We start from the raw sequence: 57671 nt of genomic DNA, 5'->3' as shown, positions 1-57671 counted from the left end.
AGTGCGCCCGACGACAGCGAAAACACGCTGATCGTCGAAGCGGGCACTGGTACCGGAAAGACCTATGCCTACCTCGTTCCAGCGATGCTATGGGGCGGCAAGGTCATCGTCTCGACGGGGACCAAGCATCTGCAGGATCAGCTGTTCCAGCGCGATATTCCGACGGTACGCGATGCGCTTGCGGTACCGGTGTCGGTAGCGATGCTGAAGGGGCGCGCGAACTATCTGTGCCACTACTACCTGCAGCGCACCGCAGATAACGGTCGCCTGCCGTCGCGTCAGGAGACGTCGTATCTGCAGGACATTGTGCGTTTCGCGAAGATCACCCGGACCGGCGATAAGGCCGAACTCGCGAGCGTGCCCGAGACGGCCGCGGTGTGGTCGATGGTGACGTCGACGCGCGACAACTGCCTCGGCCAGGAATGCCCGCACTACAAGGAATGCTTCGTGATGCAGGCGCGTCGCGAGGCGCAGCAGGCAGACATCGTCGTCGTCAATCACCATCTGTTTTTCGCGGACATCATGTTGCGCGATACGGGCATGGCCGAGCTGCTGCCCACTGCGAATACGATCGTGTTCGACGAAGCGCATCAGTTGCCCGAAACGGCCACGCTGTTCTTTGGCGAAACGCTGTCGACCGCGCAATTGCTCGAGCTGGCGCGCGACGCGGTGGCCGAGGGACTGGGGCATGCCCGCGATGCCGTGGAGTGGGTGAAGCTCGGCGGGGCGCTGGAGCGCGCCGCACGCGATGTGCGTCTCACGTTCAGGGAAGATTCGGTGCGGATGTCGATTGGCCAGTTGTCCGACGGCCATCCGCTATTCGCTGCGCTTGGCGTTCTCGAAACGGAACTCGCCGCGCTGGCGTCGGCGCTTGCTAGCCAGGCGGAGCGGGCGGAATCGATCGGTGCCTGCCTGCGCCGCGCACGCGAGCTGCAAGGCTTGCTAGCCGGTTGGACCACGGTGCCGGATGCACCTGTACGCGATGCCACTGGCGCGGATGGTGCGGCGTCCGGTAGCGCTAATGAGCAGGACGAGAAGGTTCGCTGGATTGAAGTATTCGCACACACGGTCCAGTTGCATGAAACGCCGTTGTCGGTCGCGCCGATTTTCGCGCGACAGCGCGCGGGCGTGCCACGCGCGTGGATCTTCACGTCGGCGACGCTGTCGGTGCGTGGCGACTTCACGCACTATGCGGCACAGATGGGCCTAAACGCCCGCCGCTCGATGACCCTGGCCAGTCCGTTCGACTACGCGACGCAGGCGCTGATGTACGTGCCGCGCAATCTCCCACAACCCTCTTCGCCAGCGTTCACCGATGCGGTGTTCGATGCGGCGCTGCCTGCCATCGAAGCCTCAGGCGGCGGCGTGTTCATGTTGTGCACGACGCTGCGTGCGGTCGACCGTATCGCGACGAAGCTGCGCGACACGATCGAATCGCGCGGCTGGAACCTGCCGTTGCTGGTCCAGGGCGATGCGAGCCGCACCGAGTTGCTCGAACGCTTTCGTGCCTATGGCAATGCGATTCTGGTGGGGAGCCAGAGCTTCTGGGAGGGCGTCGATGTGCGCGGCGATGCGTTATCGCTCGTCGTGATCGACAAGCTGCCGTTTGCGCCGCCTGACGATCCGGTGCTGTCCGCGCGCCTCGATGCGCTGACGAAGAAAGGGCTGAGTCCATTTGCGGTTCACCAGTTACCGCAGGCGGTGATTACGCTGAAGCAGGGTGCAGGCCGGTTGATTCGTGCGGAAACGGATCGCGGCGTGCTGATGATCTGCGACACGCGGCTTGTCGACAAACCGTACGGACGACGTATCTGGCAAAGCCTGCCGCCGTTTAAACGTACGCGCGAGATCGAGGTGGTGCGGGAGTTTTTCGCCGACAAGGTGGCGCCGGCTTGAGCGACGCGGCGTCCATCGCCTGATCGGGATGGTGCGATGATGCGCGGCAGGTAAAGCAGATCAAATGCAGCAGATCGCGATGACAGCCGCTGAATGATAAAACGCCACGGAGGACATCCGTGGCGTTTTGTTTTGTCCGCTCGGGAAGCCGTTCGACTTCCCAATACAGTCTCGCCCGAAGGCGAATGCTGTACAGCTTACTGGCTTGCGCCCGATGCCGGAGCAGCAGTAGCGGCTGCGTCCGAAGCGGCAGCACCTGCGTCCGAAGCAGCAGCCGTAGCCGAAGCAACAGCGTCGCTCGCAGCAGCAGCAACGCCCGATGCAGCAGCGGCTACGTCGGAAGCGGCGGCAGTCGCAGCCGACGCAGCCGTTGCTGCAGCATCGCTAGCTGCAGCGGCAGCCTGGTCGCTGCTCTTGTTGCATGCGGCCAGAGCCACAACAGCCAACAGAGATGCTACGAGGAGGGATTTCTTCATGATCACGTCCTTTTATGGTTAAAGGTAAGCAACAGCGCAAAATATTACCGGTAATGTGCTCCAACACCGACCTGGGCCGCTGGTGGAGATGCACTTCATGCATGAGCGTGAATCTTCCCTACGGCTTGGGCGGAAATTATATGCACTTTCGTACAGACCGTCGACAAATCCGGGGTCAATACGTTGTCTTTCTCATACAAATTTTCAGAGTACGGTATTACAGGCGGACAGGCTCACGCAAGCTCGCCCACTTGCACCCAGCCCGCACAATACCACTCGTGTAGCAGTGCTGTCACCGATGAATCGCCTGAGAGTGTTACAAAGCGTTTCGCACTCAAAGATCGATTATCTGCGAATTCAGGCAGCCATTTTTTCACATTTGCCAGCGAGTTTTCTTCTCCATTCATGAAATATGCGCGACGATCGTATAGCAGGAGGGTCTTGCGATCGAGGCGTACCCCCGACTTCCCCGCGAGCGCGATAAAACGCTGCTCACTGAATGGCCGCGCGGGTGGGTCGAAAACCACCGACGGCTTGGGTTCGCTCAGGTAGCTGCCGAGGAACGACGCGATGTCGCGTTCGTCCCAGCGGATCTTCGCGAGGGTCTTGCTGACCTGTGCCACGAGCGCCGCCGGCAGTTCGCCCGGATGCGCGACGGCCGGCTGCTGCGGGTCGCGATACAGGTCGCCGGCGCTTCCCGACGTCTGACCCGATTCGGCGAGGTGATACAGGAATTGCGATGTGAGTTCGCTATGCGACGGGGCGCGAAAGCCAATCGAACAGGTCATGCATTCGCCTTCCGCGATGCCGTCGTGGGCGAGATGCGGCGGCAGGTACAGCATGTCGCCGGGTTCGAGCAGCCATTCTTCGTCGCACTCGAAATGCTGGAGGATTTTCAGCGGCACGCCTTCCTGCAGCGACAGGTCGCGCTGCGCACCGATCCGCCAGCGACGCTTGCCGTGTACCTGCAGCAGGAATACATCGTAGGAATCGAAATGCGGACCGACGCCGCCGCCATCGGTTGCGTACGAGATCATCAGATCGTCGAGGCGGGCATCGGGAACGAAACGGAACCGGTCCAGCAGCGCACGCGCGCGATCGTCGTGCAGATCGACGCCCTGGACGAGCAGCGTCCACGCGCGCTGTTTGACGGACGGCAGTTCGTCAGGCTCGAATGGCCCGTGTTCCAGTTGCCACTTGTTACGAAAGTGCGTGATGAGACGCGCCTCGACATCGTCGAGCCCGGCGAGGTCGAAGAGTTCGTCGCGCGACAGCGGTGCGGCAATCTGCGGGATTGCCTGACGGATAAGCAGCGGCTTTTTCTGCCAGTACCGGCGCATGAATTGCGCCGGGCTCAGATTGCCGAGTAAAGGCGTCGGTTGATCGGGCGAAGGAGGGAGCGACAGCGCTTCGGCACGACGTGCGGTGGACGATCCGGCGCGAGGGCCGGGCACTGCAACCGCAGCCTCAGCCGTGCCGGCTGGGTGGTCAAGGGGGCGCCTCGGCATCGTATAATGTGGCTTGTATTCTGGAGAGTCGAATGAAAATCGTAAAGAACACCGTCGTATCTGTCGCGTACAAGCTATCGGATGCGCAGGGCAATCTGATTGAGGAAAACGACGAGCCGATGGTCTATCTGCACGGCGGCTATGATGGCACGTTCCCCAAGATCGAGGAAGAGCTCGACGGCCATGAACCGGGCTTCGCAACCGAGGTTCAGCTGGAACCGCAGGACGCATTCGGCGAGTACGACCCGGACCTCGTGAAGATCGAACCGCGCACCCGCTTTCCCGAGCCGCTCGAAATCGGCATGCAGTTCGAAGGCACGCCGGAAGAAGGCGATGAAGATCTCGATTCGCTGATCTATACCGTCACAGATGTCGCGGAAGACAAGGTCGTGCTCGACGGCAATCATCCGCTCGCGGGCATGGCGCTGCGTTTTGCGCTGACCGTCAAGGAAGTGCGCCCCGCCACCGAAGACGAAATCCAGCACGAACATGCGCACGGCGCAGACGGCCTCGAAATCATCGATGAAGATGACGACGAAGAGGGCGAAGGCAAATCAGGGCCCACGCTCCACTGAGCTTGCCGGTTGCGGTGGCGCCGGCGCCGGCGATACACTCGCCGCGCCATTTCCAGCACTTTCATCGTCGGGTAACGACATCGCCGGTGCGCCGGGCGCCGGTACTTCCGGCATCGACGGCACCATCGGCACCGCGGGTTCTTCGTCGTGCGATGGCATCTGCGGCACCGACGCCGGCAACGCCGGCAGATTTTTCGGTACGTCGCGAACCGTCACCCGGAACGGCGGTCGCCGCGCCAGATCCGCATCGATCTGAACCCACTGGTTGAGCCGGTCCCGTGGCGCGAATGCAATGCGCGTGAGGTTCGTCACCAGCACACCCTTGTCGTTGCGCAGCGGCTGGTCGATCAGGAAGCCTCCCGCCAGCGGTTCGTTATTTTCGTGAATCACGAGCACCGGGCCGCGAAAGATCTGCGCAAGCTTCACCAGACTCCGTTTGAATTCCAGAAAGCCATCGCGTCGCGGGTTGCGTCCAAAGCGCAGCCACGCGAACCGTTCCGGCCGCTCGTAGCGTTCCGGATCGGGATCGCCTTGAATGAATATGACGATCGCCCGGGCCTCGCGGCGTTTCGCATATTCCGCCGCATGTTCCAGCCAGAAACCGTTGGCGATGACGCGGTCTTCGAACTCCCCATTGCGTCCGCCGGCAATCAGATAATGATTGTTCGGGCTTGGCGCGTTCAAGCCGATAAACACCGTGTCGCTGGTCTGCCAGCGCACGTTCTCGCGATAGGGCCGGAAACGCGACACTTCGCTCTCGCGCGTGAGCGGCAACGGGTTCTGTCCCATCGACGAGCTGTCCGCGAACAACGTTTGCCGCAGCTGGTCGAGTCGTTCGACCGGATCGAAGCCGCCCGCTGCAGCGCTGCTGCAATCCATCCAGTCGTGCTGCCCTGGGATGAAAACCAGCGCCGGGCGCGCGGCTTCGAGCAACGCCTGGCGTCGCTCGTAAAGCGAATCGCGGCACGGCTCCTTCGAGCTTTTCAGGTTGCCGTCGTAGACGATGAACGACATCTGCGGATCGCGGCCGATCGCATCGATAAGCTTCTGTGTGGGTGCTTCGTCGGCGATGTCCTGCATGGTTCCGCCGATCACCGCGAACGAGTAGCGCGCTGGCGCGGCGTTTGCCGTCGATGCCAGCGTCGCGCTGCAGACTGCGACTAATACCGCGGCAATGACGGCGCGTGCGGCGTCGCTGCGACGCGCCTGCAGTCGCAGGCGCGGGCGGGGAACAAAAAGAAGGTCAACGGTCCGCATCCGGCGGGGCGGCCAGTTCACGCAGTTCATACAGGAGATCGAGTGCGTCGCGCGGGCGCAACTCGTTCAGATCGATCGCGCGCAGGCGCTCGAGCAGTGCCTCGGTTGCCGGATCGGCGGGCTGCGCGGGCGGGTCGTCGTCGCGGTCTTCAAGCATCGGCGCGGCGGCGAACAGGTCGAGCTGCGGAGCCGGCTGGCCTGCCGACTGCTGTTCGAGATGCGCCAGGTGCTTGCGCGCCGCACGGATCACCGCCGCGGGCACACCTGCCAGCTGCGCGACCTGCAGCCCGTAACTCTGGTTCGCGGGGCCCTCGTTGACCGCATGCAGAAACACGATGCCATGTCCGTGTTCCACCGCCGACAGATGCACGTTGGCCGCCTGCGGGAACTCGCCGGGCAGTTGCGTGAGCTCGAAGTAATGCGTCGCGAACAGCGTGTGGCAACCGTTGTGGGCGAGCAGATGCCGCGCGATCGCCCAGGCGAGTGCGAGGCCATCGAACGTCGACGTGCCGCGTCCGATTTCATCCATCAGCACGAGGCTTTGCGGTGTCGCGTCATTCAGGATCGCGGCCGCTTCCGTCATCTCCACCATGAAGGTCGAACGGCCGCCGGCCAGATCGTCGGCAGCGCCGATGCGCGTGAAGATGCGATCGATCGGCCCGAACACCGCGCGCCGCGCGGGCACAAAGCTGCCGACATAGGCCATCAGTGCGATCAATGCGATTTGCCGCATGAAGGTCGACTTGCCGCCCATGTTCGGGCCGGTGATCAGCAGTAGCTTGCGTTCGGGGCTCAGCGTGCAGTCGTTGGCGATGAACTGTTCGACCTGGGCTTCGACGACCGGGTGACGTCCCTGTTCGATCTCGATGCCGGCGGCTTCCGAGAAAGTCGGCGCGACCCAGTCGAGCGCGCGCGCCCGTTCCGCGAAAGTGGCAAGCAGATCGAGCTCGGCCAGTGCCGAGGCGACCCGCTGGCAGTCGGCGATGAACGGCAGCAGCGCCTGCAGCAGCGCGTCGTAGAGCGAGCGCTCGCGGGCGAGCGCGCGTTCCTGCGCCGACAACGCCTTGTCTTCGAAGGTTTTCAGCTCGGGCGTGATGTAGCGCTCGGCATTCTTCAGGGTCTGGCGCCGGCGATAGTCGTCGGGCACCTTGTCGGTCTGGCCGCGCGTGACTTCGATATAGAAGCCATGCACCTTGTTGTATTCGACCCGCAAGTTGCCAATGCCGGTGCGTGCGCGTTCGCGTGTTTCAAGGTCGATCAGGAACTGATCGCAGTTCTCCGAGATGTCGCGCAGCTCGTCGAGTTCGGCGTCGTAGCCGCGGGCGATCACGCCACCGTCGCGAACCATCGCCGCGGGCTCTTCCGCAACGGCCTGGCGCAGCAGATCGACGCAGGGCGCGGGCGGTTCCAGTGCGGCATCGATGCGGGCCAGCGACTCGGCGCCTGCCGTGACGGCTGCGAGCTGAGCACGCAGTTCGGGCAGTGCGATGAACGTGTCGCGCAGGCTGGACAGATCGCGTGGCCGTGCCGACAGCAGGGCCAGTCGCCCCGTAATCCGCTCGATGTCGGAAATGGGCCGCAACGCGCTGCGCAATGCATCGACGCCCGCGCCTGGCGGTGCGTCGAGCAGTGCGCCGATCGCTTGCTGACGGGCCTGGGCGATTGCCGCATGACGTGGCGGGTGATGCAGCCAGTGACGCAGCAGCCGGCTACCCATCGTCGTGCAGCAGGTATCGAGCAACGAGCACAGCGTCGGCGATTCGGTGCCGCGCAGCGTTTCGGTGAGTTCGAGATTGCGGCGCGTGGCCGGATCGAGCCCGATGTATTCCGATTCGTATTCGACCTTGAGGCTGCGCACGTGGCGCAGTTGCTGGCCCTGGGTTGCCGCCGCATAGAGCAGCAGCGCACCGGCTGCGCCGCAGGCGCTCGACAGCGAGTGTGCGCCGAAGCCGTCGAGACCCGCAACACCGAGCTGATCGCACAAACGCTGGGTGCCCGACACGGTGTCGAAGTGCCAGACCGGCACGCGGGTTAGTGCGCCGAAGCCTGCGGGCGGGGTCCATGCGTTGGCGTCGGCACCGGTATCGGCGACGAGAATCTCGGCAGGACGGATGCGCTCGAGCGCGGTGGCTGCCTGATCGGGGGCGATTTCGGCAAGCCGCAGTGCGCCGCTTGCCAGATTGAGCCATGCAAGGCCAAGACCGGTCGCGACGCCGCGGCGGTTGTGACCGACGCACACGGCGAGCAGGTAGACGTCGTTCTTGTCGGAGAGCAGGGCAGCGTCGGTGAGCGTGCCCGGCGTGACGACGCGCACGACCTTGCGTTCCACCGGGCCCTTCGACGTGGCCGGATCGCCAATCTGTTCGCAGATTGCGACCGACTCGCCGAGCTTCACGAGCTTCGCGAGATATTGCTCGACGGCGTGATAGGGCACGCCCGCCATCTTGATCGGATTGCCCGCCGATGCGCCGCGCTGTGTCAGCGTCAGATCGAGCAGGCGCGATGCCTTCTCGGCATCCTCGAAGAAGAGTTCGTAGAAATCGCCCATCCGGTAGAACACGAGCGTGCCGGGATGTTCCGACTTGATGCGCAGATACTGCTGCATCATTGGCGTGTGCTGTGCCGCTTCGCTGGCTTTGGCGTCGATTGCTGCGATTTGAGTGCCCATCCTCGGTATCTTTCTTGCGTGAGTGTTCAGGGCGTGAGTTTAACTCGCCGCGTCGGCGGCGGGGACCTGACCGGATGGTCAGTTGCGTTGCCTGTACCGCTTACGCTGGTTGCTCCACCTTCTGCCTGAGCGTGCAGGCAAACGTGTATTTACTCGCCGATCAGCGCCGCAATATCCGCCCGCCGCGCGTTGACGATGCTGCGCCGCCTGGCGAGCCAGATCATCACAGTAATAAACGAGCCGAACACGACGATGATCCATTGCACCGGCATCTTCGCCGTGAGCAGCAGCGCGTAGGCACCGAGCATCAGTAGCACGGCGAGATTCTGGTTGAAGTTCTGTACCGCGATGGAATGCCCCGCCGACAGCAGCGTTGCGCCGCGATGCTGCAACAGCGCGTTCATCGGCACGATGAAAAACCCTGCGAGCGCGCCGAGCAGGATCATTAGCGGATAGGCGAACACGATATACAGCGGTGCGATGAACGGGCCAACCCGGATGCCGCTACCGAGTGGAAAGAGCCCCTTGCTGTAGAAGGCCATCGCGATCGCGACGAGGCCAGTCAGGATGCCGATGGGCAGCACACGCAGCGAACCGCGCAACGGAATCCATGCGGCGGCAGCCGCGGCGCCGACCGCAATACCCAGACCGGTGACACCCTGCATGACCGCGGCCTTCGACAGCGACAAGCCGAGGTTCACATCGGCCCATTTCAGTACGAGCAGTTGCAACGTTACGGCGCCGCCCCACATCAACGTCGTCACCCACAGCGCGATCTGGGCGAGCTTGTCCGCCCACAACACGTTGAAGCACCGCACGAAATCGCCAACCAGTTTGCGTGGCTCCTTGAGCCGGTTCGGATAGCGGGCGCCCGTGTCGGGAATGCCGACGTTGATCGCCGCGGCGATTGCATAGGTGACCATGACGGCGAACATCGCGAGGTCCGCAGCCGAGTGGATCAGCAGCAGATGCGCGTGCGCGACGAAATTGATCGCGTAGTTGCTGATCAGCGCGCCGCCGAGCATCGTGCCGACGATCGTCGACAGCACGGTGGCCGATTCGAGCCAGGCGTTCGCTGCAATCAGGCGGTCGGGTGGCAGCAGCTCGGTCAGGATGCCGTACTTCGCCGGCGAGTAGGCGGCCGCGCCGAAACCGACCACGCCATAGGCGATCATCGGATGCACGCCGCCGATCATCAGCAGGCAGCCGATCGCTTTCAGCGCGTTCGAGAAGAACATCACGTGGCGCTTTTGCAGCGCATCGGCGAACGCGCCGACGAACGGCGCGAGCAGTACGTACGAGATCGTGAAGAAGATCTGCAGCAGCGGCGTGATCCATGCGGGCGACTGGATCACGGTCAGCAGTGCGATTGCCGCGATCAACAGCGCGTTGTCCGCCAGCGACGACACGAACTGCGCCGCGATGATCGTGTAAAAGCCTTTTTTCATGAACCGGATTGGAACACAGCGCAAGAGAGTGTGTACGCGGCGCAGCAGGCCGGGACCGACCGCCGCAACCGGTGAGCGCGCAGCACAGCGTAGCGTGACGTCGTAGGGGGAGAACTGCTGCACCCGTCGCGCATAAGCGCATAACAAAAAGGCGGCCGCAGCCGCCTTGCTATGTGTGGCGCGTCAGGCCGCCTGTTGCTTCGTGCGGCTGTGGCGCGACAGGATCGGCACCATCTGTGCGTACAGCTTCGGGTTGCCCGCGACGATCTCGCCGATATGCAGGAAGTCCGAGTCGCCCGTGTAGTTGCCGACGAGACCACCCGCTTCGGTGATCAGCAGGCTGCCTGCAGCCATATCCCACGCGTTGATGCCCTGTTCGAAGAAGCCGTCGAGCCGGCCAGCGGCCACGTTCGCGAGATCGAGCGCGGCGGCGCCCGGGCGACGCAGGCCTGCACAGGCTTTGGTCATTTCCTCGAACAGGTTGCTGTATGCGCCGAGGCCTTCCTTGTCGCGGAACGGAAAACCGGTGCCGATCAGCCCGTCGGCGAGGCGGTCACGACGGCCGACGCGGATGCGGCGGTCGTTCAGGAACGCACCGCGGCCGCGCGAGGCGGTGAACAGATCGTTGCGGGTCGGGTCGTAAATCACGGCCTGCGTGACGATGCCCTTGTGCGCAAGCGCGATGGACACGCAGTAATACTGGAAACCGTGGATGAAGTTCGTCGTGCCGTCGAGCGGATCGATGATCCACTCGTACTCGGATTCGTTGTCCGAGCGGCCGGATTCTTCGGCGAGGATGGCGTGATCGGGGTAGGCGGTTTTCAGCGTGTCGATGATCGCAGCTTCGGCGGCCTTGTCGACCTCCGTGACGAAATCGTTGTGCTGTTTCTTGCTGACCTGAACCAGATCGAGGTCGAGCGATGCGCGGTTGATGATCTGTCCGGCGCGACGTGCGGCCTTGACAGCGATGTTGAGCATGGGATGCATGAGACTGGATCCTTTGTGCCGGTGCAGTGCCAGCTGCAAACCGGAATCGACGAAAAGCGGGCAAAAGCCAGCTGGAAACAACCCGGAACGCGGATTTGGCGCGCGTTCCAGCCACGGAGACGAATTGAAGAAGAGCGAGGCGCACGTTCGAAGACGGCGCGAATAGGCGTGATTTTACCCGACTCTCGATGGTTTCGCCGCATGCCGCGGTCGGCCGCCACATTGACAATGGTTGGGATCGCCTTCCATTGGCGCTACCATAGCCGCTTTCCAGCTTCCCCCTGCGCCGACCGCCATCGTGGCCCAATCCCCCGTTTCCTCCTCACGCTCCCACGCCGTATCAGGTACCGCCGACCCAGGTGGTCCTGGCGGCCCGGTACGCGGCGGCTTCACGTCGACGCGCTTCGTGCTGGTCGAGCCGAGCCATCCCGGCAATGTCGGTGCGGCCGCGCGCGCGCTGAAAACGATGGGCTTCTCGCGGCTCGTGCTGGTCGCGCCGCGCGTGGCGCACGTCCAGTCCGATCCGGAAGCGATCGCGATGGCGAGCGGCGCCGACGATGTGCTCGCGTCGGCACACGTCGTCCCGACGCTCGCCGATGCGCTGAATGGCGTGCAATGGTCGGTGGCGTTGACCGCACGGGCCCGCGAATACGGCCCGCCGCAGTTGCCGCCGCGCGCAGCGGCGAGCGCGGCACGCGAGCATGCGGCGAGCGGCGACATCGCGCTCGTGTTCGGCAACGAACGCACCGGTCTCTCGAACGAGGACGTCGAACGGTGCAGCGCGCTCGCGCATATTCCGGCCAATCCTGCTTACAGTTCGCTGAATCTCGCGCAGGCGATTCAGGTGCTGTCGTATGAGTTGCGCATTGCGTATCTTGGCGACGCGGCTACCTCGGGAGCGGCGGGCGCGGCGGGGGTGCCCGATAGCGACGCCAGCCCGCGTGCCGCCAGCGATGAAATCGAACGCATGTATGTGCACCTCGAGAATGCGCTGATCGCCCTCGAGTTTCTCGATCCGGCGAACCCGAAAAAACTGATGTCGCGTCTGCGGCGGCTGTTCGCCCGCTCGGGGCTCGAGCGCGAAGAGGTCAATATCGTGCGCGGCATCGCCAAGCACATCCTGCTGAGAGCGAAAGCGCCGGGCGGCGAGTAGCCGCCGTAGCGGTTCGCTATCCGCCGACCTTGCCAGGCGCGTGGGCTTCCTGCAGGTTTGGCACAATCGCCCTACAATCCCCGAAACGTTCTAAGCAAAGCTGCCGGTTTGATAACCGGCAGCTGTCGTTTGCCTTCACCGTTATCGATCGGTGAGGCGGGCGGTCCCCTCTCACCAATGCGTTACTGCCATGTTCACGAGACTTCGCGAAGACATCGCCACGATCCGCGAGCGCGATCCCGCCGCACGCAGCGCCTGGGAAGTGCTCACGTGTTATCCGGGTCTGCACGCCATCGTGCTGCACCGGTTCGCACACGCATGCTGGCGCGCTAAACGTCGCTGGCTCGCGCGCTGCGTATCGCAGTTCGGACGCTTCCTGACCGGCATCGAGATTCACCCCGGCGCGACGATCGGCCGGCGCGTTTTTATCGACCACGGCATGGGCGTCGTGATCGGCGAGACGGCGGAGATCGGTGACGACTGCACGATCTATCAGGGCGTGACGCTCGGCGGTACGTCGCTCACGCGCGGTGCGAAACGGCACCCGACGCTCGGGCGCGGCGTGATCGTCGGGGCGGGCGCGAAAGTGCTGGGCGGGTTCGTGATTGGTGACGATGCGAAGATCGGTTCGAACGCCGTCGTCGTGAAGCCGGTGCCGGCGGGTGGCACTGCGGTCGGCAATCCGGCGCGTGTGATTGCCCCCGCGGCACCTGTTGCTGCACGCATCGATACGGCTATCGATGCGGACGGCCTGCCGGTGCGTGCGGCGTTCAGCGCCTACGGCATCGCGCCGAACGCCGACGATCCCGTTTCGCTTGCCATCCACGGTCTGATCGATCATGCCGCGACGCAGACCCAGCGCGTCGACGAGATCGTGGCGGCGCTCGAGCGGCTCGGTACGCGCATCGAGGCTTTACATGGTGCCGATGCGACGCTGCTCGGTTTGCGCCGGTTATCGGCCGCGCTGGAAGGTGAGGAAATCGACGGGGGTTGAAGCGCTGGCGATCGACCGACGGCCTACGCGCAGCAAGCACGCGTGACCCGTGCCGCCGCAACGAGGTTCAATCGAGCGGCAGCGCCCTGAATCCTTCGGCATCGATGCGCAGATAACCGCCGCGTCGTTCGCCGTGATCGAGATCCCAGTCGGGCAGAACCCAGCGTGTGCCGCCGTTTTCCTGATGGCGTGCGGGGCGGTGGGTGTGACCGTGAATCATCCAGGTCGTCGCGGTTTTCCTGAACAGTGCCGCGACGCCTTTGCGCGTTACGTCGTAGCGCGGCGAGGCGGGCCGTGTGCGGCCCGTTTCGCTTTTAGAGCGCATACGCTCGGCCAGCGCCTGGCGCCATCTGAACGGCCACGCGAGAAACAGCATCTGCGCAAAGCGGTTGCGCGCGAGCCGACGAAACCACTGATACCCATGATCCGCCGTGCACAACGCATCGCCGTGCGCGAGCACGACGCGCGTGCCGAACGCGGTGATCGCGATCGGGTCGGGCAGCCAGATTGCGCCCGCCGCTTTCATGAAGCGCTTGCCCAGCAGGAAGTCGCGATTGCCATGCATGATGTAGAGCGCGATGCCACGCTCCGACAGCGTATGCATCAGCGCGGCCATGCGGCCCGCGAACGGTTCGGCGAGCATGTCGTCGCCGATCCAGTACTCGAACAGATCGCCGAGAATAAATACCGAGTCGGCCTGGTTAGCCGTGACCTGGATGAAATGCTCGAAGGCCGCGACCGTACGCGGGATCGCGGCGCTCAGATGAAGATCGGAGAGAAACAAAAACGGGCGTGCGGCGTGCGGGCGTTTGCCCTCGCCAGGCACGCCCGCAGCGGCGCTTCGCAGCGGCGTTTCTTGCAGCATCGAAGTGTGCCTGATAGGTGCAGCAGTACGCGGCAGGGTGGCCGGTTACCGGTTACTCGACGATGACGGCTTTTTCGATGATCACGTCGTCGGCGGGCACGTCCTGATGAAAACCCTTCGAACCGGTCTTGACGCCCTTGATCCTGTCAACCACGTCCTGACCTTCGACGACCTTGCCGAACACCGTATAGCCCCAGCCTTGCGGCGTCGGCGACGAATGGTTCAGAAAGTCGTTGTCGTTCACGTTGATGAAGAACTGCGCGGTCGCCGAGTGCGGGTCGTTCGTGCGCGCCATCGCGATCGTATAGGTGTTGTTCTTCAGTCCGTTGTTCGCTTCGTTGACGATCGGCGCGTCAGTGGGCTTTTGCTGCATGCCTGGCTCGAAGCCGCCGCCCTGGACCATGAAGCCGTTAATCACGCGATGGAACACCGTGTTGTCGTAGTGACCTTTCTTCACGTAGTTCAGGAAATTCTCGACTGACTTCGGTGCTTTCTCAGCGTCCAGTTCGAGTTTGATGACGCCGTGATTCGTATGCAGTTCGACCATGATGGCAACCTTTGAAGTTCAGGATTAAGTGGAAAGCGCGGCGCTCGCGGCAATCGGGCCGCGCGGTGCCGCGCCGGCAGCGATGGGTTATGTTAGCGCGCCGTTTCGCTGCGTGTACCGGCGCGGCTCGATGCGTAACTGATGGCTTATTTGCCGACGATCGTCGCCGACTCGATCACGATCTGCTTTTGCGGCACGTTGGCCATCTCGCCGCGCGACGTCGTCGGCGTGCCTTCGATCTTCTTCACGACGTCCATGCCGGACGTCACCTTGCCGAATACCGCATAGCCGTTGCCGTCCGGGTTCGGATAGTCGAGGCCGGCGTTGTCGACGGTATTGATGAAGAACTGGGCGGTCGCCGAGTCAGGATCGCCCGTGCGTGCCATCGAGATCGTGCCGGTCGCGTTCTTCAGGCCGCTGCGGCTCTCGAGCTGGATCGGCGCGCGCGTCGGTTTTTCAGCGTAGCTGGTCGTGTAGCCACCGCCCTGGATCATGAAGCCCGGAATCACACGATGGAAGATCGTGCCGGTGTACTGGCCGGCCTTCACGTAGTCGAGAAAATTCGCGACCGTCTTCGGCGCTTTCTCCGGGTACAGCTCGACGCGGATGTCGCCTTGCGACGTCTTGAACAGTACGGACGGATGCGCTGCCTGCGGTGCCGACTGCGCGAATGCGGGTGCGTTTGCGATCAGGGCGGCGCTGCCGAGCGCCAGCATCAACCATTTCATGAGGATCCTCGGAGTGAAAAAAACGTAAACAGCGAACTACGGGGCGAACTTCGCCGGCATGGGCCGGCGCTCTCGAACGCCGGATTATTGTGAAGGCGCGACGTACGGCGGCGTGGCCAGCGAACCGCTCGGACCGCCGAACTGGAAGCTCGGTGTGTCGGTGATATTGGACGTGGCGCGGTTCGTGTAATCGTCGATTGCCACGGCTTTGCGTGTGGGCTTCGCCTCGGTTTTGGGCGGCGCAACGATCTTCTGGATGTCGGCGAGACGCTGCTGGGTCGTCGCACTCGCACGGCCGAGACCCTGGGCGCGCAGATACGCCGCGTTAGCGAGACGCAGATACAGGTCGCCGAGATTCTCGTAGGCGAGACCGTAACCGGGGTTGACCTTCGTCGCGGTTTCGAGCGCGGCGCGCGCTTCGTCATAGCGACCGTGCTTCGCATACAGCGCAGCCAGGTTGTTGTACGGCTCGGGAAGCTCGGGGTAGATCTGCGTGAGTTCGGTGAAGGCGGCGATGGCGTCGTCGTCGCGGTTCAGGCGGACGAGCACCGTGGCACGTTTGAACTTTGCCTGAGCATCGCGCGGATTCGACGCGATGCGTGCGTCGAGTTGCTTGAGCGCCTGAGTCCAGTTCTTCTGCTCGATCGACGAGTCGATCTCGGGCGTGCCGTCACGCACGGCCGGTCCTTGTGCTACTGGACTGGCCTTCTGGGCATGCGCGGCGACGCCGGGCAAAAGCGTGAGCGCGAGGCCGAAAATGGCCGTCGCGGTGAGGGTCGCAGCGCGGTGCGCGCGGCCGCTGGAAGGTTTCATAGGCTCAGGTCTGGGTGTTATACTCCGACCCATTCTAACAAAAGGTCTGCGCGTTCCGTTGAACCTCAGACTGTCTTTTCGTCACTCGTGGTCGTCTCCGCGTTGATAGCAGCCTGACCGCCGCACCAGGTGCACCGGTTTGCTGCTCGAAGTGCTGCAGCGTATGAAGCCCGTGCAGGAGTCTGTGACTCACCGGACCCAGCCTGCGGGAATGCAAAGCGGATTTCCTCCGACCCACGCACCGTCTCTATGGAATCACTGCGCATCTACAACACGCTCGCGCGTGACAAGCAATCTTTCGTGCCGCTTCAGGAAGGCGTCGTGCGAATGTACGTCTGTGGCATGACGGTGTACGACTATTGTCATATCGGTCATGCGCGGGTCATGGTTGTGTTCGACATCGTGCAGCACTGGCTGCGCACGCTCGGCTACGACGTCACCTATGTCCGCAACATCACCGACATCGACGACAAGATCATCAGGCGGGCGGTCGAGAACGGCGAGACCATCAAGTCGCTGACCGACCGCTTCATCGCAGCGCTGCACGAAGATGCGGACGCGCTCGGTATCGAGCGTCCCGATCACGAACCGCGCGCAACCGATTACATCCCGCAGATGCTCGGCCTGATCGAGAAGCTCGAAGCGAACGGCTACGCCTATCAGGCATCCGATGGCGACGTGAACTATGCCGTGCGCAAGTTCGCGAACTACGGGAAGCTGTCGGGCAAGTCGCTCGAAGACCTGCGCGCGGGCGAACGCGTCGCGGCGAACGATGCGAAACAGGACCCACTCGATTTCGTCCTGTGGAAGCAGGCGAAACCCGACGAACCCGCCGACACCGGCTGGGATTCGAAATACGGTCGCGGCCGGCCAGGCTGGCACATCGAATGCTCCGCGATGGGCTGCACGCTGCTCGGCGACCACTTCGACATTCACGGCGGCGGTCAGGACCTGCAGTTTCCGCACCATGAAAACGAAATTGCCCAGAGCGAAGGCGCGACTGGGCAAACTTTCGTCAACTACTGGATGCACAACGGCTATGTGCAGATCGACAATGAGAAGATGTCGAAGTCGCTCGGCAATTTCTTTACGATCCGTGAGGTGCTCGCGCAGTACGATGCCGAAGTGGTGCGTTTTTTTATCGCGCGTGCGCACTACCGGTCACCGCTGAATTACAGCGATACGCATATCGACGATGCCCGCAGCGCACTGACGCGTTTGTATACCGCATTGAAAGATGTGACACCTCACGCGTCTGACCTAGACTGGAACGAAGCGTACGCGCAGCGGTTCCGTGCAGCGATGAACGATGACTTCAATACGCCGGTCGCCGTGTCGGTGCTGTTCGAACTGGCGAGCGAAGTCAATCGCACGCGCAACGCTTTGCTTGCACGGCAATTGCAGGGACTTGCGCGCGTGATCGGCCTGCTTGGCCGCGAACCGCGCGCGTATTTGCAGCAGGCGAACGGCAGCACGGGCGACGTTGCGCTCGACGCACCGGCGATCGAAGCACGGATCGCCGCGCGCGTTGCCGCGAAGCAGGCGAAGGATTATGCCGAAGCAGACCGGATCCGGGCTGAATTGCTCGAAGCTGGAATTGCACTTGAAGACAAACCAGGCGGGTTGACCGAGTGGCGGCGCGTGTGAGCGCTTCCCGCACTTCCCTCTGATCGACTCGCCAGGCAGGAGGCAGGATGGCAACGGCCACGAAGACGCAGGCCAGACGGGCCGCGTCTAAGACAGGCGCAGCACCGGTAGCGAAAACGACGCGTGCGCGGGGTAGTAACGCTCGCGCGCTGCAAGGTGCATCGAAGGTAGCGACCACGGCCGCCAATGGCGCCGTGCATGCGCGCACGGGCGCGGTCGCCGCAAAAAAGATGGCTGTGAAGCGCGCTCCTGGCGCGCTCAATGGCGATGCATCGCGAGCACCGAAAGTCCTGAAAGGATCGGCGCGTGCGAAGCAGGCGCGCGGTGGCAGCAACGGTAGTGTCAGGAGCAATGGCGCGTTGCCCGAAGCGCTGGCGGGCGACATCCACGAACGCGAACTCGACGCGTTGCACGACGGTGAAGTCACCGTCGTGCGCAAATCGCAGGTCGTGTCGGATAGCGAAGCAGGGCCGGTGCAGATCGACGGGCTCGCGCCTGAAGTGACGCGACCCGCATACTGGGACAAGGCGTGCGCCGATCTGGTGAAGCGCGACCGCATCCTCAAGAAGCTGATTCCGAAATTCGGCCCCGTGCATCTGCTGTCGCGCGGCGATCCGTTTGTCACGCTGGCGCGTTCGGTGGTTGGCCAGCAGGTTTCGGTTGCCGCTGCGCAGGCTGCGTGGCAGCGGGTCGAGAGCGCGTGCCCCAAACTGGTACCGCAGCAGTTCATCAAGCTCGGCCAGGAGAAGCTCCTCGCATGCGGGCTGTCGAAGCGCAAGACCGAATACATTCTCGATCTCGCCCAGCATTTCGTGTCCGGTGCGCTGCACGTCGGCAAGTGGACATCGATGGAAGACGAGGCGGTGATTGCGGAGCTCACGCAGATTCGCGGCATTGGTCGCTGGACCGCGGAGATGTTCCTGATCTTCAACCTGTCGCGCCCGGACGTGCTACCGCTCGACGATCTCGGGTTGATCCGCGCGATCAGCGTTAACTATTTCAGCGGCGAACCTGTTACGCGCAGCGAAGCGCGCGAGGTTGCAGCGAACTGGGAGCCATGGCGTACCGTGGCGACCTGGTATATGTGGCGTAGTCTCGATCCGTTACCGGTCGACTACTGATTGTGGAAGCGTCCCTCGTAAACTATCGGTTCCAGGGTTTGATAGTTGCGAGGTCGTTTTGAGAACGGCGCGCGCGGTTAGAATACGCGCTGCCGGTAAGTCCAAGGATCCCACCTATGAAGACCACCTTTCTGGATTTCGAGCAGCCGATCGCGGAACTCGAAGCGAAAATCGAAGAGTTGCGCTTCGTGCAGGATGACTCGGCCGTCGACATTTCGGAAGAGATCGATCGGCTGTCGAAGAAGAGCCAGCTGCTGACGAAAGATCTGTATGCGAATCTGACGCCCTGGCAGGTTTCGCAGATTGCGCGGCATCCGCAGCGCCCCTATACGCTCGATTACGTCAACGAGCTGTTCACCGACTTCCACGAATTGCACGGCGACCGCTCGTATGCGGACGACCTGTCGATCGTTGGTGGCCTCGCGCGTTTCAACGGTCAGGCGTGTATGGTGATCGGCCAGCAGAAGGGCCGTGACACGAAGGAACGCGCTGCGCGCAACTTCGGTATGCCGCGTCCGGAAGGTTATCGTAAGGCCGAGCGCCTGATGCGCGTCGCGGAAAAATTCGGCCTGCCCATTTTCACGTTCATCGATACGCCCGGTGCCTATCCCGGCATCGGCGCGGAAGAGCGCGGCCAGTCGGAAGCGATCGGCCGCAATCTGTATGTGATGGCAGAACTGAAGGTGCCGCTCATCGCGACGATCATCGGTGAGGGCGGCTCGGGTGGTGCGCTCGCAATCGCCGTCGGCGACAGCGTGCTGATGCTGCAATTCTCGACCTATTCGGTGATCTCGCCGGAAGGCTGCGCGTCGATTCTCTGGAAGAGTTCGGCCAAGGCGCCGGAAGCTGCCGAAGCGTTGGGCTTGACCGCTCACCGGTTGAAAGCGCTCGGTCTGATCGACAAGATCGTCAACGAGCCGCTCGGCGGCGCGCATCGCGATCCAAAAGGCATGGCTGCGCTGCTGCGTCGTGCGCTTGCCGATTCGCTGCGGCAGTTCCAGGGCATGAGCACGCAGGATCTTCGTGAGCGCCGTTTCGACCGGCTGATGGCGTACGGCAAGTTCAAGGAAACGGCGCCGGGCGTGTAAGCGCCGCGCCGGCGGTTCTGCTGTCCGGCGCACTTTGCTTCTCATCTTTTGCGCGGTGATCCACCGTGACAACTTCTTCTGAAACGTCCACCGAACGCCTCGTCTTCGAGGCTGTCGGTGCGGCGTTCGCTGCGCTTCCCGACGACGCACGCATTGCAGTCGCGTTTAGCGGCGGCCTCGACTCGACAGTTCTTCTCGATGCAACGGTGCACGTGGCGGGTGCCGCGCGCTGTGTTGCGTTGCATGTGCATCACGGGTTGAGCGCGCACGCGGATGCGTGGCTCGCGCACTGTGCGGCGTTTGCGGCTGCGCGCGGGGTCGAGTTTGCGCATCGGCGCGTCGAGGTGGCACGCGACGCCGGTACCGGCATCGAAGCCGCGGCGCGCGATGCGCGTTATCGCGCGCTCGATGCGCTGTGCACGACGCATGGCGCACGCGCGCTGTGGCTCGCGCAGCACGCCGACGATCAGGCCGAAACGGTGCTGCTGCAACTGCTGCGCGGCGCGGGGCTCGCGGGGCTCGCCGCAATGGCGCCCGAGCGGTTGCCGGCCGGTGCGGCGGCGCCCCGCGTGCGGCCGCTGCTGCATCTGCTGCGTGCGCAGCTCGAGCAATATGCGCGGGCGCATACGCTGCACTGGATCGACGACGAATCGAATGCGGATACGCGCTATGCGCGCAACGCGCTGCGTCACGACGTGCTGCCTACGCTGGCCGTGCACTTTCCCGGCTTTCGCGACGCGCTGTCGCGCACGGCGGCGCATGCCGCATCGGCCCAGCGGCTGCTCGACGAACTGGCGCGCCTCGATCTGCGCGAGGTTGCGCAGGACGACAGGCGTGCGCTGTCGCGTGCAGCGTTGCTCGCACTCGATGACGAACGCGCGCTGAATCTGCTGCGCTACTGGATGCGTACGCAAGGGCTGCCGGCTGCATCGACGGCGCGTCTTGCCGACGCGCTGCGGCAACTGCGCACGATCGGCGATGATCACGGGCTGCGCGTCGATCACGCCGGGCAGGCGTTGCGCGTCTATCGGGACGACGTGTACTGGGAAGCCGGCGACAGCGCGGATCCCGCCGATACGGCTGACGGCGCCGCGCTCGTGCCGCGCGCCACCGTCGAATGCCGGTGGCGCGGCGAAGCGGTCTGGCGTCTGCCGTCATGGCGCGGCACCTTCGTGTTCACGGAAAGCCACGTGCACGAACCGGACGCGGTTCCCGCAACGGCACTGACAGACCGGCTGCTCAGCGCACGTTCACGGATTGGCGGCGAGCGCATGCGCGCAACGTTGCGTGGACCTGCGCGCACGTTGAAGAACCTGTTTCAGGAGCGCGGCGTACCGTCGTGGAAGCGCGACGTACCGCTGCTTTTCGCCGGCGACGAGTTGCTCTTCGTGCCGCTACTCGGCGTGAACCGCGCTGCGTTCGCGCCGGAGCTGGAACAGCCTGGCGAACGTTACTGGCGGATCGAATGGCGCGAGGATCTGTTGATCGCCTGATGAGGCAGGCGAGGGTAGAGCGGCCGATCGATGCGTACCGTTTGCCGCGGCAGGACCATTCGTTGCCGACCGGCCGGTCGGGCCAGACGGGCCGCCCACGGAGCGTAAACACGGACCAGCCTGGATCGGCTGTTTTCCCGCAGATCCTTTCTGCGTAAGCCTTTGCGGTACGAATTGCCGGGTTGCCGGCTTGTCTTTTTACGGCCGATCGGGTAGGGTTACTCGTTTGCCCGGCCTGTCTTCGCCGTTTTTCGCGCTACGTTTTATTCGCCACCGCTGGTTGCTCGTGGTTTTTTCCATGCCCCAGCGTCGCGATACCACGTCAGACCATCAACGGTGACGCAGGTTACAGCGGGCAAATCCGCGCGCGTTGCTCCGCGCCGCCACATACTTCGCTGTCGTTCCCGAACGTTTGCTTGTTGTGCGGCCGTCCCCAACGTGCCCGACGCGGTTTCTTCCTCAGTTCAGAACGACAATGGCACTCATCGTACATAAATACGGCGGTACTTCGATGGGCTCGGTCGAGCGCATCAAGAATGTCGCGAAGCGCGTCGCGAAATGGCATAAGGCTGGCCACAAGATGGTCGTCGTGCCCTCGGCGATGTCCGGCGAAACCAACCGCTTGCTCGGCCTCGCGAAAGAGATTTCGCCGCAACCGAGCCCGCGCGAACTCGACATGATCGCGTCGACTGGCGAACAGGTCAGCGTTGGTCTTCTGACCATCGCACTGCACGAAGCAGGCGTCGATGCAGTCAGCTACACCGGCTGGCAAGTGCCGGTGAAAACCGATAGCGCCTTCACGAAGGCACGCATTCACGACATCGATGGCGAGCGTGTGCTGAACGACCTCGCCGCCGGCAAGGTGGTCGTGATCACGGGCTTCCAGGGCATCGATCCCGACGGTCACATCACGACGCTCGGCCGCGGTGGTTCGGATACATCGGCGGTCGCGGTGGCTGCGGCGCTGAAGGCCGACGAGTGCCTGATCTATACGGACGTCGACGGTGTCTATACGACTGACCCGCGTGTGGTCGAAGAGGCGCGCCGGCTTGATCGCGTGACCTTCGAGGAAATGCTGGAGATGGCGAGCCTTGGCTCGAAGGTGCTGCAGACGCGCTCGGTGGAATTTGCCGGCAAGTTCCAGGTGAAGACGCGTGTGCTGTCCAGCCTGACCGATCCGCTGACACCGCTCGAAGCCGAAATGTCGTCGGGCACCCTGATCACTTTTGAAGAAGACGAGACCATGGAAAAAGCAGTCATCTCGGGCATTGCATTCCAGCGCGACGAAGCCCGCATCGCGGTAATGGGCGTGCCCGACAAGCCGGGCATCGCCTATCAGATTCTCGGCCCGGTGGCGGACGCGAACATCGACGTCGACATGATCATCCAGAACCAGAGCGTGCAGGGCAAGACCGACTTCACGTTCACGGTTGGTCGTGGCGACTACCAGCGTGCAATGGACATCCTCACGGAGCAGGTGCAAGGCCACGTGAACGCCGAGAAGGTGCTGGGCGATCCGAAGGTATCGAAGGTATCGGTGGTCGGTGTGGGCATGCGCTCGCACGTTGGTATCGCGAGCACGGCGTTTCGCACGTTGTCGGAAGAGGGCATCAACATCCAGATGATCTCGACCTCCGAAATCAAGATCTCGATGCTGATCGACGAAAAGTACATGGAGCTCGCGGTGCGCGCGCTTCACAAGGCTTTCGAACTCGATCACGCGTAAGACGAGTAAGACCCGGGCGTCTGCCGGTTCGGAATCACACGGAACGGGCTGGGGCGTGACAATGCAGTGACTGCAGTCACGTTTCAGCTCAAAAAATTGCGTTCTGAAAATTGACCTCGATCGGCGAACCCGCTATTATCTTGGCTTCGTCGCGCTGCCTCCCTGGCGCGAGCGAAAGTTTGGGAGACGTGGCCGAGAGGTCGAAGGCACTCCCCTGCTAAGGGAGCATCTGGGCCAAAACCTGGATCGAGGGTTCGAATCCCTCCGTCTCCGCCAAAAGCGGTTAAAAAACCCCGTAAGCTCAAAGGCTTACGGGGTTTTTAGTTTTTAGCCCATCTTTAGGCTAATTAGCTGGCGCTGGCTGGAGTCCTCCGTTTCCGTGTGCGTGCTACGTTGTCAGTCGAGATCGTGATCTGCCTTCAGTAGTCTGAGTCGCGTCTGTCCATCGGGCGTGAAGTGCGTACCGAACCGCACCAATCCCGCGTGATGGAGGTAACAGCTCATCGTGAAGCTCAGCAGCATGCCGGGTGCGGTGTCCTCTATGACGATGTCGATCGACTTCAGGCGCGGCTCGTATTTCAGCAGCGTCACTTCGATCGCGTGCCTGAGCTTGTGCGCGGAAGAGGGTAGGTGGCGATAGATCTCCGACAGGTCGTCGAGCCCGTAGTCGGGCAAATGTGCGAGCCCGTTGCGTCGACTATTCAGGATACGCTGCACATTGTCCTGGACGGACAGGAGCGTCTGCGTCGCAGCGTCGAAGTCGTCAATGGCGGCACCGTTAGCGAAGTGTCCCGTTACTGCCTCGAACAGTCCTAGCCCACCGCGTGTCATGCTGATGCCTCAGTCACGGCATCGAAATCGATGGCGATGCCATCGTCTTCCGAGAACGTGAGACGTATGGTTTCCGGCAAATGCTGACTGGCGACACGCATCAGCAGCTCGCGGGACAGGACTGGCAGGATCTGCTGATCGAGCAGGCTGTCGATGTTGCGCGCCCCCGAATCCGGAAGCTGACAGGCCCGCACGAGTTCGGCAACCAGCGGCTCTTCGCATACAAGCGGCACGCCGAACCGCCGTTCGATACGCTGCGCGACCTCGTCGAGCTTCATTCGAACGATCGACGCGAGGGCTGCGGTCGAAAGTTGCCGGTAGACCACCGTCTGGAAGCGTGCGAGCAGGGCAGGCTGGAAGTGCTCGACCAGCAGCGGCCGGATCGCTTCCATCAACATGGAGGTGTTCACTTCTCCGCCTGTTTCCCTGACGGCTTCAGTCGTGTCCAGGATCTGGTCGCTGCCCAGATTCGACGTCATCAGGATCACCGTATTGCGGAAGTCGATCACACGACCCTCGCCGTCGCGCATGAAGCCGCGATCGAAGACCTGGTAGAACAGGTTCAGGACGTCCCGGTGAGCCTTCTCCACTTCGTCCAGGAGGATCACGCTATATGGGCGCTGACGCACCGCTTCGGTTAATACACCGCCCTGGCCATAGCCGACGTAGCCTGGCGGCGAACCCTTCAGTTGCGAGACCGTGTGCGCTTCCTGATACTCAGAAAGATTGATCGTCACGAGTGCACGCTCCCCACCGAACATCAGGTCTGCCAGCGCGCGCGCAGTTTCGGTTTTGCCAACGCCGGACGGGCCGACCAGCAGGAACACGCCAAGCGGGGCTTCCGCTGATTTAAGGCCGGCCTTCGCGGCGCGCAGGCTTTTGCCAAGCACTGCGAGCGCGTCATCCTGGCCGACCACGACACGGGAGAGTCGCGTCTCCAGCTCGAGCAGCGTGGCAAGTTTGTCCTCCATCAGGCTACCAACCGGCACACCGGTCCAGTCGGCAATCACCCGCGCGATCGCAGCCTCGTCCACTTCCGCGTGAATCAGTGCGTCCGGTTCATACCTCGTCATCACGTCGTACGAGGCACGGATCGAGCGCTGCAGTTCTTTGCGTGTCACCGGATCCGTTGCTGTACGCCATTGCTCGCGCAACGCAACGAGCGTCGTTGCGGCCTCCTTCTGCTCGGCAAACGCACGGTCAAGCACGTCGAATTCCGTGGTGAGCGCAGCCAGCCGCACATCAATGACCCTCAGCCGTTCATCGACATCGGCGCACGCCGCGCCCTGATCCTCGATCAATGCACGGCGCTCGACACCGAGTGCTGCCTGTTCCGCGTAACAGGCAGCAATGGCAATAGGGGTGGCTTCTACACTCATGCGCACGCGGGCCGCGGCCGTATCCAGCAGATCTACCGCCTTGTCCGGCAACTGGCGGCCGGTCAGATAGCGCCGTGACAGACGGACGGCGGCGCCCACGGCAGTGTCCGTGATATGCACGCCATGGTGCTGTGCGTAGCGTTCCTTCAGGCCGCGCAACATCAGGCACGCGTTGTCGTCGTCGGGTTCGTCGACCTTCACCATCTGGAAGCGCCGCTCAAGCGCGGCATCGCGTTCAAAATACTGCTTGTATTCAGACCACGTGGTGGCGGCGATGGTGCGCAGCTCGCCACGCGCGAGCGCGGGCTTGAGCAGGTTGGCCGCATCGGCGCCGCCAGCGGTGTTGCCCGCGCCGATCAGCGTGTGAGCCTCGTCGATGAAGAGCAGGATTGGCGTCGGCGACTGCTGGACCGCTTCGATGACACTTTTCAGGCGCTGCTCGAATTCGCCTTTCGCGCCGGCCCCGGCCTGTAGCAGTCCGAGGTCGAGCGTCAGCACACTGACGTCGCGAATCACTGTCGGCACGTCGCCTTCGGCAATCCTGAGTGCGAGCCCTTCGACGAGCGCAGTCTTGCCAACGCCGGGGTCGCCCACGAGGATAGGATTGTTCTTGCGACGCCGCGCGAGAATGTCGACCATCTGACGGATCTCGACATCGCGTCCGAACACGGGGTCAATCCTGCCGTCACGCGCTTTCTGTGTGATGTCGATCGTGAAACGCTGCAGGGCTTCCTGACCGGATTTGTCCATTGCGTTCGGCAGGGGAGCGCGGGCGGACAATTCGTGTTGAGGCCTGCATTCGGCCGTACCGGCTGTCTCAGCAGGCGCCACGTTATCGTTCGTGGTTTCCGCCGCTTCAACTGACACCCGGTCAAGCTCCGGTCGCAGGCGCTCGATCTGCATGGCTGACACCGACAGGAGTGCCCATGCGTCCGGCGCGCGCAGCAGATGGGGCGTATCGGCGAGTGCCGCGAGCAGATGAGCCGAACGGATGGAGGGGTGTCCCGCCTCAAGCGACGCGCGCATCCATGCAGCTTCGAGCAGTTGCCCCACACGATGTGATAGTCCCGGTTTGCCACGCCGTTCATGGGGCAGGCGGTCGATCGAAGTGAGCAGGCCATTCCAGATGGCATCAACGTCGAGTTCGTAGCGACGCACGATCGCCACCAGGTCGCCTTCACCGAGTTCCAGCAGCTTGATCAGCCAGTGCTCGACCTCGATATCCCGGTGGGCGCGCGTTTCACACAGACCCGCTGCCTCGGCGAGCGCATGAGCGCAATGATCGTTGAGACGGCGCAGGAACGGGGCAAGGTCGCGGGAGGTCATGGGAATGGATCGGAAGACAATGGGTGGGCGGACGTGTGGAGAAAGGTCCGTGATGAAAGTGTGGCCCCAGGATCTGGAATCTGTTGTGTCAGGTGATCCGTGAGCTCAATTCATGGGTTCGGCTTCTTGAGTTTGCGGGGAGTCCCGTCAAAAGCTGGCACCCCACAAATCAAAACGCAAAGGGGGTGCCAGATACCGTGGTGACTATGAACGTTCGTTCCAGGTGTCCTTGTGGATGATGTTGCCGTCCTTGTACGACCAGGTAACCGTTTCGTAGCGCAGTTCGACTTCTTCGAGGTGGTTGTGCTTCTCGTAGGCCGGGTCCTTGATGTCGAGCATCTGCGGCCGCACGGCGACGATCTTCACGTTCTCGAGCTTCGTGTTGAAGTATTCCTTTTCCTTGCCCGCGTCGTCGATCCTGTACCACCTGATCTCCACCGACTTGAGCGTCTGGCCGCTCGTGACCGCCTTGTACAGGTACGGCGTCGACGCATCGGTCTCCTTGGTCAGCGTAACCGGCCTGTGTACGCGCGTGCCGGTGAGCTTGCCGGTGTTGCCATCGGTCGGGATGTGGATGCCGTGGTCGAACGCGGTGATTTCGACGCTTCCTTCACGTCCCTGGACGGTGACCGAACCCTTGATCTCCGCGCCGCCGTCGTCTTTGATCCACGCATATGCCGGAATTGCCATTACTGATTCTCCTTCTATGAACAGGCCGGATGGCCCTGGTTGGTTACATCGTTGCGACTGTCGTGCGTGTCACGACAGTCGGGGACGAGCGTGATTTCGACGCGACGGTTCGCTGCGCGTCCCACCTCGGTGTCGTTAGAGGCTCGGGGCCGGGCATCGCCATAGCCCTGGATCGCGAAGTGGGACACGGGAATACCGGACGCGTCCGCAAGCCAGTCGCGCACAGACGCTGCGCGAGCCCCCGATAGCGCGAGATTGCTGGCCGGGTTGCCGACCGAATCGGTGTGACCTGCGACGAGCACACGCTTGTCGGGATGTGCCTTGATCGTGTCCAGCGCTGCGACAAGCAAACGGTTCGATCCTGGGTTCAGTACCGCGCTACCGGTTCGAAACAGCGACAGGCTGTCCAGTTCGATCGTCGAGGGTGGCGCTGTGGGTGGCTGATAGCTGGCAATGAGCTCACGGGCGAGCGGCAGGAGGGGCGCGCCACGGTAGTAACCGAGTCCCAGTCGCGGTGGCACGCCGTAGCCCGCGTAATGTTCCAGCTCATCGCGGTCGCGTTTGACCTCTTTCAGGGCGTCGATGCGCGCAGCATCCTGGATGGGTTCAATCGCCTTGTAGCGGTTCATGTCGCCGACCACGCGTTCGACCAGCGCGCGGTTTTGCCAGGCCGAAGCGGCTGCGGCTGCGCAGAAACACACCGCGAGCCAGACAAACGCATGAGCCAGCGCGCGAGGCAACGCGCGCCGCACCGGTTGCAGCGCAATGCCGCGGATCAATGGCTCCGGTAGCGGATAGTGCAACCGGAGACCACGTGTGACAGGCAGGGTAAGGCCGGTCACGGATACGCCGAACTGGCCTGGCAGCGAGTCCGGGACGGGGCGACCTTCGATTGCTGTCACACCGAAAGCAGTGACGTGCAGTGGAGGGCGGTTGCGTTGCGGATCAACGAGTTCGGGCAGGACTGCATCGCAGGCCCAGCGCGTGAGCGCATCGAGTTGCGCCGCACGGTACGCACGAGGCTCCCGGCTCATCGGAGGCACCGCACCGATATAGGTTATGACGCACGAGGCGATGAGTGTCACGAGACCGTCGATGCGCAACGGCTCGCTGCTGGAAACGCCAAACCACGGGCATTCGTCGGCCGCGCGCTCGACTTCGTCCGCGTAGAGCGCCACACATACCGGCAGACGGTAACCGAGCGCGCGACCTGCCTGCCCGATGGCCGAGCGCCAGCGTTTCAGGCTCGCGGCCAGACTCTCCTCGCTGACGGTCCTGTCGGCCGCAATCAGGCAGGCGACGGCATCGGGTCCCTGTCCGTCGCGCCAGCGCTTCAGTGCGTCGGCCAGTTGCGCAAGGCGCGTGGGTTCTTCGCAACGCACCCAGATCGCCGCGTCTGTGATGCGCACGAGGTCCGTGTCGAAAGCATCGGCGAGCGACCCGTTTTCGTCACTGACGGCGATTACCAGTGAGGTATTGCGTTTGACGTCGGCGGGCAGCGTACTGAGCGCGGCGTCGATGGCGGACAGAGCGTGCCGTGTGGCCGTGCGGCGGGTGCGAATGCGCTTCGTCGCGATCACTAGAGCAATGAGCGCGGTGAACACGACTAGTACGGTGCCAAAGACGTTCCATCCAGGCGACCATGGCGAGCATAGTGCCAGCCAGGTCAATGCAAGGATCGCGACCCAGACAGTAAGCGTTCGATACGGATAGCCAGTCAAGCTTCGCCCCGTCAATGTGTAAGCCGGGCGACCGAGGAGGAAAGCCACTGGTCAAGCCCGACGTAGACGGCGGCTGCGCCTATCAGGGCGAGCACGACCCATGCGAGCGGTGACAGGTTGCCGAACCAGCGCCGCCGCTTACCCATTCTGACGACCACTGGACCCGATGCGTCGTGGTCCTCGCCATGGCGACCCAGACGCTCATCGAGCGCACGCATGAGCGCCGCGCGTGCATCGCGGCCATCCAGTGCAAATTTGCCCCGGAATCCGAGATCGAGCACGGCTGCGAAGATGGCGAGCAACGGCAAGATGGGCTGCGGCTGCGCGAGCCGGCGCTCGATTCGCGTAATCAGCTCCTGACCTGCATCGTGACTCTGGAATTCGCTCACCTGAAGCGGCTCGCGTTCCCACTCATCGCGGTCGGCACCTCTGAGGCTGCTCAGCGCTGCTTCATCAAGTAGCGCGCACTGTGCGTAGGTGGCGTCTTCGACCACGTCCCGTGGGTGTCCCGCAGTGCTGAGTTCGGATCGCAGACGTTCGATCTGGTCCGCGCATGTGCGGCGAAATGCGTCGAAGACGGCGGGCGCCGCGTCGCTGGCGAGCGACGTGACAGTCAACGCCGTGTCTCGGAGGGCGACAGGCAGTGGCGATGTGACGCTGGTCGGGGTGGTAGCGGTGAACAGGTTCATGTCGGCAATACCGCGTAGAGTTCAAGCGACACGTCCGGGATCGACGTCGGGACATAGAACTGGCAGGCGTGCGCGGTGACCATCCGCTTGAAAGCGGGATGCGTGCTGTCAAGCGCAAAATACTGGTTCTCGATGCGAATCGGGATCGCCGCCGGCAGGCGCGACATGGCGCGCAGTGGGATACCTGGTAGCGCTGAATTGACGATCTGCTCGACTTCATCCGGGGCACCTGCCTTGCACAGGCGCGGCAACTGCTCGAGCAACGCGTGCGCGGGCAGCCCCGACTGCACCGACAGGTAGTAGTCAGCGCCGTCGACGAGCCGTTTGTCCAGAATTTTCCCGATCCAGGCCGTGCCTCGTGCGCGCTCCAGCGCGATTGGTACGACTCGCGACGGAATCACGGTATCGAGCAACGTGCGGATCAGCGATTCCAGCTCCGCGAACACAGGCTCGGGCGCGTGATGGTTGTACGACGGAATCGCCTGCAGCGTTTCCGTCGTGGAGAATGTGAGCAACGAACCGGCCAGGCGTGCGAGCACGCCGTAGAGACGCTCCGGATGCTGTTCGGGTGCCAGGCAGAGGCGCGCGAGATCCGGCCACGTGCTGTTCACGCTATGCAGCAGCCAGAACAGCGACACGTCGGCCACTGCATAGTCAGCGATCTGGTCGGAACGTTCGCGGCGGCGTACCGCCAGGCTTGCACTTTTGGCGCTCAGAATGTCCGAGAGCCGGTTCATGCGGCTGGTCAGCTGGGCACTTGCCGATAGCAGCAGGCACGGCGGCACGAACGCGAGGTCGAGTTCGAAACGGCCCTGCACATTTCTGACAAGCCGGCCGACCGGGCATGTCACATAGTCGTTGTGTTCCTCGAAGTCGAACAGCAGCGAGAGCAGGTGGCGCTCGACACTGATTTCCTCGTTGCCGTCGCCGTGAATATCACCCACCTGCAGGTACTCGCGCACGAAACGGCGCGGCCGCGCCGGCTTCTGGTCTTCCTCGATGCAGTTCCCACCCTGTGCGTCGACAAGCGGCAGGCCGGCTAGTACCACGACGGACTCTACCTGCGCGGGTACGTCAGACAGATTGCGTGCTGCGGGTAACCGGTCTGCGGTGCCGCTATCGATGAACGTGCCATCCGGCAGTCGCAGGTCTAGCGAGGTGAGCTGCAGACGGTTGATTGACAGCGCCTGCGTGTCGAAGGCGACCCCGCTCACCCCCCACGGATCAGGACTGGCAATGCGCGCGATGCGCTCGTCGGAAAACTGGCCCCACAGCGCCTGCTGCTGGAAATGCTGGGGCGTCATGAACACCCCTTTGGCCCATAGCGGTCTTGTTATCTTCATCGTGATCGGGTTTATGCACGGAGCGACGTAAAAGACTTCATCGACACCGCATGGAATGCGAGCCACGCGAAGCCTCGAAGATCATCGCGCGGCAGAACTACCGTACCTACAGACAACGCAAGCTGCTCAGGTCTTCGCCTTCGGCATCTGCGAGACGAGCGACAGGTTGATGTCCATCCCCTCGACCTGGAAGTGCGGCACGATAAACAGCTTGATGCGGAAGAACCCCGGGTTGTCCTCGATGTCCTCGACGATTACCTTCGCGTCACGCAGCGGGTGCGAAGCCTGGAGATCATCGCCCGGGTCGGTCATTTCGGTGACGAGCGACTTGACCCACGTGTTCAGTTCGAGTTCGAGCAGACGGCGGTCCTTGGTCGTGCCGATGTTCTCGCGCTGGATCAGCTTCAGGTAGTGCGCGATGCGTGACAGCAGGAAGATGTACGGCAGACGCGCATTGACCCGGCTGTTCGCGGTGGCTTCTTTCGTCTCGTACAGGGTGGGTTTTTGTGCCGAATGCGCGGAGAAGAAACAAGCGAAATCATGGTTCTTGTAGTACGAGAGTGGAATGAAGCCGAGGTTGGCGAATTCGAACTCGCGCGTTTCCGGGATCAGCACTTCGCTCGGAATTTTTGCCTGGTTGCCGGTGCCGAGGTCGTACAGGTGGATCGGCAGATCTTCGACGAGTCCCCCGGCCTGAGGACCACGGATCTGCACGCACCAGCCGTTCTTGATGAAGCTCCTAACCATGTTCGCGGCAAACGCGAACGAAGCATTGGCCCACAGGTAACGTGTATGGTCGGGACCTTTGACGCCCTCCCTGTAATTGAACGCACGCACCGGCGTTGTGTCGGGACCATACGGCAGACGCGCGAGGAAGCGCGGCATCGTCAGGCCAATATATCGGGCGTCGTCAGAATCGCGAAAGCTCTTCCACTTCAGGTACTCGGCGCGATCGAAGTAATTGCCGACGTCGCGAATGCTGGCGACTTCTTCCATCGATTCCTTGCCGAAGAACTTCGGCGACACGGAGCCAATGAATGGCATGTGAGCGGCAGCTGACACCTTCGAGATGTTACGCAGCAGGGTGATGTCCTGCGGGCTGCGGTCGAATTCATAGTTCGAGATGATAGAGCCGATCGGCTGACCACCTGGCGTATCGTATTCCTGGATGTAGGTGTGCAGGTACAGGCCGCTCTGGATGATTTCAGGTGTGTCCTCGAAGTCCTGCCGCAGCGCTTCCTTCGATACGTCGAGTACTTCGATCCTGACGTTCTTGCGAAAATCGGTGCGATCAACGAGGAACTTCAATCCCCGCCACGCCGACTCAATCTGCTGGAACGTCTCGTGGTGCATGATCGCGTCGAGCTGCTGGCTGATCTGCTGGTCGAGATCCTCGATATGAAAATCAAGCAGACTCTTGTCCAGACGATCGACCTGCTGCGAAGCATTCTGGATCATCTTCAGGAAGACGCTCATACCCTGCGCGAGGCGTTCGTCCAATGACGATTCCGAGAGCGTGTCCGCGCTCTGGAAGGATTCAAATGGGCGAGTAGCTGTAACCGGCGTCAGGTTGATTTTTTCGCAGAGCGATTCATAGACGCTCCTGGCCGGTGCGTCCAGAACAACCGTATCTGCTGCCGCCGGTTCAGGGTGAGTTTCGTGCTTGGCCATGGTGCCAACTCCTGGGTAGTTGGGGGTTACGGATTGGAGTGCGCATCAGACTGCGGTGCCGATTCGCTGATCTTCTGCAGATCGGTGCGCAGACGCCCGGATAGCATCGGGTCCTTGAGGATCTTTTCGAGTTCACGGCGAAACGTCGCGTTATCGAGCAGGTTGGATTTCAGATCACGCAGCAGATTGCGGGCGGCCATCAGGGCACGCAGCTCAGGGACCTTGCTCGCTACCACGTCCGGCCTGAAATCGTCCATCGACTGGAACTCGAGGTCGACCGGCAACTCCGAACCGTCTCCCGCCATCGTGTTCTCGACCGCGATCTTTGCCCTTGGCCGGAATTCTCCGAGCACGGCGTTGAAGTTGTTCTTGTTGACATCCACCTTGCTGCGCTCCGCCAGTGCGCGCGTGTCCCGAGCATTGCTGTAGTCGCCCATCACCAGCAGCTTGAGCGGTAGCTCGACCTTCTTCTGTGCCCCGCCCGTGTGCAGATCCAGTTTCAGATTAATACGTGCCTTGGGCACTTCATTCTGGAAGCTCTCGCTCATCCTGAAATTCCTTTTCTATATTTGAGATTCCTGACGATTAAATGGAAAAAAATAAATCGTTTATGAGATTACGTTACGCATGACGAAATAAATTTTTCTGGAATCGAGGGGAGATAAATAACATGAGACCGCGTGTTTTGGGAACAGAGGAAAAGTGAACGTTTGTGAAAATCCGCGTAGGCGTAAATTTTTTCAAAAACACACGCAACGCGACTTCACAGCAGCACGAAAAGCGTTTACTTTCTCAGCCGAAACTCTCGCTGATAGCAGCGTGAATGATTGACGCAGTGATGTTCGAAGTGACGCAACGAACGGGGAAATTCAATGGCCGATCTGCTTGATACAGTCGCGACGTATGCGAATAATCTGACGTGGCTGACGGGACGGCAATCGTATTTTCTCGATGTACCTGGCACTGCGAATGCGAGGGCGCTGTCGGTTGTGTCGTTCGAGGCGGTTGAACGCATGGGCGAGCCCTACCGGATCACGATTGAACTGGTGCATCCGGAGAGCCTGAGCCGCAGCGACTATCTCGGGAAAGATGCGACCTTCACGATCGCTCCAGCCGATTGCAGCGAACCACGCATTTTTTGCGGATGCGTGACCCGCTTCTCGAAGACGAGGACGACGAAGGACTTTAGCGGCTACCGCTTTGTCGTCGAGGCGCATATCGCACGCCTGAACCTCACGCGCACGAACCGCATTTACCAGCAGCAGAGCGCACCGCAGATCATCGAGGCGATCCTGCGCCGCCACGGTTTCAAGGGCCATCAGTTCGTCTTCAGGCTGCGCCGGCAGTATCTCCAGCACAGGTTCCGTTTCCAGTACCAGATTGCCGACTGGCCGTACATTCACGTCCTGATGGAGCAGGAGGGGATCTACAGCTACATCGTGCCAGGCAGGCATGGCGATGTCGTCGTGTTTGCCGACGACATCGATCACTACATCTACCAGCCGGAACTGAAGGTGCGGTATCGCGAAACAGCGGGGATGGAGTCGGGCGTCGAAGCCGTGTCTGCGTTGCAGACCCATGTGCATACGGTACCGGCATCGTTCCGCGTCGCCGACTACAACCCCGACCAGGCCTGGGAGCGCTTCAGGGCTGAGGCCAATGTGGCCAGCGGGGACACGACGACGTATGGCGAGCCGTATATCTACGGCACCGATCACCTCGACCAGGACGGGGCGAAGTGGGAAGCGCAGCTGCGTCACGAGGCAGCAATCGCCTCGCAGATCGTGTACGAAGGCGAGAGCAATGCGCTCGACCTGCGACCGGGGCGCATCCTGCAGATGGACGAGGTGTTACCCGACGCGCCGAACGGGCAGGTCATGATCGAGGTCACGCACACAGGCGCGCGTGACGAGGCGTACCGCAACACCTACCGGGCGATTCCCGCTGACCGGCGCTTCCGTCTGAAGCTCGAAGACAGCACATGGCCGAAGATCAGCGGCACGCTCTCCGCGCGCGTCACCTCACCGGGCGACTACAAGTACGCGTACCTGACGCAGCAGGGCTATTACACGGTCCGCTTCGACTGCGATTTCGATGAGTGGAATCCGGGCGGCGAGAGTGTGCCGCTGCGACTGGCGAAACCGTTCGCGGGCAAATTGCAGACAGGTTTCCACTTCCCGGCGCTCGACGGTGACGAGGCGGTGCTGGCGTTCCGCGACGGCGATCCGGACAAGCCCTACATCTCGCAGTTCCATCACCACAGCCAGGCCGTCGACCTGATCACGAATCAGGACCGGTGGCTCTCGCGCAACGTGATCCGCACGCAGGCGAACAACAAGCTGCGCATGGAGGACTGGGAAGGGCAGGAGAGCATCAAGCTGTCGACCGAACACTCGGGCAAGAGCCAGTTGAATCTCGGGTATCTGGTGGACGGGAAGAAAGAGCAGCGTGGCGAAGGATTTGAGCTGCGTACGTCGGGGCACGGCGCGCTACGAGCGGGCAGGGGATTGCATTTGTCGGCGCACGATCAGCCCGGCGCGACCGGGAAGCAGCTAGACATGCAGGCTGCCGTCGCGCAGCTGGAAAGTGCGCTGGAACTGGCGAAAGCACTGGCGGATTCGGCGCGCAGTGCGAAGGCCGTGCCTGCGGATACCGATTCGCAGCAGCAGCTCAGGGACGAACTGGATGGCCTGAAGAAGCCCGGCATTCTGGCGAGTGCACCGGCGTCGATCGGCATTGTGTCGGGGCAGGACGTACAGATAGCGGCGCAGGACAATATCTCTGCGGTGGCGGGCAGGAACGTAGACGTGAGCGTGTTGAAGCGCTTCACGGTAGCAGCCGGCGAACTGGTGTCGGTGTTCGCGCAGAAGCTGGGAATCAAACTGTTCGCGGCGAAGGGTCCGGTCGAGATTCAGGCGCAGGGCGATGCGATGTCGCTGCTGGCCGATAAGGATCTAACGGTGGCGAGCGTCAACGGCCCGGTACGGATCAGCGCGAAGAAGGAACTCACACTGGAGTGCGGTGGTGCATTCGTCCAGCTGAAGGGAGGGAACATTACGCTGGGTGGACCCGGTGACCTGTTCCTGAAGATCATTACGATCCAGAAGCAGGGGCCCGCGTCTCTCAACACTATCCTGTCGCTGCCCGAACCGGGTGACTTCTGCCTTACCTGTTTCCTGCGGGCTGCCCGTACCGGTGGCGCTGCCGTACGCGTATGAACATGACGACCCGCTCCGAAGCATGCTTCTTCCTGTTTGATGGCGCACTGTTGCACGGGACACCGCAACACGCCTGGTTGCTGGAACAGCCGTGGACGATCGGTCTGTACGACGACCTGGGTGAGCAGGCGCGAGCTGCCGGTCCTCTGTTGCTGCCAGCTTCTGTAGACAAGGGCGAGCTCGCGCAGGCGCTGGCGGCCAGTGGGGGTTCGCAACGGTTCGCGTGCAGCCGGTTGACCTGAGGTCAATCGCCGGAAGCGCTTGAGCAGCATCTACGCGATCTGCGTTATCTGTTGGCGGGAGAGGCGCAGCGCTATTACTTCCGGTATGGCGATGGGCGCGCGTTTGCCGCGGTCTGGTCCACATTGAAACCAGAGCAGCAACTTTCCGTATTGGGTCCGATCTCGTTGTGGGAGTACGCGGATCACGGGGAAGAACTGACCGCGATAACGCCGCCTGCGATATCGCCGGATCAAGATTTGCCGGGGCTGCCATTGCGCCTTGCGCCCGCGCAATGGCATCAGGTGCTGGAGGCCGGCCGCATCGGCGAGCTTTTCGAGAGCACTGAGCAACTGCTATCGCCCGATGCTGAGGATCACTCGCTGGCCCGGCGCCATGAGTGGACAACGCATACATGGCATTGGCTGCGTAGCCTGAACATCGAGCCGGGGCCGCTGCACGCGGCAGTGAACCTTGCCATGTGGCAGACGGCCGGGGCAATCAAGGACGTCCCCGCATTCGAAGCCGCCCTGCGCGAGTCGCAGAACGACGGTGACCTGACCCGCATCGTGACCTTTGGTGTGACGGACGGAAGTGAGCAGTCGAAGGGCGGACCTGGGTTTCGGGAAGAGAAAAGAACATGAAAACCCGCAACGTGTCCCGTTTCTGTGCCGGTGTGCTGCTGATGCTGTGCATGGGGCTCGCCGCCTGCCAGCAGCACGATGACACCCAGGACCGGGTGCCCGTCGGTTTGACCGGTATCGATCATCTTGCCGATCACCTGAGCGTGCAAGCGTTCTCGGTTGACGGCACCGACGGTTTTCAGGCCGGTCAGGGTGGTCGCACCGTGTGCTGCGTGACGCTCCCGCGCAAGTGGCGTCCAGACATGAACGTGACGGTGGGCTGGAACGTTACGAACTGGCGGGACTGCAAGGGCAACGACTACGAGGTTGTGGTGCCGGTGGAAAAATACGGCGACCCAGAGCAGCTTTGGGTGCATTTCATGGCAGACGGCAAGGTGAGGGTAGTGTCATCCGCTTACGGAGCAGAGAAAGCCAATGCGCCGGGCTCCAAACACCCGGTGAAAGATCCGATTCCGGACAAGTATCCGTGGGACGTCTATGACCTCAAAACCTGCAAGCGTTACGACCAGGAATCGCCCGACAGGAAACAGCCATGACAACACGACCTGAACAGGAAATTCCCGTCGCGATCCATCCGCTCGGCCCTACGCCGGGTATCACGAGGCACTTTCCCCGGCTATCCCACGCACTGGGCATTGTCGGCGTGCGTGAAAAGGAACGAGCATGAAAACCCGTAACGTATTGCGCTTCTGTGCCGGCGTGCTCTTGATGCTGTGCATGGGGCTTGCCGCCTGCCAGCAGCACGACGATACCAATGACGGGGTACCTGTCGGTTTGACCGGCATCGATCATCTCGCCGATCACCTGAGTGTGCAGGAGTTCTCGGTTGACGGCACCAACGGTTTCCAGGCCGGCCAGGGTGGTAGCACCGTGTGCTGCGTGACGCTCCCGCGTAAATGGCGTCCGGATATGAACGTGACGGTGCGCTGGAACGTTACGAACTGGCGGGACTGCAAGGGCAACGACTATGAGGTTGTGGTGCCGGTGGAGCAATACGGCGACCCAGAGCAGCTCTGGGTACATTTCATGGCCGACGGCAAGGTGCGGGTGGTGTCGTCTATCGACGGAGCAGCGCAAGCTAACGTGCCAGGTTCAACGCACCAGGTGAAAGATCCGATTCCGGACAAGTATCCGTGGGATGTCTACGACCTCCAAACCTGCAAGCGTTACGACCAGGAATCGCCGGACAGGAAACAGCCATGACAACACGACCTGAACAGGAAATTCCCGTCGCGATCCATCCGCTCGGCCCTACGCCGGGTATCGTGCCGGTACTGCCCTCGATGATTCTGCGCACCGAGCATTGCGAAATCGCAGCGCACATCGGACTGTTTTTCGACGGCACAGGCAACAACTACGAGTGGGACGATGGGGATAAATGCCACGTCGCTGCTGGTGGGACGCAGTTAGAGCGCCGGAAGGAAAGTAACGTTGCCCGGCTGTTTGCTGCCTATCCCGCTGCTACTCCCCGTGGCAGCTACTTTCGTATCTACGTTAACGGTGTGGGCACGCCCTTCAAGTCCATTGGCGAGGATCTACCTGCCTTGACCGGTATGGCATTCGGTGGCGGTGGCGACGGGCGGATCAATTTCGGTCTGCTGTCGGTGCTCGACTCCATCCACAAGAGTGCGTCGCCAATTGGCCGAGGAGCTTACAAGAAAGACGCCATAGTGGCACTCTGCCGTAATAGCATCCGTACCCGCGACGACAGTACGGGCACGTTAAGCGCCCTTGGCGGCACGGCGGACGAATCGGCGCTGGACAGCGTGGGCATGAGGGCGACTGGCGGCCTGCTGATGAACCCTGTGACCGGCGACCGTGGGCACGCCCAGGCCTTCTACAGGCGCGAGGTGAAACGGATAGCGCAGGTCATCAGCGCGCCGGCCAAATGCGAACCCAACTCTGAACCAAAATCAAAATCCAAACTGGTCGAGATATTCATCGACGCGTTCGGCTTCTCGCGTGGCGCAGCGCAGGCCCGGGTATTTTGCAACTGGTTGAACGAACTGTTTGAGGGCGACACGCTGTGCGGCGTAAGAGCGACGATCCGCTTTCTCGGTATATTCGACTCGGTGGCGTCGGTAGGTGTACCGAACAATCCCAACATGACGTATAACCTCACGAACGGTCATATGGCCTGGGGCAACGAACAATACCTCCGTATCCCCGCGCGGGTAAAAAACTGTGTGCATTTCGTCGCGATGCACGAGAACCGTCCATCGTTTCCGCTGGAGCGGGTGCTGGTACACAACGGTCTGCCTGACAACTGTCACGAATACGCGTTTCCCGGCATGCACTCGGATGTGGGCGGCGGCTATGGTGTGAACGAACAGGGGCGCGGCCTCCTGCCGACTACATCGTCAAAGAACCTGCTCAGCAGCGAGAAGCTGTCGCAGATACCGCTGGAATACATGCTCAAGGCCGCGCAGGCGGCCAAAGTGCCGCTGAGTACCCGACAGGCACAGAGGGCCGACGCTGACGACGGCACGTACAACCCATTCCAGGTCGACGATGCTCTACGCGAGGCCTACGTCCGCTTCCACGCCGCCTGTTCCCCCAGCGCGCGCCAGCCAGCGGACTGGCTGATCGTCTACCTTGCGTGGCGATACCAGGTCCATGCTGCCTATACGGGACTGCCGTGGAAGAGCCGGGCGAACAATCAGGATCTGGCCGATCTGTCCGGTGCCAACCAGACACTGCTGGACGATATCGCTGCGCTCGAGACGGGAATACTTGAGCGAGCCGTATCTATCAACTATGAGGTTGGCAGGAGATTTCTTTACGCCTTGAAGCAGATGGCCAATCCCCTGTTGGGCCCCGTGACGCCGGATCCGTATCCGCTTCCCGAGTCCACGATGGCGAAATTACGCAAGCTCGCGCCGGAATCGGGCGATGTGCTGCAGCGCCTGAAGAGCTATCCAGCGGTGTCGGCCGCTGAAGCGAACCTGTTCGCAACTTACGCTCACGATTCATACGCCGGGTTCCGGCCATTCGACCACCAGTTCAAGTTGTGGGTGGTGGGTTGCCAGAAGCTGCTGCCGGGTTCGTGGGAACCGGAAGGCTATCTGCGCTACCGGCGCTTTTACACGGGTTTCAATACGGCACGCACGTACAAGGTCGTCCTCGCTGATGCGGAACTGCAGCAGATCGACATGCAGAACCGGGTCTACACCGAGGGTGCTGGCATGCAGAATATGTTTCCAAGATGGAGCCAGTAACGTGACGGGAATACCAGTGCTGCCACCGTTCGAACCTTCTGCGATCCGGTTATGTCCTGGCCCGTCCCGACGTTAACGACGATTGAGCGTCCGCCGCCGGTTTCAGTGCGCGTGTGGTTGTCTCTTCTTGTTGCGGCGGCAGCTACCACTGCTGCCGCCGTATTGATGCTGTGGCCGCACGGCCAGTCAACCGGGACAGTGATCTTCTGGGTTCTGCTGGTCGGTGCACCGCTATGCACGTGCACGTTGTTGTTCGGCTGGAGGTTGAGCCGGTGGGAACAGGAGCAGTTGAACGCCGAAGAGAGCGAGCAGGAGAAGGAGCGCGTGGAGTCCCTCTGGCGTGACTGGTGCCGTCGTGCTCTTTCGGTTGACTGTGCCGCGGGGTTTCTGCCTCAGGCGGTTGGTGCCGACAGACTCGGGGACCGTGATGCCATGTTGCCGGTGAATATGAACCGGGCCGTCGGCTTCGAGTGGGCGAAGGACAAGACCGGCGCGCAGCGGCGCTCGGAACTCCTTCATCGCGTCGCCTCACGACTGGCGCACAGGCTGACGGACTTTCGCGCAATCGCATTGACGCTGATTCTCGATGGCGTATCGCTCGCGGATGAGGAAGCCTGGGAAGCAGAAGCGACACGGATTTTTTCGGAAGCGGCGCCGGGCGTCGACTTTCATGTCGATTTCGCGATGGAGACGGACTGCGTGGAGTGGATCGGACCGCACATCGATGCAGACGAACTACCGCCGAGGCTGGTCATCGCCGCACAGCTCTGGCATGGCGAAGGAGATCATGCCTTCAGTGAGGGCGCGGCGGCGATCCTATTTGGATCGCGCACCGGCTCCGGAAGAACTGAGACTCCGGCTGCGCCTGCGGCAGGCTACATATTGCGTCCCATGACGACCGGGGACGAGTTGCTCAAGGCGGATCTGTCGCAGCTTATGGAAATGCAGGTGATGCCGCGCAGGCTGACCCATGTCTGGTTTACCGGCTGCAGTGACGCTTTCGAGGTCGCGACCTCGGCGTCGCTCAGTTCGCCTGAAACGACGATTGTTGACGTCCTGCTGGACAGTGTTGCGGGCGTGGCCGGACCGGTAAGCGGGTGGATTGCGCTGTCGCTCGCACTGGAAGCGGGGCAGTCGAATCCGAACCCGCAACTGGTCGTCGGCCGTCAACCGGGAAGAGACGAAACGCGGCTGTGCGTGGTGACCTCCGGGGAATTCGAGGAAAACTGAATTGAACAAATACGTTCTGGGACGGTGGCTGATGCTCGTTGCTGCGGCGATTGCCATCGTCACCTTTGTGTTTCTGACCGTCAGGCATCAGGATCTGTACGCGTGGATCAACGAGCATCGACTACCGCTGACCGCGGTCGGCGTGGTGATTCTGGCGCTGCTCGCCTATGCATTGCCCAAACGTGCGCAGGTTCGCGCCCGCATGCAGCAGGATGCGAAGGAGCTAGGCCTTGAGCCGCCCAGGGCCGTCGATCGAGCTGCGGAGGCGACAAAGGCAAATGCAGCTTCGGCGCGTAGCCGTGCACACGGTCTGCGGTCGGAGCTGCAACAGACGCGCCGGTTTGGGTGGGCCTATGACCGTCCGTGGTTACTACTCACCGGTAACGACGCCACGATTTTCCGGTTGCTACCGGAGATGGCCGCGCAAGGCTGGACAGTCACGTCTGAAGCGGTGCTGGTATGGAGCAGGACTGGCCCCGACGGTCAGCCGGATGCGGATTGGTTGAAACAGTTGTATCGACTGCGCCGCCGTCGGCCCGTTGACGCGATGGTGCTCATCCTCGATGGGACGATGGAGCTATCCACGCCTCGGCCCGGCACCAACGTGCAAGGCGTGAACCTTGCGCGCATCGTCGACACGTTGCACTGGTCCGCCCCTGTCTATGTGGTCGATGTTTCGGATACCGATGCTGTTTCGGATTGCGCGACTCCCGTTGTGGGTTGCGAGTTCCTACACGCAGCGGATGCCGATTCGATCAAGGCCGCGCTGCTGACGTTGCGCCACCACCTCGCCAATCTCAGTGTCGCGCAACTGGGGCGCAACAGCCGCGACCGCTATACCGCGCAACTGTCGGAGCGCCTCGATACGCGCAGCACACTGCTGGCCAGGTGGATTGCGGGGTTTGCCGACCGGCCACGCCATCGACCCATCAGCGGCGCATTCTTTGCACCGTATCCCATGATGGCCGGACGCGCCCGCGATGGCGCAACTGGCGCTGACTTGCCGCTCTGGCGGCATCTTGGTCAGGCCGCACGTGTTGAACCGGGCCGCCGGACTGGCTGGCATCCGGTGAGCGTGTTCACGGTGGTGGCCTTGTCTGTGATTGGTGTGTGGAGCGCCGGGATGCTGATTTCCGGTCTGTCGAATGCGCGCGAGCTGGACCTCACGAAACAGGCGGTTCACACACTGGTCACGGCGCCCGATTCCACTGCGCGACTGCGTGCGCTTCTGGATCTGCAACAACGCATCGCGCTGTACGAAGACAGAACAGAACGCCACGCACCATTGTTGAGCCGCTTCGGACTGAACCACGATGCTGAGGTACTCGCCGCGCTCTGGCGACCCTACGTGCAGGCGAGCCGACCTGCGCTCATCACACCGGTCCAGCAAAGTCTCGAAGCAGAACTCGTGGATCTCGGCCAGATGCAGACCACGCAGGTTGACGGGCAGACTAACCAGCTTGCGCTCGAAGGACACAACGCGCTCAAGACCTACCTGATGATGGCGGACCCCGGCCGGGCGGAAGCCGCATTCATGCTGCCATCGCTCATGCGTTACTGGAGTACGAATGCGAACCTGTCTGCCGGCGAAAAACTTGACCTGTCCGGGCGTCTGCTCGGCTTTTATGCCCAGCATCTGCCAGCGCACGTCGACTGGCGCGTCCAGCCACGCCAGGAACTCATCAACGCTTCACGGCAGACACTGCTCGCAGTGATTGGTGTGCGGAACTCTGAGGACACGATCTATCAGGGCATCCTCGGTACGGTCGGCAACAAATATCCGAACCAGACGCTGCCGTCGCTGACTGCGGGTACAGATACACGAGGGCTTTTCCACACCACCGCCACCGTTCCCGGCGCCTTCACGCGCCAGGCGTATGAGGGCACCATTGCGGCGGCGATTGACGATGCTGCCGGCCGCAACGATGTGGCGGGTGACTGGGTTCTCGCGAGTAGCTCGGGTGCGCAGCCGCAATCGGCACAGCCTGCGCATTCGCCGGAGGTGCTCAGGCAGGAGCTGACCAGCCGGTACTTCGCCGACTACGCGGATCGCTGGCAGGGTTTCATGAACAGCCTGCAATGGGACCCCGCATCGACGTTGCCCGCCACAATCGAACAGTTGAAGCTGATGACCGATGCACGGCAGTCGCCGGTGATCGCACTGATGCGATCGCTCGAATATCAGGGGGGTGCCGGAGCCCTGAAAGCGTCCCTATCCGACACCCTGGTGACGAAAGCGCAGAACGTGTTCAGCGGCAAGGTCGAGGGTCCGCAGGCGCCGCAAGCAGATCCAGCCGGGCCGCTCGGCGCGTCTTTCGGTCCCGTACTGCACCTGGTCTCACAGGGCAATAGCGGTGCGGCGGGTACAGCGGGAGCGAACAGCGATCTGAGTCTGCAACGTTTCATGGAGCGGGCCATCACCCTGCGCCTGAAACTGCAGCAGATCAGCGACAGCCCGGACGCCGATGCCCAGGCGAAGCAGGTCGCGCAGTCGCTGTTCCAGGGCAAAGGCTCGGAGCTGGCCGATACGCAGGCCTACGCGCAACTGATAGCGGCCAGCGTGGGCGCGCAATGGGCGGGCATGGGCGACGCGCTTTTTGTGCGGCCTGTCATGCAGGCCACGCAGACGGTCCTGCAGCCGGCGCAGGCGAGCCTGAACGACGCGTGGCGGCAGACCATCGTGGACACGTGGAACCGTTCGTTCGCCGGACGCTATCCGTTTGCCAGCACCGGGAACGATGCGTCGCTGCCCGAGCTTGCGCGCTTCCTGCGGCCACAGGGCGGATTGATCGCGGGGTTCCTGGGTAGCCAACTGGCGGGTGTGCTCGAATTGCAGGGTGATCAGTGGGTCCCGGCGGCGACGGGGAGTGCGGCCGTCGCGCTCGACCCCGCCTTTCTCAAGGCGTTGAATACACTCCAGCGTATCGCTGGGCACCTGCTCGCGCAGGGCGAGCCGCAATACCGGTTCGATTTCAAACCGGTGCCCACGCCGGGCGTCACGGATACGCTGCTGACGCTCGATGGCCAGAAGCTGCATTACTACAACCAGCAGGAGACGTGGCGGGCGATGACGTGGCCGTCGAACGATCCACAGAGTCTCGGCACCAGGCTGCAATGGCAGACGGAGAAGGCGGGCACGAACAAGAGCTTTGAGTTCAGTGGCCGCTGGGGGCTCGTCCGGATGCTGGAGCGCGCGCGGGTCGAAGCGGTCGACGACGCGACGTACGGACTGACGTGGCAGGCTGCCCCGGATACCCGCTCCCAGGGGCTCGCGCAGGTGTCCGGCGCACGTGCAGGGAATACCGGCAGCGATAACGATGATGCCATTGCGAGAGACATCGAGAGCCTGACTGGGCACGGACCATTGACGTCGGCGTCGGCCGATCTCACTTATCCGTTGAGCTACATGATGCGCACGGATGTCGGCAAGGGGCCACTGGAACTGCTGGCGCTCAGGGGCTTCGTGCTGCCGACGCGAATCTTTGTGGGCAGGGCGCCGGGCGGTGCAACGGGGGCGGGTAAAACCGCGCAGGCGGACGGTCCTCCGCCTCTTCCGAGGGCGATGATCGATGCGGGCAGGCACGCCGAAACGCCGCTGCCGGACGGCCAGAGACCGCTATGAGACCAGAACAGAACGCACCGTCGCTGAACTCGCGGGCTAAAGAATGTCGCGTAGTGCGGACGCTGATTCGCAGCGACCGGCTAGCGGACCCGTCACCGGCCACACATTGACCGTCATGCTTACCCATCTTCTGGGCGCGCTGTTCGGCACGCGCACACCTTCCGACCTGGCACGTTCAACCCAAGGCCGTTGGGAGGATTGGCTCCGGCCCATCAGCGATGCGGCTCCTGTCGGGACGGACCCGGGATACGACGACGGTTTTCTCGCCATCAAGGATGAAGTCGCCAGGCTCTCCGACATCGACGATACGCTGATCGTCGATACCGCTGAACGCTTGCTCAAACATACCAGCAAGGATGTGCGGGTCGCCGCATTCTACGTTTATGGTCGCATGCGTCGAGACGGCGCAGAAGGGGTGGCCTCCGGCTTTGAACTGCTGTCGGCGCTGGTTGACCGTTTCGGCGAGACCCTGTTGCCTGCCCGCGCCGAAGCGCGCAAGGCGGCACTCGAGTGGCTGGCCGGTGGCACCTTCGCGGACCGGCTTGACCGGGTGCCGGGGCTGTCCGGCGAACTGCTCGAACGCACGCTCTCGGCGCTTGCGCTCATCGTCGAGCGCACCGCGTCCTGGTCTGACTCAGCACGCCCTGAACTGAATGCGCTGTTCCGCCGCTTCGAAGGGCGCGTGGAAGTATCGCAGCCGTCTGATGACGCGAACCGCGAACCATCGTCGGGTAGTGCGCCGTCTGTGGGGAGTCTGCCGCCGGTGACCGGAATTGCTTCAACGCGTGAGCTGCTCGACCATGCCCGCCAGATGGCGCAGTTTCTGCGTGAACAGTCACAGGGGTATCTGGCTGCCTACCGTCTGATGCGCTGCGTGCGCTGGGATACGCTGACCGAAGTGCCGCCCAGTGAAGTCAGTGGCAAGACACGGCTGCTCGCGCCGCGTACCGAACTACGGGCACATCTGAAGCGGCTGATGTTGCAGAGGCAGTGGCCGGAACTGCTTGAGCGGGTCGAAGCGGCCTTCGCTGAAGGTGCGAACCACTTCTGGCTGGATCTCCAGTACTACGCATTCACCGCACAGGAGCAGGCGGGCGGCGAATATGCGCAGTTCCGCGATCAGGCCGCGACCGATTGCGCTCTGATGCTCGAGCGGCTGCCTGGGCTCGACCGGCTCGCGTTCTCGGACGGCTCGCCGTTCGCTGACGACACCACGCTCGAATGGATTGCGCGGTACGCGACCGTGCGCGACGTGGAACGGGGTGAAACCGTGGCGCCGGTCAGTGTGCAGTCGGCGAATACCGACTGGGCAGAAACTGAAGCGCAGGCTGCGGACATGGTCGCGCAGCAGGGGCTGGATGCAGCCTTTGCCTGGTTGCAACGACTGCCCGCGCAGGACGGTGAGCGCGACCGCTTCGTCCGGTTGCTGGTGATGGCGCGTGTTGCCGAGCGCGCTGACCGGGCGGATACGGCGGTGCATCTGCTGTCGACGCTCGCTGATACCGCACAGCGTTTTCAGCTTGCAACGTGGGAGCCGTCGCTCGCATTCGAAGCCGGACACCATCTGCTGCGCCTTCTGAAAATCCGTGCAAACCGCAAGGATGCAGACAAGGCCGCACTCACCCGGCGCATTGAAGTGTTGATGGGCGAGCTGACAGCGATTGATCCGGCACGTGCGATTGCGATTGCGTGACTGACTGTACGACCGAACGCCCGAATGACCGCAGGCACCACCCGAGATTGAACTGATGAACAGCCCGACGAAAGACAACGAAATCCTCCGCTACTACGACGCGGAAATGCGCTATCTGCGCGAGGGCGGCAAGGAGTTCGCGCAGGCTTTTCCCGATCGCGCGCGCATGCTCAATATCGACCGCATCGGCGAGCGCGATCCTCACGTCGAGCGGCTTTTCGAGGGCTTTGCGTTCCTGATGGGGCGTCTGCGCCATAAGCTCGACGACGAGTTGCCCGAGCTGACCGAGGGACTGGTCAGCATGCTGTGGCCGCACTATCTGCGCATGATTCCGTCACTGTCGATTCTCGAGCTCTCACCTGCCGCTGGTGCGCTGCAAAAGCATGAAACGCTCGCGCCGGGACTGGAGGTCATATCCGACCCGATCCCACAGGGACTTCCTCCGGGCGTCGACGAAGAGCGTGTCGAATGTGCCTACCGGACGACCCAGCCGGTCGATCTGTATCCGCTGCATCTCACCGAGGCGAACACGTACACGCGCGAGGACGGTCGCTCGGTGATCCGGTTGCGGCTCGAACTGCAACCACAGGCGCGGCGCGAACAGCTGGTGGTACCGCGTCTGCGGCTGTATCTGCATGCTGACCGGCCGGTAGCGCTGACGCTGTATGCGGCGCTCACCGCTGAACCGCTTGCCGTGCAGGTGCGTATTCCTGGTTACCCGGAGGACCGTCCCGGCGCGCCTCACGCGATGCGAGGCCTGCATGTCGAACCCGCAGGATTCGCCGCGAACGAGCGTCTGTGGCCGAAGGCCGATAACGCGTTCGGCGGTTATCAGTTACTGCTCGAGTATTTCACGTTCCCGGAAAAATTCATGTTCGTCGACCTCGTCGGTCTCGACATGCAGGCAATTCCGCAGACTGCCGGATATTTCGACGTCGAGATTGTGCTTGCGAAGCCGTATCCGGACGACATGCGCTTTTCGGCCGACAATGTGCGTCTGTTTTGCACGCCGGTCGTCAACCTGTTCGCGCTCGAGGCGGATCCGGTTACGGCGACACAGTTCGAGACGGAATATCGCGTGCATGCGCTCGAGGAGCGCGGCAGACATGTCGAGGTGTACTCGGTTGACACCGTGCAGGGCTTCGAGTCGGGGTCGGGCCAGCGTTTTGAATATGCGCCGTTCGCGTCGTTCCGTCATCGTGGAGGCATGTTGCGCCATGAAATGCCGGAGCGGTATTTCCATACGCGCATCCGGCGCGGACCCTCTGGCAGGTTTGACACGTGGCTTGTGCTCGGTGGTCATGCCTGGGAGCACCAATCGGTACTACCGAAGGAAACGCTGTCGCTGTCTGTCACTGGCACCAACGGCGCGCTACCGCGCAAGGGATTGCGCGAGGCCGGTATCACGCGCATGGGTGGAGGTTTTACGAACATCGGTTCGGTGCGCAATCTGACTGCACCGACGCTGCCGGTGTACCCGCCCACAGGCGACCGCTTCCAGTGGCGCGTGCTTTCGCACCTGGCGCCCAATTACCTGTCGCTGCTCAATGCGGAAATCCTGCGCGGCTCGCTCGCGTTGTATGACTGGACCGAGGACGAGCTGAACCGGCGCCGGATCGATGCGATCACCGATGTCCAGCATCGACTGCTCCAGAAGCTGGTCAGGGGTGGGCTTCAGCGTGGAGTCGAGATCGAGGTGACGCTCGACAGCGGCCAGTTCGCGGGCGAGGGGGATCTCGAACTGTTCGGTGGCATGCTGAACCGCTTCCTCGGACTGTATGCGACATTGAACCTGTATACAAAGCTGGTCATCGTGTCGCAACCCACCGGGCGACGTATCGAGTGGCCTGACACGAAGGGCGAAGGGGCGCCGTTTTGAACGAGCCACACGCCAGCCTCGGGCAACAGGCGTACGCACAGTATGCGGATCGGTCACTGCTGCCTGTGCTGCTCGTCAACGCGACGCGGATGAACTTCTTCCGGTTCTGCGAGCTGGTCGAACTTGCCGCACCTGGCCGGCCGCCGATCGGCACCACTGATTCACCTGCGAACGAGCCTGTACGCTTTCGCTCACGTGCACGTATCGGCTTTCCGACCCGCGAGATCGATGCGGTCGAATACGACGTGGACAACCCGGCGATGCCGCCCGCGATGCGGACGACGTTTCTTGGACTTTATGGCGTCGATGCGCGCATGCCGGCGTATTTCGTCGACGAGGTGGCTCAAAACCGCGAGGGCGCCGAACCGATGTCGGCGTTCCTCGACCTGTTCCATCACCGCGTCGTCACCCAGTACTACCGCGTCTGGCGCAAGTACCGCTATCCGGCGGGCTTTCGTAGCGCAGGCACGGACGATATTTCGCGCTATCTGCTCAGCTTCGCCGGACTGGGTATTGGCAACCCGGAAACCGGGACGGCAGTCGGCACCCGAAAACTACTGTCGATGCTCGGCCTGACGGGCCAGAAGACACGCACGGTTGAAGGGCTCGCGGGGGTGCTGCAGCACGCAGTACCGGATGCGTGGATCGCCGTGGAAGAGTTCTATCCGGTGTGGGTCAACGTCGAAGGCCGTGAACCTGCTGCACTCGGTGAGAACTGTCTGCTCGGCCGCGGCTTTTACGATCGCAGCAACTCGGTGCACGTTGTGATTACCCCGCAGACCCGCGAATCCGTACTCGGCCTGATGCCAGGGCGGGGCAATCACCGCGAAGTCATGGCGCTGCTGCGGTTCTATCTGGGCTATGAGGCGCAGGCGCATCTGGAGATGCACGTGCGGGCGGAACTGATGCCGGCCCAGCTACTGAACTCCGATCAGGTGAGTCTCGGCTATACCACCCAGTTGCCGCAGCCGGGCGCGCAGGATCGGGCGAACGCGGTCACTCGGGTACAACTGGGTGTCTGGACGGGGAGCCGTGACCGGCAGGTATCACAACAGCGTCCGATGCACTGACGCAGGTGCCGGTGCGGTGACGCGGAGACTCAGGGACATGGAATACGAAGGGGATCAACGGACATGATGCGAAAGCTAAGAATCGGCTCGATGGCACTGGTCGCCCTCGCCATCGCCGGATGCGGAGTGGGACAGGCGGTGAAGGACGGCACAGTCGACGCGGCGAAATGGGCGTTCACCACCCAGATCAGGGCAATGAACCTGGATCTCGTCAGCCGGTCGTCGTTAAACGCAAACGGCGCGGGACAGTCGCTGTCGACGGTGGTGCGGATCTATCAGCTGAAGACGCAGCAGGCGTTCTCGCAGCTCGACTACACGCAGTTGCAGACGAATGATCTTGACGCGCTGAAAGCCGATCTGCTCGCGACGAAGGATGTCGTGTTGCGTCCGGATGCGAGTGCGAGTCTCAGCGAGCCGATGAACAGCGGCGCGGAGTATGTCGGTGTGGTGGCGTTCTTCCGTGATGCCGGACAGGATTCGATGTGGAAGCTGGTGGTGCCGAAGAAACAGTGGAAGCAGACCGACCCGGTGAAGATCGAGGTGCGCGACAACACACTGCAGCTTGTGGGTGACAAAACTGAACCGGTGAAACGGAGTGCGCCGCTGCAGAGCGTGCCGAATCCGCCGAAGTCGAAACCGGGTGTGATCACCGAGTATGGAACTCAGCCTGGGTGAACAGTTGGACGGGTGATCGGCAGCTTTAACCTCGCTTAACCTCGCACTTACCTTCGCTGAGGATTGAAAGGTAACGCCGGGAGCCAAAGACACGGCCGCGTCGGCGGCCTGTTACTTCCTCGACCACTTGATGTGGTGCCCGGGCGACTGGATGGGCCGCGCAAGGCGCCCCACGCTATGCCAAACGATCTCAAAATTGCTTGACAAAGGGAGTGCCACCCTCTAATTTGTCGGGCTAAACAGCAATGATTCTCATTTGCAGTCAATCGTGCTGACAATTGCTTCCTGCGCAACGATTGGTAGGGCGATCGGCAGGTAATCAGTCTCACAGGCCCATTTTGTCATGACGGTATCACCGACAAAATGATAAATGAATCGTATTAGCATTTACAAAGCGGAGTGCTCGATGAGCTGGGGCGACGAAAACACCCATTTCCATGTGGTGATCAACGACGAAGAACAGTATTCGATCTGGCCGGACTACAAGGCGATTCCGGCCGGCTGGCGTGAAGCCGGCAAGTCGGGCAAGAAGGAAGAGTGCCTTGCATGGATCGACGAGGTCTGGACCGACATGCGGCCGCTCAGTCTGCGCAAGGCGATGGCCGACGATGCGGCGAGAGACACGGCAACGCGTACACAGTCTTCAGCGACCTGACCGATGAGCCGTGTTGTCGAAACTCCGGCTGCTGTTGTGCCACTGGATCTGATCTGTCTGCCGCATGCAGGCGGCAATGCGCAGCTGTATCGCGGCTGGGCGGAGCGCCTGCCGTCGACGGTGCGGGTCAGGCCACTGGAATTGCCGGGGCACGGTGCGCGCCTCGCGCACCCGTTGCATACCGACTGGCCCACGCTGATCGAAACGTTGCTCGCCGACGTGCTGAAGCATGTCGATATCAACGGACGCTTCGCGGTGTTCGGCCACAGCATGGGCGCGCTGGTGGGGCTCGAGTTGATTCATGCGATCCGACGTCGTTGCGCTCGCTCACCGGTGTGGTTCGGTGCATCGGCGTGTGTCGCGCCCGAGCGCCGACCGCTCGAAGCGCATTGGCTCGATTGCACGCATGAAGCGATGGTCAGCAAGTTGCGCGGGCTAGGCGGCACACCGGACGCATTGATGAACGATCGCGAATTCATCCAGTTCATGCTGCCGGTATTGCGCGCGGATTTTCATTTGTGCGGCACGTACGCACACCACGCGGCGTCCCTTTCGACCAATGAACGCGCGCCGCTCGACTGCCCGATCGGCGTGTTCACCGGCCGCGACGACAGCGCAACAGCCCGCGCCGAAGACGTGGCCGCATGGTCCGCGCAAACACGCGGTGTTTGCACGCAGCATCGTTTCGACGGTGGCCACTTCTTTCTCGACGCGACGCCCGCACCCGTGCTGACCGTCGTTGCCACTTCTCTTGCTGCCGCGCCCGCCAGGGCTGATTGCCGCGTGCCCGCCGATCTGACTCAAGGTGAAGCATGGATACATTGATCAACAGTATCGACGACGTATTGAATGAAAGCGTGCTCGAGCAAAACGGCACGCGTGTGTTGCAGTTAAGTCCCAAAGAAGCGGGTAGCGTCGAATCGTGTCTGCCGCAACTGCGCGCCGCCATCGAACGTGCGAAGCCGATCTACGGTGGCGTGTTGCTGCGCGGCTTCGATGCGCTCGGCGCCGGTGGCCTCGACAGCTTCGTGTCGACGTTCGGTCAGCCGCTGCTGAGCTATGAGTTCGGTTCCACGCCGCGTAGCAAGGTCGAGAAGGGCGTGTATTCGTCGACCGAGTATCCGGCGGATCAGTGGATCGATCAGCACAACGAGCAGTCGTACACGCTCAAATGGCCCGCATCGATCTGGTTCTATTGCGACATCGCGGCGAACCAGGGCGGTGCGACGCCGGTGGCCGATAGCCGTGTGGTGTATCAGCGACTCGATCCGGCGCTGCGTCGGCGTTTTGCGGACAAGCAGGTGATGTACGTGCGCAACTACGGCAACGGTCTCGATCTGCCGTGGGAGCAGGTATTCGGCACCGACGAGCGCGACGAGGTCGAGCAGTACTGCCGCGCTCACCGGATCGCCTACGAATGGCTCGACGACGGCGAAGCGTTGCGCACGCGCCAGGTGTGCCAGTCGGAGTTGCGTCATCCGGTCACCGGTGAAACGGTCTGGTTCAATCAGGCGCATCTCTTTCATGTGTCGAACCTGCCGCCGGCGGTGCGCGAGGCATTGCTCGAAGTGGTCGATGAAGAGTACCTGCCGCGCAACACCTGCTTTGGCGACGGCACGCCGATCGATGCCGCGATCCTCGACGAAATCCGCGCGGTGTATCGCGACGCGATGCTGTCATTCGACTGGCAGGCAGCCGACCTGGTGGCACTCGATAACGTGTTGATGTCCCATGGCCGGGCACCGTTTTCCGGCAAGCGACGTGTGCTGGTGGCGATGACCGGCTAGTACGTCTGCCATTCGCGGCACGCAGCCAGCGGTGCGCTACGGGCTCCGCGCGATAGCCGATCCCTTGAGAGATAAAGGATTCTTTAATCATGACCCAAGCTACGCCTTCGCTGTTCGATTTCTCGCCATTCGATGGCCAGAGCGAGCATTACGTATCGCTCATCAAGCAGTTTTCTTCGGCCGGGCCGTTTCGCAGTGCGACGGTCGATGAGCTGGTACTCGATAGCGACTATCACCGCCGTCCGCTGCGCCCCGAGGATTTCGAGTTCCTCAAGTTCATGAAGCCGGTGCGCCAGCACAACGTTAGCCGGCTGCCGGCGCTCGCGTCGAACCGCACGCTGCTGTCGATCTACGAACTGGATGTCGTGCGGCTGCCGCGCAGCGCCGACGCATCCGAGTGGGAACATTTCAGCGGCTTTTACCGCGACGAGACGAAAGCACTCGGCGCGCAGATCGCACCGTTTCTCGAAGGCTACGCATTCGACTATCTCGCCCGTGATGTGGGCGCGGCTCAGGACCTCGACAGCGAGGCCGCACGGCTCGCCCATATCGTCGAAGACGAAAGCGTGTTCTGGGACGAAACGTTCGCACGGTTGATGCGCAACGATTATCTCGAGGAAGGCTTGCGTTTCATCATGGTGCAACGCTGGGCGCTCGCAGCATCGAAGCGACGCGCGATGGCACGCGCCACGGCGAGCGGTTTCTTCGACGGCGTGCCGCAAGACGTGCGTCCGGCGCTTGAAGGTGATCTTCCCGACGACGCGCTGTTGCAACGCGTAGCGAGCGCAGTCGGCGTCACGCGCGAGCAGCACGCGTACTGGCAGTTCTATCTGCCGACCAGCCTCGCCAAGTGCAACTTGCTGTACGCACTCGGACGCAGGCCGGACCGCGCCTTCGGTTTCGTCGGCGCGGCGTTCGCCGCAGAAGCTGAATGGCTCGCCTTCGGCCTCGCGCTCGAGCGCGCCTGCGCCCATCTGCAGGCCACGAAGCGTCGTCCGGGCGATGCCGCCGAACGTAAAGCGGCACTCGTCGCCCGCTTCAGGCAAACCCTGCAAGCCGTCACTGAACGCTATGGCCACGCAGCCTTCGAGCAATGCGTGCAAGGCGCTACAGCGGGCGAACGTCTCGCCGAGCGTGGTCGCTGGGATCTTGGCGAGCAGTTGCGCTGGCTGTCCGCGATCAGCCGGTATTGCGAATTCGCGCGGCGCATCAGCACGCGCATCGATGCCGAGTGCCCGGACATCGATCGCGAAACGTTTGTCGAGCCGCACGAGATGTGCTCGACGACACACGTTCACAACGATCACCGGCTCGTCACGATTCAGGAAGGCGACATGCTGTTCTGGGGCAACGTCGGCATGCAGCTCAAGATGCACCAGGGCGACATGGTGCTGATTCCCGATGGACGTTTGCATGGTTCGACCGTGGTATCGGGCGAATGCACGTATCACCAGCCGATCATTCCGGATGACTGGGTGCAGGCGCTGGTTGCCGAGCTGGATGCGCCCGTGCCGGCCTGAGCGGTTGCCGCGGTTGCCATAACGGCGGAGCGCATGACGTTCCGCTCGCCAGGCGCTTCGTACGAGAGCGCCGGTATCCCCCACAAGCAAAGGTAAGCGAGTGCCCGTGAGCGGGCAGGTATTTGCGCGCCCGTCGAACGTGTCCTGCATCGCGCGGATACCGCGACGTTCGTGGCGCAGGTGGGTGACGACCAAAAGGAATGAGCATGCAAGCAAACAACGACGCGGCACTGCCGGTATCGCTGCAATCGCCTGAAACCGCCGATGCGGCGCAAAGCGCGTACGACTTCGATCCGGGCGACTGGAAGAGCCGGATCATCGACGGGCGCGCAACGGGCGCGAGTGTGCAACCGCCGGCGTGGCTGGATGACTCATACGCGATGTTGCGCGAGCAGGTGATGCATCCGGAGTACCCGTGCTTTTTCGGCACGATGGCCGAAAAGCGCGGCGAGATGTTCTATGGGTACGTGAACGGCAAGGACATCAGCGGGCTGGCCGCCACGATGCAGACTTTTTCCGAACTGGCATCGCTGCCGCAGTATCGCAAGAACAACATCGCCGTGTTCTTCGAGCCCGATCAGCAACCGCTCGCGCACGAGGCTTATCAGCAGTTCTTCTGGCACGCGTTGCAGCATCTGCACAACGTCGATCCCGATCCGGAAGCGGATCATCAATATGAGCCGTCGCACGAGGACTGGGAGTTTTCCTTCGCTGGCGTGCAGATGTTCGTGGTCTGCGCGTGTCCGTCGTTCCAGGTGCGTCATAGCCGCAACCTCGGCCCCGGCATGGTGCTGCTGTTCCAGCCGCGCAGTGTGTTCGTCGACACGATCACGAACAAGGTGATCGGCCGCGAAGCGCGCAACCAGGTGCGCAAGCGGCTCGAAACCTGGGATGACATCGGTGCGCATCCGGATCTCGGTTTCTACGGCGATCCTGGCAACCTCGAGTGGAAGCAGTATTTCCTGACCGATGAGAACGTTCGCGCGGAAGATCGTTGTCCGTTCTTGAAGCGGCAGAAGGCGCAGGCGGAGGCAGCGGCGCAGACAGTGGCGCAGACAACGCAGGCAGAACATGCGCAGACGGGCGCCGCCCGCGAACAGTTCACGCCCGTGGCGCCCACTGTGGACACGATGAGCGGTCTGCCGCATGGCACGCATCCGTCACGCGGCCCGTTGCGCGACAGCGCATTCCAGCATCCGGTTGCGCGACCGCGTGCGACGGATCAGTGGCAGGCCGCGATTCCCCAGGATGGCTCGGGTCACGGCGAACAAAGCGAAAGTTAATGACATGACCACAGACGGCGCGCGTGCATGGCGCGCCGTCTGCGCATCGCACTGTTTCACCGCATTTCTCAATCGCGCAAGCGGTTAGCAACAGACAGGCAACAGACAAATGAGCGACACAAAAATCGCAGCGACCCCCGATCTGCTCACGGTATCGAAAACGTATGTGAAGCTGCCGGCGGACAAGCGTCAGCAGTTTCGCCGTCAGTTGCGTGAGCGCGGCATTCGTCCGCACAAGCTGCCGATCGTGCCGTTTCCCGAGCGCGGCCCTGCGTGTCCGCTGTCCCATGCGCAGGAACGCATGTGGTTTTTGTGGCGTCTCGATCCATCGAGCGCGGCCTATAACATCACGGGCGCCGTGCGCCTGCAGGGTGTGCTCGAACGCCGCGCGGTGAAGATCGCGCTCGAGCGGATCGTCGCGCGGCACGAGAGCCTGCGCAAGCACTTCACCGAACACGACGGCGTGCCGATGCAGGTCACCGGCCCGACTGACTATGGCTGGCGCGAACTCGACGCCGAGCCCGATGCGTCGCTTGCTGCGCTGCTGGAGCGCCTGACCAGCGAGCCATTCGATCTGGAGCGCGGTCCTCTGCTGCGCGTGGCGCTTGTGCGCACCGCAGCGGACGATCATGTGTTGCACGTAGCGATGCACCACATCGTGTCCGACGGACTGTCGATCGATGTGTTCGTCGACGAATTCGTTACGGCGTATCGCATCGCGTGCGGTGTGTCGACGGATTCCGTTGAGCATCATGGGAAGAATGATGCAACCGATGTCGCAGCGGATGCGCCGGACATTCAGTACGGCGATTACGCGACATGGCAGCGCGAGTGGCTCGACGACGAATCGCTGGCCGGGCAGCTGGACTACTGGCGCAAGGAGCTTGGCGGCGAGCAACCGATTCTCGAGTTGCCGCTTGCACGCACGCGCACCGGCATGCGCAGTCCGGCGGGCGGTAGCGTGTCGCGCAGTGTGGCGCCGCATGTCGTCAATGCGTTGCGTCAGCTGTCCCTCGCGGGCGACTGCACGCTATTCATGACGTTGCTGGCCGCGTACGACGTGCTGCTGTCGCGCTACAGCGGACAGGACGATATCCGCGTCGGCGTGCCGGTGTCTGGGCGCGACCGTGACGAGACGGAGCGTCTGATCGGTTTTTTCGTCAACACGCTGGTGATCCGCGCGCAGATGGATGGCGTGTCGCGCTTTGCCGATCTGCTCGCGCAGGTGCGCACGCGCACGCTCGATGCTTACGCGCGCCAGGATGTGCCGTTTGCGCGGCTCGTGCAGGAGTTGCAACCGCAACGCAGCTTCGGACACACGCCGCTATTTCAGACGATGTTCAATTACCTCGGCGCGGATCGTGGGCCGATCCGCTTGCCGGGTTTGACCGTTTCCAACATCACCGCCGATCTGCAGACCTCGCGTTTCGATCTGGTGCTGTCTGCGCGTGAGCAGGGTGATGGCCTCGAGGTGTCGTTCACGTACGCACGTGACGTACTGGATGGCTCGACGGTGTCGCGGATGCTGGATCACTACGTATCGCTGCTGGAGCAGGTGGGTGCGCGCGGGGAGGTGCATCTGGGCGAGCTGGTACTGAAGGAAGAGAGCCCGCGAGCGGCTCTCGCCGCACATGGTTTCGAGCCGGTGGGCGAACGCATCGCGACGCGGGCGCTGCAGCAGCCGCAGGCGCCCGCAGTGCACTGCGAGGGCGCACGGCTTAACTACGGCGAACTGCAGACGTGGTCGGGACGCCTCGCACAGGCACTGCGCACGCGCGGCGTGAGCGCAGAGACACGCGTGGGCCTGTGCGTGACACGCGGCCCGGGGCTGGTGGCGGCGCTGGTGGGCGTGCTGCGCTCAGGCGGCGCGTTCGTGCCGCTGGACCCGGCGTACCCGGCTGAGCGCCTGGCGACGATGCTCGACGATGCGCAGGTGAGCTGCGTGCTGGCCGACGCGACGACGCTGGCGAGTTGCGGAGAACTGTTCGCGGGTCGCGAGGTGATCGATATCGGTACGGTGGAGGCTGAAGACGAGACCTTGCCGGAGATCGTGATCCACCCGGAACAGCTGGCGTACGTGATCTACACGTCAGGCTCGACAGGCCGCCCGAAAGGGGTAGCGGTGAGCCACGTGGCGCTGTCGCGACACCTGGACGACTTCATCGGCACCTACGGGATCAGCGGGGCGGATACGCAGCTGCAGTCCTCGACAGTGAACTTCGACGTGGCGCTGCACGAGCTGCTGCCGGCGCTGGTGCAGGGCGGCCAGGTGGAAATGCGCGGCCCGCAGCTATGGGACATCGAGACGACGAGCCGGC

At 62.5% G+C, this 57671-nt stretch carries 46 protein-coding genes and 1 tRNA gene (1 of these 47 running past the window's edge); 29 read left to right on the top strand and 18 right to left on the bottom strand.

Going from position 1 to position 57671, the window contains the following annotated elements; translation table 11 throughout:
• Window positions 1-1896: the 3' portion of an ATP-dependent DNA helicase gene (locus BWP39_RS02305; protein ID WP_096716777.1), read on the top strand. The gene continues 351 nt to the left of window position 1, outside the view; 1896 of the gene's 2247 nt are visible here — the last part of the coding sequence; the start codon falls outside the window, past its left edge; it ends in the stop codon at window positions 1894-1896.
• Between the two features lie 197 nt (window positions 1897-2093).
• On the opposite strand, the gene BWP39_RS02300 is transcribed toward BWP39_RS02305, so the two are convergent.
• Both BWP39_RS02300 and BWP39_RS02290 read right to left on the bottom strand, forming a co-directional pair.
• Window positions 2094-2372 (bottom strand): hypothetical protein, encoded by a 279-nt coding sequence (locus BWP39_RS02300; protein WP_096716776.1) that lies wholly within the window; start codon window positions 2370-2372, stop codon window positions 2094-2096.
• A gap of 233 nt (window positions 2373-2605) precedes the next feature.
• Window positions 2606-3880 carry a cupin domain-containing protein gene (locus BWP39_RS02290; RefSeq protein ID WP_096716775.1) on the bottom strand — a complete coding sequence of 425 codons (1275 nt, stop codon included), beginning with the start codon at window positions 3878-3880 and terminating at the stop codon, window positions 2606-2608.
• A gap of 32 nt (window positions 3881-3912) precedes the next feature.
• Between BWP39_RS02290 and BWP39_RS02285 the strand changes: the two genes are divergently transcribed.
• Entirely contained in the window at window positions 3913-4455 is a 543-nt protein-coding gene (locus BWP39_RS02285; protein ID WP_096716774.1) for an FKBP-type peptidyl-prolyl cis-trans isomerase, read from the top strand.
• Here BWP39_RS02285 and BWP39_RS02280 read toward each other — a convergent pair.
• The 4 genes from BWP39_RS02280 to BWP39_RS02265 form a co-directional block, all read right to left on the bottom strand.
• Entirely contained in the window at window positions 4435-5712 is a 1278-nt protein-coding gene (locus tag BWP39_RS02280) for a hypothetical protein (RefSeq protein ID WP_170043825.1), read from the bottom strand. The genes BWP39_RS02285 and BWP39_RS02280 overlap by 21 nt on opposite strands.
• The gene (gene mutS / locus BWP39_RS02275; RefSeq protein WP_096716772.1) at window positions 5699-8380 is read right to left on the bottom strand and encodes a DNA mismatch repair protein MutS; all 2682 of its coding nucleotides are present in this window, start codon (window positions 8378-8380) and stop codon (window positions 5699-5701) included. Before mutS ends, BWP39_RS02280 begins: the two co-directional genes overlap by 14 nt.
• Window positions 8381-8529: 149 nt before the next feature.
• Window positions 8530-9828: a lysophospholipid transporter LplT gene (gene lplT / locus BWP39_RS02270; protein ID WP_096716771.1), complete on the bottom strand. Its 1299-nt coding sequence runs from the start codon at window positions 9826-9828 to the stop codon at window positions 8530-8532.
• A 183-nt stretch (window positions 9829-10011) separates the two neighbouring features.
• Entirely contained in the window at window positions 10012-10815 is an 804-nt protein-coding gene (locus BWP39_RS02265; protein ID WP_096718457.1) for an inositol monophosphatase family protein, read from the bottom strand.
• A 298-nt stretch (window positions 10816-11113) separates the two neighbouring features.
• Here BWP39_RS02265 and BWP39_RS02260 point away from each other — a divergent pair, with 298 nt between their 5' ends.
• Window positions 11114-11968 (top strand): RNA methyltransferase, encoded by an 855-nt coding sequence (locus tag BWP39_RS02260; protein WP_207556558.1) that lies wholly within the window; start codon window positions 11114-11116, stop codon window positions 11966-11968.
• A 190-nt stretch (window positions 11969-12158) separates the two neighbouring features.
• A complete protein-coding gene (gene cysE, locus BWP39_RS02255; RefSeq protein ID WP_096716770.1) occupies window positions 12159-12962 on the top strand; it encodes a serine O-acetyltransferase in 804 nt (267 codons plus the stop codon).
• Between the two features lie 67 nt (window positions 12963-13029).
• Here cysE and BWP39_RS02250 read toward each other — a convergent pair whose 3' ends face one another.
• The 4 genes from BWP39_RS02250 to BWP39_RS02235 form a co-directional block, all read right to left on the bottom strand.
• The gene (locus BWP39_RS02250; protein WP_096716769.1) at window positions 13030-13827 is read right to left on the bottom strand and encodes a UDP-2,3-diacylglucosamine diphosphatase; all 798 of its coding nucleotides are present in this window, start codon (window positions 13825-13827) and stop codon (window positions 13030-13032) included.
• A gap of 52 nt (window positions 13828-13879) precedes the next feature.
• Entirely contained in the window at window positions 13880-14374 is a 495-nt protein-coding gene (locus tag BWP39_RS02245; protein WP_096716768.1) for a peptidylprolyl isomerase, read from the bottom strand.
• Window positions 14375-14520: 146 nt separating this feature from the next.
• Complete coding sequence (locus BWP39_RS02240; RefSeq protein ID WP_096716767.1) at window positions 14521-15102, bottom strand: peptidylprolyl isomerase; 582 nt, start codon at window positions 15100-15102, stop codon at window positions 14521-14523.
• Window positions 15103-15186: 84 nt separating this feature from the next.
• Window positions 15187-15915 carry a tetratricopeptide repeat protein gene (locus tag BWP39_RS02235; RefSeq protein WP_096716766.1) on the bottom strand — a complete coding sequence of 243 codons (729 nt, stop codon included), beginning with the start codon at window positions 15913-15915 and terminating at the stop codon, window positions 15187-15189.
• 249 nt (window positions 15916-16164) lie between these two features.
• On the opposite strand from BWP39_RS02235, the gene cysS reads away from it, so the two are divergent.
• From cysS to BWP39_RS02205, 6 genes are all read left to right on the top strand, one after another.
• The gene (cysS, locus tag BWP39_RS02230) at window positions 16165-17562 is read left to right on the top strand and encodes a cysteine--tRNA ligase (protein ID WP_096716765.1); all 1398 of its coding nucleotides are present in this window, start codon (window positions 16165-16167) and stop codon (window positions 17560-17562) included.
• Between the two features lie 47 nt (window positions 17563-17609).
• Window positions 17610-18683, top strand: a complete 1074-nt coding sequence (locus BWP39_RS02225) for an endonuclease III domain-containing protein (RefSeq protein WP_096716764.1) — start codon at window positions 17610-17612, stop codon at window positions 18681-18683.
• A gap of 116 nt (window positions 18684-18799) precedes the next feature.
• Window positions 18800-19771, top strand: a complete 972-nt coding sequence (locus tag BWP39_RS02220; protein WP_096716763.1) for an acetyl-CoA carboxylase carboxyltransferase subunit alpha — start codon at window positions 18800-18802, stop codon at window positions 19769-19771.
• Window positions 19772-19836: 65 nt separating this feature from the next.
• Window positions 19837-21264 carry a tRNA lysidine(34) synthetase TilS gene (tilS, locus tag BWP39_RS02215; protein WP_096716762.1) on the top strand — a complete coding sequence of 476 codons (1428 nt, stop codon included), beginning with the start codon at window positions 19837-19839 and terminating at the stop codon, window positions 21262-21264.
• A gap of 475 nt (window positions 21265-21739) precedes the next feature.
• A complete protein-coding gene (locus BWP39_RS02210; RefSeq protein WP_096716761.1) occupies window positions 21740-22990 on the top strand; it encodes an aspartate kinase in 1251 nt (416 codons plus the stop codon).
• Between the two features lie 182 nt (window positions 22991-23172).
• Window positions 23173-23266, top strand: a tRNA-Ser gene (locus tag BWP39_RS02205).
• A gap of 120 nt (window positions 23267-23386) precedes the next feature.
• Here the strand turns inward: BWP39_RS02205 and tssE are convergent.
• From tssE to tssB, 8 genes are all read right to left on the bottom strand, one after another.
• Window positions 23387-23821: a type VI secretion system baseplate subunit TssE gene (tssE, locus tag BWP39_RS02200; protein ID WP_096716760.1), complete on the bottom strand. Its 435-nt coding sequence runs from the start codon at window positions 23819-23821 to the stop codon at window positions 23387-23389.
• Window positions 23818-26526: a type VI secretion system ATPase TssH gene (tssH, locus tag BWP39_RS02195; protein WP_096716759.1), complete on the bottom strand. Its 2709-nt coding sequence runs from the start codon at window positions 26524-26526 to the stop codon at window positions 23818-23820. Before tssH ends, tssE begins: the two co-directional genes overlap by 4 nt.
• 204 nt (window positions 26527-26730) lie before the next feature.
• Window positions 26731-27216 (bottom strand): Hcp family type VI secretion system effector, encoded by a 486-nt coding sequence (locus BWP39_RS02190; RefSeq protein WP_096716758.1) that lies wholly within the window; start codon window positions 27214-27216, stop codon window positions 26731-26733.
• Window positions 27217-27230: 14 nt separating this feature from the next.
• Window positions 27231-28937, bottom strand: coding sequence for an OmpA family protein (locus BWP39_RS02185; RefSeq protein WP_096716757.1), 1707 nt, complete (start codon window positions 28935-28937; stop codon window positions 27231-27233).
• An 11-nt stretch (window positions 28938-28948) separates the two neighbouring features.
• The gene (locus BWP39_RS02180; RefSeq protein WP_096716756.1) at window positions 28949-29626 is read right to left on the bottom strand and encodes a DotU family type IV/VI secretion system protein; all 678 of its coding nucleotides are present in this window, start codon (window positions 29624-29626) and stop codon (window positions 28949-28951) included.
• Window positions 29623-30969, bottom strand: a complete 1347-nt coding sequence (tssK, locus tag BWP39_RS02175) for a type VI secretion system baseplate subunit TssK (RefSeq protein ID WP_096716755.1) — start codon at window positions 30967-30969, stop codon at window positions 29623-29625. The genes BWP39_RS02180 and tssK overlap by 4 nt, the downstream gene beginning before the upstream one ends.
• 126 nt (window positions 30970-31095) lie before the next feature.
• Window positions 31096-32640, bottom strand: coding sequence for a type VI secretion system contractile sheath large subunit (gene tssC / locus BWP39_RS02170; RefSeq protein WP_096716754.1), 1545 nt, complete (start codon window positions 32638-32640; stop codon window positions 31096-31098).
• Between the two features lie 26 nt (window positions 32641-32666).
• Window positions 32667-33188 (bottom strand): type VI secretion system contractile sheath small subunit, encoded by a 522-nt coding sequence (tssB, locus tag BWP39_RS02165; RefSeq protein ID WP_096716753.1) that lies wholly within the window; start codon window positions 33186-33188, stop codon window positions 32667-32669.
• A gap of 324 nt (window positions 33189-33512) precedes the next feature.
• Between tssB and BWP39_RS02160 the strand changes: the two genes are divergently transcribed.
• From BWP39_RS02160 to BWP39_RS02075, 19 genes are all read left to right on the top strand, one after another.
• Window positions 33513-35858: a type VI secretion system Vgr family protein gene (locus BWP39_RS02160; protein WP_096716752.1), complete on the top strand. Its 2346-nt coding sequence runs from the start codon at window positions 33513-33515 to the stop codon at window positions 35856-35858.
• 2 nt (window positions 35859-35860) lie between these two features.
• Entirely contained in the window at window positions 35861-36100 is a 240-nt protein-coding gene (locus BWP39_RS02155) for a hypothetical protein (RefSeq protein WP_133116813.1), read from the top strand.
• A gap of 51 nt (window positions 36101-36151) precedes the next feature.
• Complete coding sequence (locus tag BWP39_RS02150) at window positions 36152-36721, top strand: hypothetical protein (protein ID WP_096716750.1); 570 nt, start codon at window positions 36152-36154, stop codon at window positions 36719-36721.
• Window positions 36718-37257 carry a DUF3304 domain-containing protein gene (locus BWP39_RS02145; RefSeq protein WP_207556557.1) on the top strand — a complete coding sequence of 180 codons (540 nt, stop codon included), beginning with the start codon at window positions 36718-36720 and terminating at the stop codon, window positions 37255-37257. The genes BWP39_RS02150 and BWP39_RS02145 overlap by 4 nt, the downstream gene beginning before the upstream one ends.
• The gene (locus BWP39_RS32470) at window positions 37254-37388 is read left to right on the top strand and encodes a hypothetical protein (protein WP_268877161.1); all 135 of its coding nucleotides are present in this window, start codon (window positions 37254-37256) and stop codon (window positions 37386-37388) included. The genes BWP39_RS02145 and BWP39_RS32470 overlap by 4 nt, the downstream gene beginning before the upstream one ends.
• The gene (locus BWP39_RS02140; protein WP_207556556.1) at window positions 37385-37924 is read left to right on the top strand and encodes a DUF3304 domain-containing protein; all 540 of its coding nucleotides are present in this window, start codon (window positions 37385-37387) and stop codon (window positions 37922-37924) included. Before BWP39_RS32470 ends, BWP39_RS02140 begins: the two co-directional genes overlap by 4 nt.
• Complete coding sequence (locus BWP39_RS02135; protein WP_096716749.1) at window positions 37921-39939, top strand: T6SS phospholipase effector Tle1-like catalytic domain-containing protein; 2019 nt, start codon at window positions 37921-37923, stop codon at window positions 39937-39939. Before BWP39_RS02140 ends, BWP39_RS02135 begins: the two co-directional genes overlap by 4 nt.
• A gap of 51 nt (window positions 39940-39990) precedes the next feature.
• A complete protein-coding gene (locus BWP39_RS02130) occupies window positions 39991-41169 on the top strand; it encodes a hypothetical protein (protein WP_133116812.1) in 1179 nt (392 codons plus the stop codon).
• A gap of 31 nt (window positions 41170-41200) precedes the next feature.
• Window positions 41201-44791: an ImcF-related family protein gene (locus BWP39_RS02125; protein ID WP_096718449.1), complete on the top strand. Its 3591-nt coding sequence runs from the start codon at window positions 41201-41203 to the stop codon at window positions 44789-44791.
• Between the two features lie 115 nt (window positions 44792-44906).
• A complete protein-coding gene (gene tssA, locus BWP39_RS02120; protein WP_096716747.1) occupies window positions 44907-46484 on the top strand; it encodes a type VI secretion system protein TssA in 1578 nt (525 codons plus the stop codon).
• 55 nt (window positions 46485-46539) lie between these two features.
• A complete protein-coding gene (gene tssF / locus BWP39_RS02115; RefSeq protein WP_096716746.1) occupies window positions 46540-48363 on the top strand; it encodes a type VI secretion system baseplate subunit TssF in 1824 nt (607 codons plus the stop codon).
• A gap of 89 nt (window positions 48364-48452) precedes the next feature.
• Window positions 48453-49433, top strand: coding sequence for a type VI secretion system baseplate subunit TssG (gene tssG, locus BWP39_RS02110; RefSeq protein ID WP_096718447.1), 981 nt, complete (start codon window positions 48453-48455; stop codon window positions 49431-49433).
• Between the two features lie 90 nt (window positions 49434-49523).
• The gene (gene tssJ, locus BWP39_RS02105) at window positions 49524-50108 is read left to right on the top strand and encodes a type VI secretion system lipoprotein TssJ (protein WP_207556553.1); all 585 of its coding nucleotides are present in this window, start codon (window positions 49524-49526) and stop codon (window positions 50106-50108) included.
• Window positions 50109-50514: 406 nt separating this feature from the next.
• Window positions 50515-50763, top strand: a complete 249-nt coding sequence (locus BWP39_RS02100) for an MbtH family protein (protein ID WP_096718445.1) — start codon at window positions 50515-50517, stop codon at window positions 50761-50763.
• Window positions 50764-50766: 3 nt separating this feature from the next.
• On the top strand, window positions 50767-51588 hold the full coding sequence (locus BWP39_RS02095; RefSeq protein WP_096716744.1) for a thioesterase II family protein: 822 nt from the start codon (window positions 50767-50769) through the stop codon (window positions 51586-51588).
• The gene (locus BWP39_RS02090; RefSeq protein WP_096716743.1) at window positions 51576-52550 is read left to right on the top strand and encodes a TauD/TfdA family dioxygenase; all 975 of its coding nucleotides are present in this window, start codon (window positions 51576-51578) and stop codon (window positions 52548-52550) included. Before BWP39_RS02095 ends, BWP39_RS02090 begins: the two co-directional genes overlap by 13 nt.
• An 89-nt stretch (window positions 52551-52639) precedes the next feature.
• On the top strand, window positions 52640-54070 hold the full coding sequence (locus BWP39_RS02085; protein ID WP_096716742.1) for a cupin domain-containing protein: 1431 nt from the start codon (window positions 52640-52642) through the stop codon (window positions 54068-54070).
• 242 nt (window positions 54071-54312) lie between these two features.
• Window positions 54313-55353, top strand: coding sequence for a YqcI/YcgG family protein (locus tag BWP39_RS02080; protein ID WP_407944773.1), 1041 nt, complete (start codon window positions 54313-54315; stop codon window positions 55351-55353).
• A gap of 109 nt (window positions 55354-55462) precedes the next feature.
• Window positions 55463-57671, top strand: a 2209-nt coding sequence (locus tag BWP39_RS02075) for a condensation domain-containing protein (RefSeq protein ID WP_157915118.1), incomplete at its 3' end; no start/stop codon positions are given.

The organism is Paraburkholderia acidicola, assembly GCF_002362315.1.
Taxonomy (GTDB): domain Bacteria; phylum Pseudomonadota; class Gammaproteobacteria; order Burkholderiales; family Burkholderiaceae; genus Paraburkholderia; species Paraburkholderia acidicola.
Note: the sequence above shows the minus strand (reverse complement) of the source record. Positions and strands in the feature narration are given on the sequence as shown.

Coding starts and splice junctions, on each gene's coding strand:
- BWP39_RS02220 (WP_096716763.1), top strand. CDS start 18,800: ATGAAGACCACCTTTCTGGATTTCGAGCAGCCGATCGCGGAACTCGAA.
- BWP39_RS02125 (WP_096718449.1), top strand. CDS start 41,201: ATGCTCGTTGCTGCGGCGATTGCCATCGTCACCTTTGTGTTTCTGACC.
- BWP39_RS02160 (WP_096716752.1), top strand. CDS start 33,513: ATGGCCGATCTGCTTGATACAGTCGCGACGTATGCGAATAATCTGACG.
- BWP39_RS02225 (WP_096716764.1), top strand. CDS start 17,610: ATGGCAACGGCCACGAAGACGCAGGCCAGACGGGCCGCGTCTAAGACA.
- cysE (WP_096716770.1), top strand. CDS start 12,159: ATGTTCACGAGACTTCGCGAAGACATCGCCACGATCCGCGAGCGCGAT.
- BWP39_RS02265 (WP_096718457.1), bottom strand. CDS start 10,815: ATGCATCCCATGCTCAACATCGCTGTCAAGGCCGCACGTCGCGCCGGA.
- BWP39_RS02145 (WP_207556557.1), top strand. CDS start 36,718: ATGAAAACCCGCAACGTGTCCCGTTTCTGTGCCGGTGTGCTGCTGATG.
- mutS (WP_096716772.1), bottom strand. CDS start 8,380: ATGGGCACTCAAATCGCAGCAATCGACGCCAAAGCCAGCGAAGCGGCA.
- tssJ (WP_207556553.1), top strand. CDS start 49,524: ATGGCACTGGTCGCCCTCGCCATCGCCGGATGCGGAGTGGGACAGGCG.
- tssG (WP_096718447.1), top strand. CDS start 48,453: ATGAACTTCTTCCGGTTCTGCGAGCTGGTCGAACTTGCCGCACCTGGC.
- BWP39_RS02100 (WP_096718445.1), top strand. CDS start 50,515: ATGAGCTGGGGCGACGAAAACACCCATTTCCATGTGGTGATCAACGAC.
- cysS (WP_096716765.1), top strand. CDS start 16,165: ATGGAATCACTGCGCATCTACAACACGCTCGCGCGTGACAAGCAATCT.
- BWP39_RS02300 (WP_096716776.1), bottom strand. CDS start 2,372: ATGAAGAAATCCCTCCTCGTAGCATCTCTGTTGGCTGTTGTGGCTCTG.
- tssE (WP_096716760.1), bottom strand. CDS start 23,821: ATGACACGCGGTGGGCTAGGACTGTTCGAGGCAGTAACGGGACACTTC.
- BWP39_RS02235 (WP_096716766.1), bottom strand. CDS start 15,915: ATGAAACCTTCCAGCGGCCGCGCGCACCGCGCTGCGACCCTCACCGCG.
- BWP39_RS02245 (WP_096716768.1), bottom strand. CDS start 14,374: ATGGTCGAACTGCATACGAATCACGGCGTCATCAAACTCGAACTGGAC.
- BWP39_RS02085 (WP_096716742.1), top strand. CDS start 52,640: ATGACCCAAGCTACGCCTTCGCTGTTCGATTTCTCGCCATTCGATGGC.
- BWP39_RS02250 (WP_096716769.1), bottom strand. CDS start 13,827: ATGCTGCAAGAAACGCCGCTGCGAAGCGCCGCTGCGGGCGTGCCTGGC.
- BWP39_RS32470 (WP_268877161.1), top strand. CDS start 37,254: ATGACAACACGACCTGAACAGGAAATTCCCGTCGCGATCCATCCGCTC.
- BWP39_RS02095 (WP_096716744.1), top strand. CDS start 50,767: ATGAGCCGTGTTGTCGAAACTCCGGCTGCTGTTGTGCCACTGGATCTG.
- tssA (WP_096716747.1), top strand. CDS start 44,907: ATGCTTACCCATCTTCTGGGCGCGCTGTTCGGCACGCGCACACCTTCC.
- BWP39_RS02210 (WP_096716761.1), top strand. CDS start 21,740: ATGGCACTCATCGTACATAAATACGGCGGTACTTCGATGGGCTCGGTC.
- BWP39_RS02130 (WP_133116812.1), top strand. CDS start 39,991: ATGTCCTGGCCCGTCCCGACGTTAACGACGATTGAGCGTCCGCCGCCG.
- BWP39_RS02280 (WP_170043825.1), bottom strand. CDS start 5,712: ATGCGGACCGTTGACCTTCTTTTTGTTCCCCGCCCGCGCCTGCGACTG.
- BWP39_RS02285 (WP_096716774.1), top strand. CDS start 3,913: ATGAAAATCGTAAAGAACACCGTCGTATCTGTCGCGTACAAGCTATCG.
- tssK (WP_096716755.1), bottom strand. CDS start 30,969: ATGAAGATAACAAGACCGCTATGGGCCAAAGGGGTGTTCATGACGCCC.
- BWP39_RS02155 (WP_133116813.1), top strand. CDS start 35,861: ATGACGACCCGCTCCGAAGCATGCTTCTTCCTGTTTGATGGCGCACTG.
- BWP39_RS02240 (WP_096716767.1), bottom strand. CDS start 15,102: ATGAAATGGTTGATGCTGGCGCTCGGCAGCGCCGCCCTGATCGCAAAC.
- BWP39_RS02190 (WP_096716758.1), bottom strand. CDS start 27,216: ATGGCAATTCCGGCATATGCGTGGATCAAAGACGACGGCGGCGCGGAG.
- tssB (WP_096716753.1), bottom strand. CDS start 33,188: ATGAGCGAGAGCTTCCAGAATGAAGTGCCCAAGGCACGTATTAATCTG.
- tssF (WP_096716746.1), top strand. CDS start 46,540: ATGAACAGCCCGACGAAAGACAACGAAATCCTCCGCTACTACGACGCG.
- lplT (WP_096716771.1), bottom strand. CDS start 9,828: ATGAAAAAAGGCTTTTACACGATCATCGCGGCGCAGTTCGTGTCGTCG.
- BWP39_RS02290 (WP_096716775.1), bottom strand. CDS start 3,880: ATGCCGAGGCGCCCCCTTGACCACCCAGCCGGCACGGCTGAGGCTGCG.
- BWP39_RS02180 (WP_096716756.1), bottom strand. CDS start 29,626: ATGAACCTGTTCACCGCTACCACCCCGACCAGCGTCACATCGCCACTG.
- BWP39_RS02135 (WP_096716749.1), top strand. CDS start 37,921: ATGACAACACGACCTGAACAGGAAATTCCCGTCGCGATCCATCCGCTC.
- BWP39_RS02090 (WP_096716743.1), top strand. CDS start 51,576: ATGGATACATTGATCAACAGTATCGACGACGTATTGAATGAAAGCGTG.
- tssH (WP_096716759.1), bottom strand. CDS start 26,526: ATGACCTCCCGCGACCTTGCCCCGTTCCTGCGCCGTCTCAACGATCAT.
- tssC (WP_096716754.1), bottom strand. CDS start 32,640: ATGGCCAAGCACGAAACTCACCCTGAACCGGCGGCAGCAGATACGGTT.
- BWP39_RS02140 (WP_207556556.1), top strand. CDS start 37,385: ATGAAAACCCGTAACGTATTGCGCTTCTGTGCCGGCGTGCTCTTGATG.